The sequence below is a fragment of the Actinosynnema sp. NPDC004786 genome, assembly GCF_053601135.1.
On record NZ_JBSGBG010000034.1, the window covers coordinates 1 to 57,671 of the forward strand.

Annotated in this window: 36 protein-coding genes and 1 pseudogene (1 of these 37 running past the window's edge); 12 read left to right on the top strand and 25 right to left on the bottom strand. The window is 74.6% G+C overall.

The features are described from left to right. Positions 1 to 294: 294 nt before the first annotated feature. From ACWEFJ_RS26485 to ACWEFJ_RS26500, 4 genes are all read left to right on the top strand, one after another. Positions 295 to 1,263 (top strand): MASE1 domain-containing protein, encoded by a 969-nt coding sequence (locus ACWEFJ_RS26485; protein WP_449715389.1) that lies wholly within the window; start codon positions 295 to 297, stop codon positions 1,261 to 1,263. Continuing rightward, positions 1,264 to 2,340, top strand: a complete 1,077-nt coding sequence (locus ACWEFJ_RS26490; protein ID WP_378084343.1) for a lycopene cyclase family protein — start codon at positions 1,264 to 1,266, stop codon at positions 2,338 to 2,340. A gap of 41 nt (positions 2,341 to 2,381) precedes the next feature. Next, entirely contained in the window at positions 2,382 to 4,085 is a 1,704-nt protein-coding gene (locus ACWEFJ_RS26495; protein WP_449715390.1) for an EAL domain-containing protein, read from the top strand. Between the two features lie 83 nt (positions 4,086 to 4,168). Then, positions 4,169 to 5,281 carry a carboxylate-amine ligase gene (locus ACWEFJ_RS26500; protein ID WP_449715391.1) on the top strand — a complete coding sequence of 371 codons (1,113 nt, stop codon included), beginning with the start codon at positions 4,169 to 4,171 and terminating at the stop codon, positions 5,279 to 5,281. A gap of 82 nt (positions 5,282 to 5,363) precedes the next feature. Here the strand turns inward: ACWEFJ_RS26500 and ACWEFJ_RS26505 are convergent, their stop codons facing one another. Genes ACWEFJ_RS26505 through ACWEFJ_RS26540 form a run of 8 tightly spaced genes read right to left on the bottom strand, consistent with a single transcriptional unit; the run spans position 5,364 to position 11,976 of the window. Beyond that, on the bottom strand, positions 5,364 to 5,756 hold the full coding sequence (locus ACWEFJ_RS26505) for a metal-sulfur cluster assembly factor (protein ID WP_378084347.1): 393 nt from the start codon (positions 5,754 to 5,756) through the stop codon (positions 5,364 to 5,366). Next, positions 5,753 to 6,196, bottom strand: coding sequence for a Fe-S cluster assembly sulfur transfer protein SufU (sufU, locus tag ACWEFJ_RS26510; RefSeq protein ID WP_378084349.1), 444 nt, complete (start codon positions 6,194 to 6,196; stop codon positions 5,753 to 5,755). The genes ACWEFJ_RS26505 and sufU overlap by 4 nt, the downstream gene beginning before the upstream one ends. Further along, positions 6,196 to 7,473: a cysteine desulfurase gene (locus tag ACWEFJ_RS26515; protein WP_378084350.1), complete on the bottom strand. Its 1,278-nt coding sequence runs from the start codon at positions 7,471 to 7,473 to the stop codon at positions 6,196 to 6,198. Before ACWEFJ_RS26515 ends, sufU begins: the two co-directional genes overlap by 1 nt. A gap of 57 nt (positions 7,474 to 7,530) precedes the next feature. Continuing rightward, entirely contained in the window at positions 7,531 to 8,304 is a 774-nt protein-coding gene (gene sufC / locus ACWEFJ_RS26520) for a Fe-S cluster assembly ATPase SufC (protein ID WP_378084351.1), read from the bottom strand. A 34-nt stretch (positions 8,305 to 8,338) separates the two neighbouring features. Beyond that, entirely contained in the window at positions 8,339 to 8,659 is a 321-nt protein-coding gene (locus ACWEFJ_RS26525; protein ID WP_378084353.1) for a non-heme iron oxygenase ferredoxin subunit, read from the bottom strand. Then, entirely contained in the window at positions 8,656 to 9,831 is a 1,176-nt protein-coding gene (sufD, locus tag ACWEFJ_RS26530; RefSeq protein ID WP_449715392.1) for a Fe-S cluster assembly protein SufD, read from the bottom strand. The genes ACWEFJ_RS26525 and sufD overlap by 4 nt, the downstream gene beginning before the upstream one ends. 1 nt (position 9,832) lies before the next feature. Continuing rightward, a complete protein-coding gene (sufB, locus tag ACWEFJ_RS26535) occupies positions 9,833 to 11,278 on the bottom strand; it encodes a Fe-S cluster assembly protein SufB (RefSeq protein ID WP_233815126.1) in 1,446 nt (481 codons plus the stop codon). Next, positions 11,275 to 11,976, bottom strand: a complete 702-nt coding sequence (locus ACWEFJ_RS26540; protein WP_378084357.1) for a helix-turn-helix transcriptional regulator — start codon at positions 11,974 to 11,976, stop codon at positions 11,275 to 11,277. The genes sufB and ACWEFJ_RS26540 overlap by 4 nt, the downstream gene beginning before the upstream one ends. 116 nt (positions 11,977 to 12,092) lie before the next feature. Between ACWEFJ_RS26540 and mptB the strand changes: the two genes are divergently transcribed. Together mptB and ACWEFJ_RS26550 are read left to right on the top strand one after the other, a co-directional pair. Then, positions 12,093 to 13,655, top strand: coding sequence for a polyprenol phosphomannose-dependent alpha 1,6 mannosyltransferase MptB (mptB, locus tag ACWEFJ_RS26545; protein ID WP_378084463.1), 1,563 nt, complete (start codon positions 12,093 to 12,095; stop codon positions 13,653 to 13,655). Between the two features lie 249 nt (positions 13,656 to 13,904). Continuing rightward, complete coding sequence (locus ACWEFJ_RS26550; RefSeq protein WP_449715393.1) at positions 13,905 to 17,552, top strand: patatin-like protein; 3,648 nt, start codon at positions 13,905 to 13,907, stop codon at positions 17,550 to 17,552. A 162-nt stretch (positions 17,553 to 17,714) separates the two neighbouring features. On the opposite strand, the gene ACWEFJ_RS26555 is transcribed toward ACWEFJ_RS26550, so the two are convergent. Further along, entirely contained in the window at positions 17,715 to 19,739 is a 2,025-nt protein-coding gene (locus ACWEFJ_RS26555) for a glycosyltransferase (RefSeq protein ID WP_449715394.1), read from the bottom strand. Further along, positions 19,736 to 20,314 carry a DUF998 domain-containing protein gene (locus tag ACWEFJ_RS26560; RefSeq protein WP_449715395.1) on the bottom strand — a complete coding sequence of 193 codons (579 nt, stop codon included), beginning with the start codon at positions 20,312 to 20,314 and terminating at the stop codon, positions 19,736 to 19,738. The genes ACWEFJ_RS26555 and ACWEFJ_RS26560 overlap by 4 nt, the downstream gene beginning before the upstream one ends. A 185-nt stretch (positions 20,315 to 20,499) precedes the next feature. On the opposite strand from ACWEFJ_RS26560, the gene ACWEFJ_RS26565 reads away from it, so the two are divergent. From ACWEFJ_RS26565 to ACWEFJ_RS26575, 3 genes are all read left to right on the top strand, one after another. Beyond that, positions 20,500 to 21,438 carry an ABC transporter ATP-binding protein gene (locus ACWEFJ_RS26565; RefSeq protein ID WP_378084363.1) on the top strand — a complete coding sequence of 313 codons (939 nt, stop codon included), beginning with the start codon at positions 20,500 to 20,502 and terminating at the stop codon, positions 21,436 to 21,438. Between the two features lie 68 nt (positions 21,439 to 21,506). Further along, a complete protein-coding gene (locus ACWEFJ_RS26570; RefSeq protein WP_449715417.1) occupies positions 21,507 to 22,226 on the top strand; it encodes an ABC transporter permease in 720 nt (239 codons plus the stop codon). A 46-nt stretch (positions 22,227 to 22,272) separates the two neighbouring features. Next, positions 22,273 to 23,226 (top strand): COX15/CtaA family protein, encoded by a 954-nt coding sequence (locus ACWEFJ_RS26575; protein ID WP_449715396.1) that lies wholly within the window; start codon positions 22,273 to 22,275, stop codon positions 23,224 to 23,226. Here ACWEFJ_RS26575 and ACWEFJ_RS26580 read toward each other — a convergent pair. The 4 genes from ACWEFJ_RS26580 to ACWEFJ_RS26595 form a co-directional block, all read right to left on the bottom strand. Continuing rightward, the gene (locus ACWEFJ_RS26580; protein ID WP_378084366.1) at positions 23,163 to 23,627 is read right to left on the bottom strand and encodes a GbsR/MarR family transcriptional regulator; all 465 of its coding nucleotides are present in this window, start codon (positions 23,625 to 23,627) and stop codon (positions 23,163 to 23,165) included. The genes ACWEFJ_RS26575 and ACWEFJ_RS26580 overlap by 64 nt on opposite strands. Positions 23,628 to 23,829: 202 nt before the next feature. Then, the gene (locus tag ACWEFJ_RS26585) at positions 23,830 to 24,357 is read right to left on the bottom strand and encodes a DUF742 domain-containing protein (protein WP_449715397.1); all 528 of its coding nucleotides are present in this window, start codon (positions 24,355 to 24,357) and stop codon (positions 23,830 to 23,832) included. Positions 24,358 to 24,364: 7 nt separating this feature from the next. Further along, entirely contained in the window at positions 24,365 to 24,808 is a 444-nt protein-coding gene (locus ACWEFJ_RS26590; protein WP_378084369.1) for a roadblock/LC7 domain-containing protein, read from the bottom strand. Next, positions 24,805 to 27,546, bottom strand: coding sequence for a nitrate- and nitrite sensing domain-containing protein (locus tag ACWEFJ_RS26595; protein ID WP_449715398.1), 2,742 nt, complete (start codon positions 27,544 to 27,546; stop codon positions 24,805 to 24,807). Before ACWEFJ_RS26595 ends, ACWEFJ_RS26590 begins: the two co-directional genes overlap by 4 nt. A 334-nt stretch (positions 27,547 to 27,880) precedes the next feature. On the opposite strand from ACWEFJ_RS26595, the gene ACWEFJ_RS26600 reads away from it, so the two are divergent. Together ACWEFJ_RS26600 and ACWEFJ_RS26605 are read left to right on the top strand one after the other, a co-directional pair. Further along, positions 27,881 to 28,297 carry a DUF485 domain-containing protein gene (locus ACWEFJ_RS26600; RefSeq protein ID WP_449715399.1) on the top strand — a complete coding sequence of 139 codons (417 nt, stop codon included), beginning with the start codon at positions 27,881 to 27,883 and terminating at the stop codon, positions 28,295 to 28,297. After that, positions 28,297 to 29,871: a solute symporter family protein gene (locus tag ACWEFJ_RS26605; protein ID WP_378084373.1), complete on the top strand. Its 1,575-nt coding sequence runs from the start codon at positions 28,297 to 28,299 to the stop codon at positions 29,869 to 29,871. The genes ACWEFJ_RS26600 and ACWEFJ_RS26605 overlap by 1 nt, the downstream gene beginning before the upstream one ends. 108 nt (positions 29,872 to 29,979) lie before the next feature. Here the strand turns inward: ACWEFJ_RS26605 and ACWEFJ_RS26610 are convergent, their stop codons facing one another. The 11 genes and pseudogenes from ACWEFJ_RS26610 to ccrA all read right to left on the bottom strand — a co-directional run bounded on the left by ACWEFJ_RS26610 (position 29,980) and on the right by ccrA (position 56,422). Then, complete coding sequence (locus ACWEFJ_RS26610) at positions 29,980 to 30,831, bottom strand: ATP-grasp domain-containing protein (RefSeq protein ID WP_378084375.1); 852 nt, start codon at positions 30,829 to 30,831, stop codon at positions 29,980 to 29,982. Beyond that, positions 30,828 to 31,115, bottom strand: a complete 288-nt coding sequence (locus ACWEFJ_RS26615) for a hypothetical protein (protein WP_378084377.1) — start codon at positions 31,113 to 31,115, stop codon at positions 30,828 to 30,830. Before ACWEFJ_RS26615 ends, ACWEFJ_RS26610 begins: the two co-directional genes overlap by 4 nt. Positions 31,116 to 31,174: 59 nt before the next feature. Continuing rightward, a complete protein-coding gene (locus tag ACWEFJ_RS26620) occupies positions 31,175 to 33,751 on the bottom strand; it encodes a helix-turn-helix transcriptional regulator (RefSeq protein ID WP_378084378.1) in 2,577 nt (858 codons plus the stop codon). A gap of 173 nt (positions 33,752 to 33,924) precedes the next feature. Then, positions 33,925 to 35,169 carry a cytochrome P450 gene (locus ACWEFJ_RS26625; RefSeq protein ID WP_449715400.1) on the bottom strand — a complete coding sequence of 415 codons (1,245 nt, stop codon included), beginning with the start codon at positions 35,167 to 35,169 and terminating at the stop codon, positions 33,925 to 33,927. After that, complete coding sequence (locus tag ACWEFJ_RS26630) at positions 35,166 to 36,404, bottom strand: cytochrome P450 (protein ID WP_449715401.1); 1,239 nt, start codon at positions 36,402 to 36,404, stop codon at positions 35,166 to 35,168. Before ACWEFJ_RS26630 ends, ACWEFJ_RS26625 begins: the two co-directional genes overlap by 4 nt. 8 nt (positions 36,405 to 36,412) lie before the next feature. Further along, positions 36,413 to 38,062: an acyl-CoA dehydrogenase family protein gene (locus ACWEFJ_RS26635; RefSeq protein ID WP_449715402.1), complete on the bottom strand. Its 1,650-nt coding sequence runs from the start codon at positions 38,060 to 38,062 to the stop codon at positions 36,413 to 36,415. After that, positions 38,052 to 39,500, bottom strand: a complete 1,449-nt coding sequence (locus tag ACWEFJ_RS26640; protein WP_378084386.1) for an FAD-dependent monooxygenase — start codon at positions 39,498 to 39,500, stop codon at positions 38,052 to 38,054. The genes ACWEFJ_RS26635 and ACWEFJ_RS26640 overlap by 11 nt, the downstream gene beginning before the upstream one ends. Beyond that, a complete protein-coding gene (locus ACWEFJ_RS26645) occupies positions 39,497 to 43,195 on the bottom strand; it encodes a type I polyketide synthase (RefSeq protein WP_449715403.1) in 3,699 nt (1,232 codons plus the stop codon). The genes ACWEFJ_RS26640 and ACWEFJ_RS26645 overlap by 4 nt, the downstream gene beginning before the upstream one ends. Positions 43,196 to 43,211: 16 nt before the next feature. Then, positions 43,212 to 47,399 (bottom strand): annotated as a pseudogene (locus tag ACWEFJ_RS26650) (type I polyketide synthase); the annotation flags it as partial. Between the two features lie 96 nt (positions 47,400 to 47,495). Continuing rightward, positions 47,496 to 55,085 (bottom strand): type I polyketide synthase, encoded by a 7,590-nt coding sequence (locus tag ACWEFJ_RS26655; RefSeq protein WP_449715404.1) that lies wholly within the window; start codon positions 55,083 to 55,085, stop codon positions 47,496 to 47,498. Then, positions 55,082 to 56,422: a crotonyl-CoA carboxylase/reductase gene (ccrA, locus tag ACWEFJ_RS26660; protein WP_449715405.1), complete on the bottom strand. Its 1,341-nt coding sequence runs from the start codon at positions 56,420 to 56,422 to the stop codon at positions 55,082 to 55,084. Before ccrA ends, ACWEFJ_RS26655 begins: the two co-directional genes overlap by 4 nt. 322 nt (positions 56,423 to 56,744) lie before the next feature. Between ccrA and ACWEFJ_RS26665 the strand changes: the two genes are divergently transcribed. Further along, positions 56,745 to 57,671, top strand: partial view of a DUF885 domain-containing protein gene (locus tag ACWEFJ_RS26665; protein WP_378084394.1) — the 5' portion only. 696 nt of this gene lie beyond the right edge of the window; 927 of the gene's 1,623 nt are visible here — the first part of the coding sequence; its start codon is at positions 56,745 to 56,747; its stop codon lies off the right edge, out of view.

The following is a 57,671-nucleotide window of genomic DNA, read 5'->3' on the forward strand; positions in this document are numbered from 1 at the left end:
GCTGTCCAGTAACAATCTCAAAGGAAACCTCTTGACGAGGTTCATACAATTTACTGGCTATTCGGCACGCTGTTGAGTTCTCAAAGAACACGCGCACACCGTCACTCATCACTTCAGTGATTCGATCCGGGGCTTGTTGTCCGCCGCGCTCCGTTCCGGTCTCTCTCCGGCCCGTTCCGCGCTGGCAGAGAGAAACTTACACGAGTGTCCCCGGATAGTGAAATCGGGGGGTCGGTTGCGGCATCTCCGCAGCTAGGCGTGGTGCGACCCCGTCCGGGGGTGGATGCTGAGGCCGTGCAGCTCCCCCCTGGGCTCGGTCGGTACGCGCGCCGCCTGGCCGTCGTCGCGGCTTGTTACTACGCGGGTGCCCGGCTCGGCCTGCTCCAGGCCCTGATCAACGACCAGGTGACACCGCTGTGGCCGCCGACCGGGGTGGCGGTGCTCGCCCTGCTGCTCGGCGGGCCGCGGATGTGGCCGGCGATCGTGGTCGGGGCGTTCGCGGTCAACTTCACGTTCACCGACCTCGGTGCCACGGTCCTCGTCACCGCCGGCAACACGCTCGGCCCGGTGGTCGCGTACCTGCTGCTGAGGCGGGCGGGGTTCCGGCCGGAGGTGGACCGGGCGCGGGACGCGATAGCGCTGGTGTTGCTGGGCGGGTTCGCGGGCATGGTGGTGAGCGCGACGATCGGCTCGGCCACGCTGCTGGTGGCGGGGGTGATCGACGGCGGGTTGTTCTGGTCGACGTGGGTGGTCTGGTGGACCGGCGACGTGCTCGGTGTGCTGGTGCTGGTGCCGATCGTGCTCGCGTTCCGCCGCCTGCGGTGGCGGGGCCACCCGGCGCGCCGGTGGTTGGAGGCGGCCGCGTTGCTGGTGAGCACGACGGTGGTGATGACCGTGGCGACCACGCACAACCTGCGGCTGATGTACTTGGTGTTCCCGTTCCTGATCTGGGCGGCGCTGCGGTTCCAGCACGTGGGCACGGCGCCGTGCACGGTCATCGCGGCGACGTTGGCGGCCTGGGGCGCGGCGCGCGGCTCCGGCCCGTTCGCGGACATGGGGTTGCTGCCGCGCATGGTGACGTTGCAGGCGTTCAACGGGACGGCGGTGTTGACCGCGCTGTTGTTGTCCGCGGTGATCGCGGAGCGCAACGCGGCGCGGGAGGCGATCGAGCGGACGGTGGAGCAGTTGGCGGAGGTCGTGGCGCGGTACCAGCCGTTGGGGTTGGGCAAGCTGCTGCCGCCGAAGCCGCCGGAGGAGCGCTGAGTGGACGTGGTGGTCGTCGGCGGCGGGCCGGCGGGGCGGGCGTTGGCGCGGGCGTGCGCGGCGCGGGGTCTGGGCACGACGGTGGTCGACCCGAACCCGGGGCGGCCGTGGCGGGCGACGTACGGGGCGTGGGCGGACGAGCTGCCGGTGGGCGCGCCGGTCGCGGTGCGCACGGCGAGGGCTCGGGCGTTCACGACGGGCGAGCACGTGCTCGCGCGGGGCTATGCGGTGTTGGACAACGAGCGGTTGCGGCGTCTGCCGGACGCGGTGCGGGTCGTGGCGGGTCGGGTGGTGGGGTGGACGGGCACGTCGGTGACGTTGGCGGACGGTCGGGTGTTGACCGGTCGGGTGGTGGACGCGGCCGGTGCGGCGGGTGGTCGGGGTGCGGCGCAGACGGCGGTGGGGGTGGTGGTGCCGGCCGCGGCGGCAGTCCCGTTCGTCGGGCCGGACGAGGCGTTGATCATGGATTGGCGGAAGCCGCCCGCGGCGACGACGGGTGATCCGACGTTCCTGTACGCGATCCCGGTGTCGGCGGACGAGGTGTTGCTGGAGGAGACGTCGTTGGCGCGTCGGCCGGGGTTGCCGCTGCGGGAGTTGCGGTTGCGGTTGCACGCGCGCCTGGCCGCGCACGGGGTAGCGGTGCCGGCGGGTGAGGAGCGGGTGCGCATCCCGTTGGACGGGCGGCCGCGGGCCGGCGCGTTCGGGGCGGCGGCGGGGTGGGTGCACCCGGCGACGGGGTACAGCGTGGCGGTGGCGTTGCGGCGCGCGCCGGTGGTGGCGGACGCGCTCGCGGCGGGGCGCGGGGTGGGGCGCACGGTGGCGGAACGGGCGGTCCGGGGGTTGCGGTCGCACGGGTTGGAGGCGTTGCTGGCGTTGCCGCCCGACGCCGTGCCGGAATTCTTCAACGACTTCTTCCATTTGCCCGGCAGTCTTCAACGCGCCTACCTCGGCGAGCCGGATGACCTGGGCGGGACCGCTCGCGCGATGCTCCGGCTGTTCCGGTCGGCGTCGTGGGGTATGCGAGCCCGCCTGGCATTTCCTGTGCATTCGGCCACGAGTGCGGGAACACCTGGTTAACGGTCTCGGCAAGGGCATGGGCGGAGGGGCACGATCGACGCGTGCCCGCCTTGCTGGATGACGTTCGCTTCGCCTTCCAGCCGTTGTTCAACCTCCACACCGGAGGGGTCGTGGCGGTTGAAGCGCTCGCCCGGCCGCACGACGGCACCGTGCAGGACCTGCTGCGGATGGCGTTCCGCGCGGGATACCTGGCCAACACCGACGTGGCGCTCGCCTGCCGGGCGGTCCGGCACGCGGCCGAGCACGGCCTGGGCGTGCCGCTGCACGTCAACCTGCTGGCGTTGACGATCGCGGACAAGCCGGAGCTGATGGCCCCGCTGTACGGGGTGCTGCGCGAGGTGGGGCGCACCCCGGCGGACCTGGTCGTCGAGGTCGGCACGCCGTACTCGCGCGCGCCGCGCCGGCTGCTGGTGCGGGGCATCGCGCGGTTGCGGGAGGACGGGTTCCGGATCGGGTTGGACGGCGTCGGCGAGGGTGATTCGCCGTTGTCGCTGCTCACCGAGGTGCGACCGGACGTGGTGAAGCTGGACCGCGAGGTGGTGGTGGCGCTGCCGGTCGACCCGGCGCGCTTCGCGCTGGCGCAGGCGTTGCAGCACCTGTGCGAGCACACGGGTTCGCTGGTGGTGGCGGAGGGTGTGGAGACGGAGGCGCAGCTGGCCGCGCTGCGCCGGCTGGGGGTGCGGCTCGCGCAGGGCAACCTGCTGGCGAGCCCGCAGCGCCGGCCGAAGGTGGACGCGACGATCGCGGCGGTGTTGAGCGAGGTCATCGACCCGGAGGCGGTCACCAGCACGATGACCGCGCCGTTGCGGCGCCGGAACGGCCCGAAGGTGACCGACTTCCTGCACCCGGCGACGACGCTGCCCGACTCGGCGACGTCCGAGGAGGTGCGGGACGTGCTGGCGAACCAGCCGACGGTCAGCGGCGTGGTGCTCGTGGACGGGGAGAACCGGCCGCGGTGGACGGTGGACCGCAACCGGTTCCTGCTGGCGGTGACGGGGCCGTTCGGGCACGCCCTGCACGCCAAGCGGGAGGCGGCGCGGTTGGCGGACAAGCCGAAGCTGATCGGGGCGGAGTCCAGCGCGCTGGAGTTGTTGGACGTCGTCGCGCACGCGAACCGGGAGCGCACCAACGACGACCTGGTGGTCGTGGACGACGACGACCGGTGCCTCGGTGTGGTGCGCGTCGCGGACGTCGTGCGCGGTGTGGCGGAGATGAAGGTGGAGCAGGCGGCGGCGTTGAGCCCGTTGACGCGGCTGCCGGGCAGCGACTCGATCGCGCGCGAGGTGGACCGGCGCATCCTGGGCGGCGAGCTGTTCGCCGTGGGGTGGTTGGACGTGGACGCGTTCAAGCGGGTCAACGACTCGGCGGGGTTCGCGGCCGGGGACGACCTGATCCGGGCGATAGGGCGTGCGCTGACCGAGGGGGCGGGGTCGTTCCCGGGCGTGCAGGTGGGGCACGTGGGCGGGGACGATTTCCTGGTGGTGGCGGGGTTGGACGAGATCGTGCCGTTCGCCGCGGGTGTGCTGGACGTGCCGTTCGAGGCGGAGGGGCGCGCGGTGACGTTGTCGTTGGCGACGTTGGTCTGCGCGGCGGGGTCGGTGGGGTCGTACCGCGAGGTGTCGCGGTTGCTCGCGCCGTTGAAGGAGCACGCGAAGTCGTTGCGGGGCAACAGTTGGGTGTTGGGGCGGCCGGGCAGCGACCACGTCGACGTGCTGCGGGGCGGGCCGCACCTCGCGGTGAGCTAGGAAGTTCACCGCAAAGCTGCCTGTGCGACCCGGTCGGTTACTCCTAGCATCACGGTGACTACCCACCGCACGGGAGGTCCCTGGTGAGTGAGGTCATCGCCCTACCGCTTCCGCGAAGCGTGTCCGACCCGCCGCTGACGGTGGGGGTCGAGGAGGAGTTCCTGCTGGTCGACGCGGATACCGGGGTGCTGGTGCCGCTGGCGGGCGTCGTGCTCGGCGGCGCCCGGTCCGGGCTGGACCTGCAGACCGAGATGACGAAGTACCAGGTGGAGAGCGCCACGCCGGTGTGCCGGAGCATGGCGGAGGTGCGTGAGCAGTTGCTGGCGGCGCGGCGTGAGCTGGCCGCGTTGGCGGGCGCGCACGGTGCGCGGGTCGTGGCGAGCGGGACGCCGCTGCTGGGCGGCAGCCGGCCGCCGCCGCTGACCGACACCGCGCGTTACCGCCGGATCGCCGCCGAGTACGGGCCGCTGGTGGACGGGCTGATGATCTGCGGGTGCCACGTGCACGTCGGCATCCCGGACGAGGAGACGGGGGTGCTGGTCAGCAACCACCTGCGGCAGTGGCTGCCGGTGCTGCTGGCGCTGAGCGCCAACTCGCCGTTCGCGGACGGGCGGGACACGGGGTACGCGAGTTGGCGCTACCTGGCGTGGAGCCCGTGGCCGTCGGCGGGCGCGCCGCCGTGGTTCGAGTCGGCGGAGGACTACCACCGGGGCACGGGGGTGCTGTGGTCGAGCGGGGCGGCGTTGGACCCCGCGATGGTGTACTGGGACGTGCGGTTGTCGGCCCGGCACCCGACGGTGGAGCTGCGGGTGTGCGACGTGGCGGTGACCGTGGACGAGGCGGTGGTGCTGGCGGCGCTCGTGCGGGCGATCGCGGCGACCGCGCTGGCCGGGGTGCCGGCCCACCGGGTGCCGGACCTGGCGTTGCGGACGGCGTTGTGGCGGGCGGCGCGGGACGGGTTGGACGGGGCGGGGATCGAGCCGCACAGCGGCCGGTTGGTGCCGGCGGTGGACATGGTGCGGTCGTTGTTGGACTGGACGCGCCCGGCGTTGCGGGCGGCGGGCGACGAGGACCTGGTGGTGGACGGCGTCGACCGGTTGCTGCTGGACGGCACGGGCGCGGCCCGGCAGCGGAGGGCGTTCCGGGAACGCGGGTCGCTGGCGGACGTGGTCCGGCTGCTGACCGTCCAGCCCTGACGTCGTGCCCCGACGGGGCGGTGGGACGACACAGGGGCCCTCGCGGCGAGGACCCCTGTGCGGGTTGTCGGTCGGGTGCGGGTCAGACCGTGAAGCCGAGTGCCCGCAACTGCTCGCGGCCGTCGTCGGTGATCTTCTCCGGGCCCCACGGCGGCATCCACACCCAGTTGATGCGGAAGTCGTTGACGATCCCGCCGCCGCCACCGCCGACCAGCGCCGACCGCGTCTGGTCCTCGATGACGTCGGTCAGCGGGCACGCCGCGGACGTGAGCGTCATGTCGATCAGCGCGACGTTCTCCTCGTCCACCCGGATGTCGTACACCAGGCCGAGGTCCACGACGTTGATGCCCAGTTCGGGGTCGACCACGTCGCGCATGGCCTCCTCGACGTCGTCCACGGCGGCCACGTCGGCCTTCGGCGCCGGCGGTTCGGGCATGCCCTCGATGCCGCGCACCACGTCCTCTTCGGTGCTCATGCCTTCGCTCCCTCGCTGCGTGCCACCGCGTCCTTGAAAGCCATCCAGCCCAGCAGCGCGCACTTCACGCGTGCCGGGTACTTCGCCACGCCCGCGAACGCGATGCCGTCCTCCAGGACGTCCTCGTCCGGCTCGACCTTGCCCTTGCCCTGCATCAGCTCGACGAACGCGTCCATCTTCTCGAACGCCTCGCCCAACGGCCGGCCGACCACCAGGTCGGTGAGCACCGAGGTGGACGCCTGGCTGATCGAGCAGCCCTGACCGTCGTAGGACACGTCGCGCACCGTGTCGCCGTCGAGCTTGACCCGCAGCGTCACCTCGTCCCCGCACGTGGGGTTGATCTGGTGGGACTCGCCGTCGAACTCGTCCCGCAGGCCGCGGCCGTGCGGGTTCTTGTAGTGGTCCAGGATGATCTCCTGGTACATCTGCTGCAGCTGCATCACGCCACCCCGAAGAACTTCTGCGCTTCGCGGACGGCGTCGACCAGCGCGTCCACCTCGTCCAGCGTGTTGTACAGGTAGAAGCTGGCCCGCACGGTCGCGGCCGCGTCCATCCGCCGGTGCAGCGGCCACGCGCAGTGGTGGCCGACGCGCACCGCGACGCCCAGGCTGTCGAGCACCTGGCCCGCGTCGTGCGCGTGGATGCCCTCCACCACGAACGACACCGCGCCGCCGCGGTCCACCACGTCCAGCGGTCCGACGACCCGCACGCCCGGCACACCGGCCAGGCCGCGCAGCGCCGCCTCGGTCAGCACGTGCTCGTGCGCCGCGACGCGGTCCATGCCGAGGGCGTTGAGGTAGTCCACCGCCGCGCCCAGCGCCACCGCCTGCGACGTCATGGGCACGCCCGCCTCGAACCGCGCGGGCGGCGGGGCGAAGGTCGACTTCGCCATGTGGACCATCTCGATCATCGACCCGCCGGTGAGGAACGGCGGCAGCGCCTCCAGCAGCTCGCGGCGGCCGTAGAGCACGCCGATGCCCGACGGTCCGAGCATCTTGTGGCCGCTGAACACGGCGAAGTCCACGCCCAGCGCGCCGAAGTCGACCGGGCCGTGCGGCACGGACTGGCACGCGTCGAGCACCGTCAGCGCGCCCACCGCGCGGGCCGCGTCGACCAGCACGCGCACCGGGTTCACCGTGCCGAGCACGTTCGACTGGTGCGTGAAGGCGACGACCTTCGTCCTCGGGTTGATCAGCGAGTCGAGGTCCGACAGGTCCAGCCGGCCCTCGTCGGTCACGCCGAACCACCGCAGCGTGGCGCCCGTCCGCGCGGCCAACTGCTGCCACGGGACGAGGTTCGCGTGGTGCTCCATCTCGGTGACGACGATCTCGTCGCCGGGGCCGACGCGGAACCGCTCGGCCTCGGGTCCGGCGGTGGCCGCGTTGCCCATCGCGTACGCGACCAGGTTCACGCCCTCGGTCGCGTTCTTGGTGAACACGATCTCGCCGTAGTCGACGCCCACGAAGTCGGCGATCTTCTGCCGGGCGCCCTCGTAGGCGTCCGTGGCCTCTTCGGCCAGTTGGTGCGCGCCGCGGTGCACCGCGGCGTTGGCGGTCTCCAGGAAGGCGCGCTCGGCGTCGAGGACCTGCCTCGGCCGTTGCGAGGTGGCGCCGGAGTCGAGGTAGACCAGCCGCTTGCCCTCCCGCACGGTGCGGCCCAGGATCGGGAAGTCCGCCCGGACGGTAGCGACGTCCAGTGGAGTGGCGGTCGTGGTCACTGCTCCGACGCCTCCTCTCGATACGTGTTCACGGACAGGTGCACGACAGGTGCAACGTCAGCCGATCGCGGCGGCTTCCGCCTTCCCGGTGTACTTCACGTAACCCTCCGCCTCGAGCTGGTCGGCCAGCTCGGGGCCGCCGGACTCGACGATCCGGCCACCCGCGAAGACGTGGACGAAGTCGGGCGAGATGTACTTGAGGATCCGGGTGTAGTGGGTGATCAGCATCACGCCGGCTTCGCCGGACTGCTTGTACCGGTTCACGCCCTCGGACACGACGCGCAGCGCGTCGACGTCCAGGCCGGAGTCGGTCTCGTCGAGGATCGCGATCTTCGGCTTGAGCAGCCCGAGCTGCAGGATCTCGTGGCGCTTCTTCTCGCCGCCGGAGAAGCCCTCGTTGACCGAGCGCTCGGCGAAGGCCGGGTCGATGTCCAGGTCGGACATCGCCTCCTTGACCTCCTTGACCCAGTGGCGCAGCTTCGGGGCCTCGCCGCGCACGGCGGTGGCGGCGGTGCGGAGGAAGTTCGACATCGAGACGCCGGGCACCTCGACCGGGTACTGCATGGCGAGGAAGAGACCCGCGCGGGCGCGCTCGTCCACGGTCATCTCCAGCACGTCCTCGCCGTCCAGCAGCACGCTGCCGGAGGTGATCTCGTACTTGGGGTGGCCGGCGATGGCGTAGGACAGGGTGGACTTGCCCGAGCCGTTGGGACCCATGATCGCGTGGGTCTCGCCCGCCTTGATGGTCAGGTCGACGCCCTTGAGGATCTCCTTGGAACCCTCCTCGGTGGTGACCGAGACGTGCAGGTCCTTGATCTCCAGAGTGGCCATTGGTGCTTCGTTCTCCTGGTGTTGCGGGCGGAAGTCAGTTCGTGGTGGTGGTGACGTCCACGTAGACGTCGTCACCGCGGAGTTCGACGGCGAACACGTCGACCGGCTCGGTGGCGGGCGGCGAGGACGGGCGGCCGGTGCGCAGGTCGAAGCACGACCCGTGCAGCCAGCACTCCACGCCCTTGCGCGTCACCTCGCCCTCGCTGAGCGCGACCTCGGCGTGCGAGCACAGGTCGCGCAGCGCGTGCACGGTCCCGCCGTCGCGGACGAGCACGACCGGGGTGTACTCGTCGCCGACCTCGAACGCCGCGGGCTTGCGGTCGTCGAGGTCGGTCAGCGAGCACACCCGGATCACGCGCCCACCGCTTCGAGTTCCGCCTCGATGGCGGCTTCGAGGCGCTCGCGCACCTCGGGGACGCCGATCTTGAGCAGGATCTCGTGGAAGAACCCGCGCACGACCAGCCTGCGCGCCTGCTCCTCCGGGATGCCGCGGGCCTGGAGGTAGAACAGCTGCTCGTCGTCGAACCGGCCGGTGGCGCTGGCGTGGCCCGCGCCCTCGATCTCGCCGGTCTCGATCTCCAGGTTCGGCACCGAGTCGGCGCGCGCGCCGTCGGTCAGCACCAGGTTGCGGTTCAGCTCGAAGGTCTCGGTGCCCTCGGCCGCGGCGCGGATCAGCACGTCGCCGATCCACACCGTGTGCGCGTCCTCGCCCTGGAGCGCGCCCTTGTAGACGACGTTGCTGCGGCAGTTGGACACCGCGTGGTCGACGAAGGTGCGGTGCTCCAGGTGCTGGCCCGCGTCGGCGAAGTACAGGCCGAGCAGCTCGGCGTCGCCGCCGCGGCCGGTGTAGGTGACCACCGGGGTGAGGCGGACCACGTCGCCGCCGAGGGTGACGACGGTGTGCTTGAACGAGGCGTCGCGGCCCAGCCGGGCGTGGTGCGCGGAGACGTGCACCGCGTCGTCGGCCCAGTCCTGGATGGCGACCACGGTGAGGTGCGCGCCGTCGCCGACGACGAACTCGACGTTGTCGGCGTAGGCGCCGGAGCCGCGGTGGTCGATGACGACGACGGCCTCGGCGAACGGCTTGGCGTGCACGTGCAGGTGGCCGTAGGCGACCTTGCCCTGGCCCGCGCCGGTCACGGTGATCGTGGTCGGCCCGACCTTCGCGTCACCCGGCAGGGTGACGACGGTGGCCTGGGTGAACGACGTCCACGCCTGGGCGGCGATCCGGTCGCCGGGGGTGCCCGCGACGCCCAGCCGCTCGTCGTCGCGCGCCACGGTCTCGACCGCGACGCCCTCCGGCGCGTCCACGTCGACGGTCACCGCGCCGGTCGCCTCGGCTCCCCGGTGCAGGTTCGCCAGGCGCTTCATGGGGGTGAAGCGCCAGATCTCCTCGCGCCCCCCGGGCACCTCGAACGCGTTCACGTCGAACGACGTGAAGTGGTCGGCGCGTGACGAGACGGGAGCACCTGCACCGTGCGAGTGGGCCGTCAGGCCGTGTTGCTGGTCTTCGGTGGTGACGGCCATGTCAGCCGACGGCCCCTTCCATCTGCAGCTCGATCAGGCGGTTCAGCTCGAGGGCGTACTCCATCGGCAGCTCGCGCGCGATGGGCTCGACGAACCCGCGCACGATCATCGCCATGGCCTCGTCCTCGTTGAGACCGCGGGACATCAGGTAGAACAGCTGGTCCTCGGAGACCTTCGAGACCGTGGCCTCGTGGCCCATCGACACGTCGTCCTCGCGGACGTCCACGTAGGGGTAGGTGTCCGAGCGGCTGATGTTGTCCACCAGCAGCGCGTCGCACTTGACCGTGGACTTCGAGTGGTGCGCCCGCTTGTTGACCTGCACGAGGCCGCGGTAGGAGGTGCGGCCGCCGCCGCGCGCCACCGACTTCGACACGATCGTGGACGACGTGTGCGGCGCCATGTGGACCATCTTCGCGCCGGCGTCCTGGTGCTGGCCCTCGCCCGCGAACGCGATCGAGAGGACCTCGCCCTTGGCGTGCTCGCCCATGAGGAACACGGCCGGGTACTTCATGGTGACCTTGGAGCCGATGTTGCCGTCGATCCACTCCATGGTCGCGCCCTCTTCGGCCTTGGCGCGCTTGGTGACCAGGTTGTAGACGTTGTTCGACCAGTTCTGGATGGTCGTGTAGCGGCAGCGGCCGCCCTTCTTGACGATGATCTCCACGACGGCGGAGTGCAGCGAGTCCGACGAGTAGATCGGCGCGGTGCAGCCCTCGACGTAGTGCACGTACGCGCCCTCGTCGACGATGATCAGCGTGCGCTCGAACTGGCCCATGTTCTCGGTGTTGATCCGGAAGTAGGCCTGGAGCGGGATCTCGACGTGCACGCCCTTCGGCACGTAGATGAACGAGCCGCCCGACCACACCGCGGAGTTCAGCGCGGAGAACTTGTTGTCACCCGACGGGATGACGGAGCCGAAGTACTCCTTGAACAGCTCCGGGTGCTCCTTGAGGGCGGTGTCCGTGTCGAGGAAGATGACGCCCTGCTCCTCGAGGTCCTCGCGGATCTTGTGGTAGACGACCTCGGACTCGTACTGGGCCGCGACGCCGGAGACCAGGCGCTGCTTCTCCGCCTCCGGGATGCCCAGCTTGTCGTAGGTGTTCTTGATGTCGTCGGGCAGGTCGTCCCAGGTCGCCGCCTGCTTCTCGGTCGACCGGACGAAGTACTTGATGTTGTCGAAGTCGATGCCCGACAGGTCGGAACCCCACGTCGGCATCGGCTTGCGGTCGAACAGGCGCAGCGCCTTCAGCCGGAAGTCCAGCATCCACTCGGGCTCGTTCTTCTTCGCCGAGATGTCCCGAACGACGTCCTCGTTCAGGCCCCGGCGAGCGCTCGCGCCTGCCACGTCCGAGTCGGCCCAGCCGAACTCGTAGTTGCCGATGCTCGCCAGGGTCTCTTCCTGGGTGAGCGGGGCTGTGGTGGTGCGCTGCTCGGCAGCGGCAGTCATGCGGGCTCCCCTCCATCTGGGATCCGGGGTGTGTTCGGGATGTGCGTCGTGCACACGGCATCGCCGCGGGCGATCGTGGCCAGGCGTTGGACGTGCGTGCCGAGCAGGTCGGCGAACGCCGCCGTCTCGGTCTCGCACAGCTGCGGGAACTCCGCCGCGACGTGCGCCACCGGGCACAGGTGCTGGCAGAGCTGCTCGCCCGCCCCCACGGTGCGCGCCGAGGCAGCGTAGCCCTCCCTGGTCAACGCCACCGCGAGGGCCTTGGCCCGGTCCGCGGCGTCGGGGCGGTCGACGATGGCCGAGCGGTGCCGGTCGACGAATGCGGACACCCGTCGTTCGGCGAAGGCCCGTACCGCCTCCTCCCCGCCCTGTTCGGCGAGGAACCGCAGCGCGGCCACGGCGAGGTCGTCGTAGGCGTGCCCGAAGCGGGCCCGCCCCTGCTCGGTCAGCAGGAACAGCTTGGCCGGGCGACCCCGGCCGCGCTGACCCCGGCGGGGGGCCTCCCTGCCGGTCGCCTCGCCGTCCGCCACCAGCGCGTCGATGTGCCGGCGCACCGCCGTGGGGCTCAGGCCCAGCTGCTCCGCGACCGAGGCCGCGGCCACCGGGCCCTGCTCCAGGAGGAGCCGTGCGACGGCGTGCCGGGTCCGCCCGTCGTGCCCGGACGGCACGGCGGTCGGAGAGGTCCCGGCGTTTTTCACAACACCAGTGTTGCGTATTTCGCGGTCGGTCGCAAAGATCGGTGCGCGCCGGGTGACCCGAGTCACGCGCCCGGGCCGGCCGCTACCCTTCGGACGTGACGGCGGGCGGACTGGTGATGACGAACCGGAGCGAGATCGGCGAGGCAGCGCCCCTCGACGCGACCGAGACCCGGCAGCTCGACATCATCCGCCGGTGGGGCACCGTGGGCGCGTTGCTGCTGGCCGTGGGCTCGCTCGGGGCGGGCGCGGCGCCCGTGTTCAGCCCCCTGCCCGGCACCCCGCTGCTCGGGCTGTTCCCCCGGATGCCGAGCGCCGCGATGGGCGTCGCCTGGACCGGCATCTTCCTCATCGTGTCGGCGTGGCTGTGGCTGGGCCGGTTCGCCCGGCCGGGCAGGCCCCGGCTGATGTCGCGCAGCCAGCTCGACCGCACGCTGCTGATGTGGATCACGCCGCTGGTGTTCGTGCTGCCCATGTTCAGCCGGGACGTCTACAGCTACCTGGCGCAGTCGCAGATCGCCGCCAACGGGCAGGACCCGTACGAGCTGGGGCCCGCCACGGCGCTGGGCGTGGAGCACGACCTGACCAAGAACGTGCCGAACATCTGGCGGGAGACGCCCGCGCCGTACGGGCCGCTGTTCCTGGCCGTCGGGCGGGTCATCTCGATGGTGACCGGCGACAGCGTGCTGCCCGGCATCTTCCTGCACCGGCTGCTGGGGCTGCTGGGCCTGGCGATGATCGTGTGGGCGCTGCCGCGGCTCGCGCGGCGCTTCGGCGTGCCGCCGGTGGCGGCGCTGTGGCTGGGCGCGGCGAACCCGCTGGTGCTGTTCCACCTGGTCGTCGGCGTGCACAACGAGGGCCTGGCGATCGGCCTGATGCTGGTGGGGCTCGAGTTGGCGCTGCGCAAGATGCCGGTCACGCCCGGCGCGCCGACGACGCGCGAGGAGCTGCTCTGGATCACGCTCGGCGCGACGATGATCACGATGGGCGCGGCGGTGAAGATCCCGGCCGCGCTGGCGCTCGGCTTCCTGGGCGTGATGATCGCGCGGCGGTGGGGCGGCAGGTTCTCCGACCTGGTGCGGGCGGCGCTGCTGTTGCTGCTCGTCTCGGGTGTGGTGATGGTGGGGACGTGCGTCGGCACCGGGCTCGGGTTCGGGTGGGTGGAGACGCTGAACGTCGCCAGCACGGTGAAGAGCTGGATGTCGCCGCCGACCGCGATGGGGTTCCTGGGCGGCGGGCTGGGGCTGCTGCTGGGGCTGGGCAACCACACCGAGTCGATGATCGTGCTGATGCGGATCGTGACGCAGGCGGTGTCGGTGGTGATCGTGGCGACGCTGCTGTGGAAGGCGTTCCGGGGGCGGATCAAGGCCGTCAACGGGCTCGGCGCGGGGCTGGGCGCGGTGCTGGTGCTGGGGCCGGTGCTCCAGCCGTGGTACGTGCTGTGGGCGGCGTTGCCGCTGGCCACGGGCGTGCTGGCGCGTCGGTTCCGGGTGTTCGCGACGACCGCGAGCGCGGTGATCGCGGTGATCCTGCCGCCGACCGGCTCGGCGTTCGACGGGCGCGCCTACATCGTGCCGCAGGCCGTGACCGGGGCCGTGATCGCGTTCGCCGTGTGCCTCTTCGTCGCCCGCAGGCAGGTCCTCCCCCTGATCAAACGCGACCCCCTGCCCGGCTCCGCCTGACCCCCCGCGTGTCGAACCTTCAGGACCCGTGTGTCGAACACTCGCATCGCGTGTGTCGAACGCTCAGGACCCCTGAACTCAACGCTCGCGTCCACACGCTCGAACCCGAATGTCGAACTCATGGGACCTGAAGGTTCGACACACGGGACCCGGAGGTTCGACACACGGGGGGTAACGGGATCGGGTGGTGGGCGAGAGAGCAGGTAGGGCCGGTGCGGGAGGATCGGCGCGGTCGGGGAGGAGTGCGTGATGGTGGACGTGCCCAGGGAGCAGATCCGATTCGCCGTCGTGCTGAACGGGGGTGTGAGCCTCGCCGTGTGGATGGGCGGGGTCGTGCTCGAACTCGACCGGCTGACCCGGGGGGCCGGTCCGTACGCCGACCTGCTCGACATGGTCGGCAGCACGGCCCGCGCCGACGTCATCACGGGCACGTCGGCCGGCGGCATCAACGGCGCGGCCCTGGCGTTGTCGCAGGTCAACGCCAACGCCAAGCTGGAACGGCTGCGTGACCTGTGGGCCGAGCAGGGGCGGATGGAACAACTGCTGCGCACCCCGTTCCGCGGCGAGCCGGTCTCCCTGCTGCGCGGCGACGAGTTCTTCCTCCCCCGCCTGAAGGAGGCGCTCGAACGCCTGACCACCGACTTCGCCCCGCAGGAGGACCGCCCGGTCGACCTGCGGATCACCACGACGCTGCTCGCGGGCGTGCCCACGGTCACCTACGACGACCTGGGCCAGACCCTGGTGCAGGCGTCCCACCAGGGCAGCTTCTCCTTCCGCCGCGACCCCGGCGGCCGCGACGACTTCACCGCCGACAAGCTCCCCGCCCTGGTCGGCCGCATGGCGCTGGCCGCGCGCTCGTCCGCGTCGTTCCCGTTCGCGTTCGAACCGTCGTTCATCCCGGTCGCGCCGGGCGCGCCCGACGGCGACAAGCCGAACATGGCCGAGGTCGCGTCGTGGGCCAACGACACCGACAACCGGTCCCGCTACGCCGTGGACGGCGGCGTCCTGGTGAACACCCCCACCAAGGAGGCGCTGGAGGCCATCGACCGGATGGCCGCCGAAGGCCCGGTGCGACGGGTGATGCTGCTGGTGTTCCCGCACGCCCCGGAGGCGGTCGTGGAGCCCGTGGCCCCGGTGGACGGCGCGCTGCCCAGCACCGTCGCCACCGGCGGCAAGCTGCTCGGCGCGCTGACCAGCCAGAGCGGCCGGACCTACGTCGAGCGCATCGAGGAGCACAATCGCAACGCCGCGTCCCGCCGCGGCGGCCGCAACGCGCTGCTGGACCGGCTGGCGTCGGGCGGTTCGGTCACCGGGAAGCTGTACGCGCTGGCCGAGACGCTGCACGACCACTACGAGGACGTCCGCATCCGGCACGCCGCCCGCGACGTCGCGACCCGCCAGTTCGAGGTGCCGGGCGCGAACGCCGCCGGCTGGACGTTCGAACGGGTCCGCGCGGCGGCCGAGGCGGCCCAGCGGGAGCACCGCGCCGAGTGGGGCCGGCTGCCGTACGTGCCGACCCGGCCCCAGCCCGCGCCGCTGCCCGACCACGGCTGGCCGTGGGGCATCACGATGGCCGAACGGCTCGCGTCCGCCGCGATGGACGTGCTCAAGCGGCTGGTGTGGATCATGCCGGATGCGCAGCGGCTCGCGATGGCCCGCACGAACCTGTTCGACGTGCGGGCACGGCTGCGCGCCGCCCGGGTCGACCTGGACGGGCACTGGACCACCGGCGCGCCGGAGGAGCTGGACCAGGAGTACTGGGGGCGGCGGGTCCGCCGGTTCGCCGAGAAGATGCTGGACGAGCCGGACGGCGTCGGGCAGCGGGTGCGGGAGCAGGTGGAGCGGATCGCGGGCGTCCTCGGCGACGCGCGCGACATCCTCGACCAGCTGGACGAGGAGCAGCTGCGGGTGGGCGAGCTGCGGTCGTGGCACCGGTTGCTGACCGAGCCGCGCACCGAGGCGGAGGCCGAGGCGGGGCTGGTCGCGGGCGAGCTGTGGCTGTCCCGCGTGCTGGCGCTGGAGGTGGCCACGACGTGCCTGGCCGACGACACGCGCGGCGGTCTCGACCAGGCCGTCGAGCTGGTGCAGATCAGCCTGCAGACGCGCAACGCGTTCGCCGAGTACAGCCTCACCGCCGAGGACAAGGCGGGCGGGGCGTCGCTGCACCGGTTCTCCGGGTTCCTCAAGCGGTCGTGGCGGGTCAACGACTGGATCTGGGGTCGGCTCGACGGCGCGACGATGCTGTGCAAGGTGGTGTTCGACCCGAAGCGGCTGCTGCGGGTGGACCGGCTGACCGGCGCGGGCGGCGACCCGGTCGAGCGGGCCGCGGCGAAGGTGGACGAGCTGGTGGCCGCGTTGTTCGGCGACGGCCTGCCGGCCGAGCTGGAGCCGTGCGTGCGGCGGGCGAAGGCCGAGCTGGGCAAGGTGTACGCCGATCCCGACGGCGACCACCCGCCGACGTGCGCGGCGCTGGCGGAGCTGGCCGCGTGGGGCCTGCACGTGCGGATCATCTGCGAGGAGCTGCCCGCGCTGCGCGCCGCGATCCTGGCCGACCGGACCGAGGGCGCGGACCGGCGTTCGCGCGGCGAGCTGTTCCTGGAGGAGCAGGCCGCGCTGCTGGCCCGGCTGCCCGTGCGCACGGACGCCGACCGGGTCGAGGTGGGCGTGCGGGGGCTGGCGGCGTTCGACCGGGCGGGCATCGGCCGTGAGCCGCTGGTGCAGGAGGCGAGCAGCGACCAGCTGATCCGGACGGCGGCCACGGCCGCGGCGGTGGCGATCACCGTGGCCGACAGCGACAACTCCGGTCTGGGCACGGCGAAACCGCTGACCAGGACGTTGCGCGGGGCGGCGCTGCTGCCGTACTGGACGATCACCGGGTTGACCCGGGGTGGCCGGTTGGCGCAGTTCCTCGGGCTGCTCGGGTTCGCGTTGGGCGGCGCGCTGCTGGTGTTGTCGCTGTTCGACCTGCTGCCGCCGTGGGCGGTGGGGCCGGCGGCGGCGTTCGGCGGTGGGACGCTGCTGGCCGCGTTCGGCTACGCGGCGTTGCGGTCCGGGACGCTGCTGCACGGGCTCGTGCTGCTGTCCCCGGTGATCCCGCTGGTCACGGTCGCGATCGACCGGACGCGGCACGCCCTGGCGTCCGGCGACACCGGCGGCCAGGCGGTGACGGGCATGGTCGCGGTCGGCGGCGTGCTGCTGGTCGTGGTGGGGTTGCTGGTCATCGGGAGCCTGCCCGCGCCGGTGGGCACGCCGCTCGCGGTGCTGGGCCGGATCCGGCTCAAGCCGCGGCTGCTGCTGCGGGTGCTGGTGGCGGCGGCGATCGTGGTCGGGGTGTGGGCCGTGGTGCGGTACCGGCTGTACGACCTGAAGCCCGCGTTCGTGGTCGTCGGCACGGTCGTGGCGATCGTGTTCGGCGCGGTGACGTCGTACGTGCTGGGCAGCTCGTTGCGGCGGTGGCGGCAGGTGGACGGGGTGTGGGACACCGAGGCCGCCGAGCCGCCCGCGTCCGCGACCGCCGGGTGGGCCGCGGTGTACGGGGCGGTGCTGCTGGTGATCGCCGCGATCGTGCAGGTGTTCTCGCTGCGGTTCACCGGGTGGGAGGCGGTGCTGGGCACGGCGTTGGCGTTCGGGCTGGTGCTGCTGCTGGTCACGACGTGGTGGGTGCCGCTGCGGGCCAGGCGGACCATCGCCACGTCGCTGGTCGAGCAGATGTCCGTGCTGGACTTCGACTCCGACGACGTGGCCGAGGCGCTGCTGAAGCGGCTGGAGGGGCACGGGATGCTGTTCAAGTTCCTCACCGAGCTGGACGACACCGGCCGTCCCCGCCTGAGCGCGAACGGCCTGCGCGTCGCCCACCGCGCCGCCCGCCGCTCCGCCACGGGCACGGACCTCGACTGACCCGCGTGTCCTACGTTCGGAACGCGCGTGTCCTACGTTCGGGACAGGCGAGTTGAACGTTCGGAACGGCCCTTGCCTCGGTGGGCGCGTTCCGAGTGTTCAACTCACGCGTTCCGAACGTAGGACACACGCGTTCTCAACGTAGGACTCGCGCGTCCGGGGTCAGGCGGCCAGGGCCGGGGTGCGGTGGACGGGAGGCAGTCCCAGGGCGCGGGCGTAGAGGGACTCGAAGGTCTCCAGGGTGGTGTCGATGGCGTGGGCGGCGATCAGGTCGCTGCTCGCCGCGCCCATCCGGGCGGTCACGGCCGGGTCCGCGGTCACGGCGTGCAGCCGGTCGGCCAGGCCGCGCACGTCACCCGGCGTGAACAGCCAGCCGTTGCGGCCCGGCGCGCACAGGTGCGGCAGCGCCATGGCGTCCGCGACCACCACCGGCTTGCCCGCCGCCATCGCCTCCATCGTCGCCAGGCTCTGCAGCTCCGCGATGCCCGGCATGCAGAACACGTCCGCGCCGGCGTAGGCGTCCAGCAGCTCCTCCTCGCCCACGAACCCCCGGAACGTCACCCGATCGGTGATCCCCAGGTCGCGCGCCAGCAGCTCCCACTCCGCCCGGCACGACCCGTCGCCCACGATCTCCGCGTGCAGCCGCGGCACCAGCGCCAACGCCCGCAGCAGCTCGTCCACCCGCTTCTCCTCGTCCAGCCGGCCCACGAACAGCACGGTCGGCGCGTCGGTCCGCCGCACGGGACGCCGCGACCGGTACCGGTCGATGTCGATGCCGCACGACACCGGCACCGCGCGGGCCGGGAACCCGTTGTCGTGCAGCAGCCGCACGGCCCGCGGCGTCGGCGCGGTCACCACGTCGGCCTGCCCGAACACCCGCGTCAGGTCCCGCCACGCCCACCGCGACGCCACGCCCTGCAACCACGCCGGCACGCGGGCGTGCCCGAACAGGTTCTCCGGCATGAAGTGGTTGGTCGCCACGGTCGGGATGCCCAGCGCCGCCGCCCGCCCCAGCACGTGCCGGCCCACCACGAAGTGCGCCTGCACGTGCACCAGATCCGGCCGCAGCCCTTCCAGCAGCACGTCGACGTCCCGGCGCACCTGCCACGGCAGCCCGATGCGGAACGTGCGGTGGAACGGCGTGCGGTGCGAGCGCAGCCGGTGCACGGTGATCCCGTCGGCGCGTTCGGTGCGGGCCGCGCCGTCCGGCGACACGCAGATCACGTGCACGTCGTGGCCGCGGCCGGCGAGGCCGGTGGCGAGGCGGTGGGCGAACCGGGCCGCGCCGTTGACGTCCGGCGGGAACGTCTCCGCGGCGATGACGATCCGCATGGCGCGTCCGTTGGTCACTGTCGTCTCCGATCTGGTGGGCACTGCGGGAAGGGTTCGGGTGCGGGCCAGCGCGACGACACCGCCGATGGCGATCACGGCGCACACCACCTGGGCGGCGCCGACGAGCGGGCTGGTCCGGTTCGCCTCGCCGAGCAGTCCCGCGCCGATGCCGACGGCGACGAGCGGGTCCACGACGGTGAGGCAGGCGACCGCCACGTGCGGCGGTCCACTGGCGTAGGCGTGCTGGATGAACCAGCCGCCGACGAGGAGGGAGGCGGCGATGCCCGCCGCCGACAACGCGGTCGCCCACGTCAGGCCGCCCTGCTGGACGTCCTGCGACACCGACCGCATGAGCACGGAGACGAAGCCGTAGGCGACGCCGCCCGCCGCGCCAAAGCCGAGGGCGCGGACCGCCGGGCGGGTGGACAGCACCCCGACCAGGCCGGGGACCGCGATCAGGCCGAGCGCCAGCAGCGCGGCCCGCACCTCGGCCTCCGGCACGACCGCGGTGGACGTGGCGCTGCCCGCGGCCAGGAGCACGAACGCCCCCACGCCGAACGTGGTCCACGCGACCGCGGGCAGCTCACGGCGGCGGCCGTCGAGGACCGCGGTGATGCCGATGGCCACCACGCCGACCGGCTGCACCACGCTCAACGGCGCCATCCCCAACGCCGCCGCGTGCACGCCGGCGCCGAGGACGAGCAGCAGCAGGCCCACCAGCCACCGCGGCCTGCGCAGCAGCTCCAGGACCCGCAACGCGCCCTCGCTCGCCCGCACGGCGTCGTGCTGCAGGCGTGCGGCGAAGGCGAAGAACACGGCCCCGAGGACCGCGAGCACCACGGCGAGCCAGGTCACGACGCCTCCTCCCGCCGCAGGACGGCCGACGCCAACGCGAACAGCAGGCCGTAGAGCACGGCGAACAAAACGCGTTCGAAAAGGCCGAGCAGCACCGCGCCGTCACCCGGGTACACCACCGAGACGTGACTGAGCATGAATGCCACGGACGTGATGCCCGCGGCCACCGAAAAACGACGCACGGTGGGACTCGGCAGGAACGTCCGGTGAATCAGCCAACCGGCCAGCGGCAGGCTCGCGAACATCACCGCGCCCGCGTACCGGTGCACCGCGCCGGAGAACGACGTGGGCGCGCCGGTCGGGTCGGTCGGGAACACCGTCGCCACCGCGAGGCCCGCCGACCACAGCCCCAGCAGCAGCGCCACCGGCCCCCGCCTGGGCAAACCCGCGCGGACCAGGGCGACCAGCAGGCCGATCGACGCCGCCGCGAGCGTCAGCGACGTGAGCGCGAGCAGCCCCGCGCCGTGGTCCACGAAGATGTAATCGCTGACCGTGTGGGCGACCGGGCTCAGCTCCCCGGCCGAGGCCACGTGCAGGTAAACAATCGGGAACAGCGACAGGACGAACCCCGTCACCGTCCACGGCAACACCGCCGTGCGCCTATTCCCCCGGATCTCCACCACGAGGGAAATCCTGTCCCGGAATGGCGCGCGAACATATCGGGAACACCCCCGAGTCGACCCTGATGCCACCCGGAGAACCGCAGGGGGGCTGACCCCACCACCGGGGTGGGGCGGGCCACGCCCTAGGCTTCCGCGTCGTGAGCCCGCACCCCCAGCACCCTGCCGTGGAGGTGTCGGGGCTGGTCAAGCGCTACGGCTCCACCGTCGCGGTGAACGGACTCGACCTGACCCTCGACACCGGCACGGTCCTCGCGCTGCTCGGCCCCAACGGCGCCGGCAAGACGACCACGGTCGAGGTGTGCGAGGGGTTCCGGTCCGCCGACGGCGGCGAGGTCCGCGTCCTCGGGCTCGACCCGAAGCGCGACGGCGACGCGCTGCGCCCCCGCATCGGCGTGATGCCGCAGGGCGGCGGCGGGTACCCCGGCGTGCGGGCCGACGAGATGCTGCGCCTCGTGGCCGCCTGCGCCGCGAACCCCCTCGACCCCGCGTGGCTGCTGGACGTGCTGGGCCTGTCGTCGTCGGTGCGCACCCCGTACAAGCGGCTGTCCGGCGGCCAGCAGCAACGCCTGTCGCTGGCGTGCGCGCTCGTCGGACGACCCGAACTGGTGTTCCTCGACGAACCGACCGCCGGCATGGACCCCCAGGCCCGCCGCCTGGTGTGGGAGCTGGTGTCGGCGCTGCGCGCGGACGGCGTCAGCGTGCTGCTCACCACCCACCTCATGGACGAGGCCGAGGCGCTGGCCGACCACGTCGTCATCGTGGACGCGGGCCGCGTCGTCGCCCAGGGCAGCCCCGCCGAGCTGACCGAGCACCACGCCGACGACCGGCAACTGCGCTTCCGCGCCCGCCCCGGCCTGGACCTCACGCTGCTGCGCGACGCCCTGCCGGAAGGGCTGGACGTGCGCGAAGCCGGCCGAGGCAACTACGTCGTGCACGGCCGGATCGACCCCCAGGTGCTCTCCACCGTCACGTCGTGGTGCGCGCAGCAGGGCGTGCTGGCCGAGGAGCTGACCGTGGCCAGGCGCAGCCTGGAGGACGTGTTCCTGGAGCTGACCGGCAGGGAGCTGCGCTCGTGACCGAACCCACCGGCCGCTTCGCCCCCGGCACGTTCACGCCCGCGCCCGGCCGCGGCCGGCTCGGCCGGATGCTGCTCGCCCAGGCCCGCACCGAGACCGTGCTCACCCTGCGCAACGGCGAGCAGATCCTGCTCACCGTGCTCATCCCGGTCGCGCTGCTGGTCGCGATGAGCCTCATGGACGTCATCCCGGTGCCGGAACCGCGCGTCGGCTCGGCCACCGCGCGCATCCTCGCGCTGGCCGTGATCTCGTCCGCGTTCACCGGCCAGGCGATCGCGCTCGGGTTCGACCGCCGCTACGGCGTGCTCAAGCGCCTCGCCGCGACCGCGCTCCCCCGGTGGCTGCTCGTCACCGGACGGGTCGTCGCCGCCCTGGCCGTGGTCGCCGTGCAGGTCGTGATCATCGCGGTGGTCGCGCTGCTGCTCGGCTGGCGGCTGCCGCCGGTCGGCGGCGTGCTGTGGGCGGTCGCGCTGATCGTGCTGGGCACCCTGTCGTTCGGCGCGCTGGGCGTCCTGCTCGGCGGCGCGCTGCGGGCGGAGATCGTGCTCGCGCTGGCCAACATCGTGTGGTTCGTGCTGCTGCTCATCGGCGGCGTCGCGCTCGGCGTGGAGACGCTGCCCGCCGCCCTGGCCGCCGTCGTGGACGCCCTGCCGTCCGCCGCGCTCGCGCTCGCCCTGCACGACGCGGTGGTCGAGGGCGGCGCGCCGGAGCCGCGGCACCTCGTCGTGCTGGTGGTGTGGGGCGTGGTCGCGGGCGCGCTGGCGGTCAAGACCACCAGGCTCGCCTGACACCCCCGGGCGGCGCATCTCAGCCGGTGGTACCTACCATCGGACCGTGTCCGCCCCATCCTGGTTCACCACGTTCCTCCGCACGTTCCAGCGCGCGTTCGCCATCGCCGTCGTGATCGCCCAAGGCGGCATCGCGGTCACCGGGTCGATCGTGCGGGTGACCGGATCGGGGCTCGGCTGCCCCACCTGGCCCCAGTGCTTCGAGGGCAGCCTCGTGCCCGTCGAGCACCCCGAGGTGGCGTCGCTGCACCAGTGGGTCGAGTTCGGCAACCGCACCCTCACCGGCGTGGTCGGCGTCATCGCGGGCCTGTGCGTGCTGGCGGCGTGGTTCAACCGCCCGCGCCGCAAGCGGGTCGTGGTGCTCGCGCTGGTGCAGTTCGGCGGGGTCGTGCTGCAGGCCGTGATCGGCGGGTTCACCGTGCTCACCGGCCTGCTGTGGTGGACGGTCAGCGTGCACTTCCTGGTGTCCATGGTGCTGGTGTGGTTCGCCGTGCTGCTGGTCGCCGCGCTCGGCGAGGGCGACGAGCCCGCCCGGCCGCGCGTGCCCAGGCCGCTGATGGCGTTGCAGGTCGTGCAGGCCGTGGTGCTGGGGCTGCTGCTGCTGGCGGGCACGTTCGTCACCGCCGCCGGGCCGCACGCGGGCGACGCGGCCACGCCGCGCCTGGACGTGCCGGTGGACACCCTGTCCCAGCTGCACGCCGACCTGCTGTTCCTGTTCCTGGGCATGCTCATCGCGCTGGGCTTCGCGTTGCGCGGCCACCCCGCGCCGCGGCGGCCGTACACCGCGCTGGTCGCCGTGGTGCTCGCGCAGGGCGCGCTGGGCATGGTCCAGTACTGGACCGGCGTGCCCGAGGTGCTGGTCTCGCTGCACGTGCTGGGCGCGGGCGCGGTCGTCGTGGCCACCGCCGCCCTGTGGGTCTCGACCCGGGAACGGCCTCACCGCGTGGACGAGGGCCTGCGCTCCCACACCGCGGGCAGCTCCGTCGCCAGCCACGTGTAGACCTCGTCCACGGTGCGCAGCCGCATCGCGCGTTCCGGGTCGCCGCTCATCAGCCGCATCCCGGCCTCGGTCAGCTCGCGCACGCTCACCAGGGCGTCCAGCTTGCGCTGGACCAGGTCCACCCACCGCTTCTCGTCGATCCGGTACTGCGCCGCCTGCCGCCCGCGCCGGGTGCGCTTGGTCACCAGGCCCGCGTTGACCAGGAACTTCAGGTTCGTGCTGATCGAGCCGCTGCTGGCCTCCAGCTCCTGCGACAGCTCGGCCGCGGTCCGTTCCGTCGGCTGGCACACCAGCAGGTAGCCGAGGATCCGGCCGCCGATCAGCGGGATGCCCTCCTCGGCGAAGTGGGCGGCGAACCGCTCGACCCACGCCGACAGCCGCGTTTCCCGTCCGACGCTCATGCGACCCCCTGTAGCTCCACGGCCGACGATTCGGTCGACACTGAAGGCACAATAGGTCGTGTGCTGATCATCACGCAAAGGTGGCGCGCGTCCCGAGCGTTGAATTCAGGGGTCCTGAACGTAGGACACTCGTGACGCGAACGTAGGACACACGCGTTCCGAACGTAGGACACACGCGTTCTGGAGGTAGGACACGCGGGGGTCAGAGGCGGCGCAGGCCGGCGAGGACGCGTTCCATCAGGCCCAGGTCGGGTTGCTCGCCGTCGGTGGACGCGGTGCGGTGCACGTCGATCAGGCCGCGTTCGGCCATGTCGCCGAGCAGCACCTTGGCCACCCCCAGTGGCAGGCGCAGCAGGGCGGCGATCTCCGCGACCGACCGGGGCCGGGCGACCAGCGCGATGACCTCGTGGTACTCGGCCTTCAGGGCTCCCGGGTAGTCCCAGTCCACCGCCGACACCAGCGTCTCGATCTCCAGCTGGAACGACGACGTGGTGCGGCCGCCCGTCCACGAGTAGGCGCGCACGATCGACGCCGCTTCCTCGCGCGGGTACTCGAAGGCGTCGTCCTCGTCGTCGAAGACCGGGCGGTGGGGCTTGGTGTCGCCGGTCGCGGCGGGTTCCTCGGGCTTCGGCTTCCCCTGCTTGCGACGTCGGGAGGAGTCGAGGCTGAACCCGTTGAGCAGGGCGGCGAACGTCTCGTCCGACGCCCCGGGCTCGTCGTTCCGGTCCATGACCACCTCACGCAGACGGGCGGGCCATCATCCGCTTCGCGCCGTGGAGCTGGGCGCGCAGCTCGGGTGTCAGGAGCTGGCCGACCTGGTCCACGACCACGGTCATCTCGTAGGCGACCTGGCCGACGTCGGCGTCCGGCGCGGCGAGGACGGCCAGGCACGAGCCGTCCCGGATCGACATGAGCAGCATGATCCCGTACTGCATCTCGATCACCGACCGCAGCACGCCGCCCCCGTCGAAGCAGCGGGCCGCCGACTCGGTCAGGCTGGCCACGCCCGCCGCGATCGCGGCGAGCTGGTCGGCCCGGTCGTCGGGCAGCCCGTTCGACGCGGTCAGCAGCAGGCCGTCGACCGAGATCACCACCGCGTGGGCCACGCCCGGCACGCGATCGACGAAGTTGCTCACCAGCCAGCCGAACTGGTCGACCTGTCGCGACTTCTGCGTGCTCATCCGTTCTCCTGCCCCGCTCGGTTCTCACCGGATCCCCGCACACCTTGCCGGATCCCCGTCTGGTAGCTGGCGAGGAAACCGCGTGTCGCCTGCGGATCCCTCCGGACGGGTGCCACCGCGTCGGGTGCGCTCGGCCGTTCGGCCACCAGGTTGGTCCGCGGCCGCCTCTTGGGCAGCTCCGCCGGAATGTCGTTCACGGGCTGGTCGTTCACGGGCGCCTCCCCGCGCGCGTGGGTGTCCGCGGCGCGGTGCCGCGCCGGTTCCGCCGGGCCCGACGGCACGGGACCGCCGCCGAACCAGGTCGAGGCCGTCCGCCGCGGCGCGGCCCCGGGCTGCGGGGGCGACGCGGGCGACGCGGTGTCCGGGGTGTCGACGGTCCGGCCCCGGAACGGGGTCCAGCCGTCCTCCTTCAGCGGCACGGCCGGCGGCAGCGGGGGCTGCGGCGACACGGGTCGCGGCTGGGCGGCGCGCGGCAGGACGGGCTGCGGTCCGGTCGAGGGCGACCCCGTCGGGCGCGGCACGACCGGCTGCGGCCCGGTGGACGGCGCGCCCGCCGGACGCGGCACCACCGAGGGGGACCCGGTCGGACCGGGCAGCACCGGCTGCGGGCCCGTCGACGGCGACCCGGCGGGACGCGGCAGCACCGGTTGCGGGCCGGTCGACGGCGACCCGGCCGGGCGCGGCACGAGCGGCTGCGGGCCCGTGGACGGCAGCGCGGGCTGCGGGCCCGTGGCGCGCGGCAGGGCGGGTTGGGGACCGGTGGACGGCGAAGGCGAGGGGATGGCCGGGGCGGGCGTGGGGCGGACCGGGGCGGTCGCGCGGACGAGGTCCGCGGGCAGCGCCACGACCGCGCGCAGCCCTTCGCCCTGCTCGCGCAGCTCCACCTCGATGCCGTGCCGCCCGGCGAGCCGGCCCACCACGTACAGGCCGAGCTGGCGGGACACGGTCAGCTCGCCGGAGTCCTCCGACGCGGCCAGCGCGATCCGGCGGTTGGCCTGCGCCAGGTCCTCCTCCGACATGCCGACGCCCGCGTCGACCACGTCCACGAGCACGCCGCCGCCCGCCCGGTGCCGGCCGCCGACGACGACCTGCGTGCGCGGCGGCGAGAACGTGGTGGCGTTGTCCAGCAGCTCGGCGACCAGCCGGACCAGGTCGCCCGCGGCGTAGCCGACGACCTCCACCGACGGGGTGGTCTGCACGACGACCCGCTGGTACTGCTCGATCTCGGACGCGGCGGCGCGCAGCACGTCGCCCAGCGGCACGGGGCGGGTGAAGCGGCGGGCCACGTCGCTGCCGGAGAGCACCATCAGGTTCTCGTTGTTGCGGCGCATCCGGGTGGCGAGGTTGTCCAGCTTGAACAGGTTCGCGAGCTGCTCGGGGTTCTCCTCCTGCCGCTCCAGCTCCTCCATGAGCTTGAGCTGCCGCTCCACCAGGCCCTGGCTGCGGCGGGACAGGTTGATGAACGCGTTGCGCATGCTGGTGCGCAGGTCGGCCTGCTCGGCCGCGGAGGAGACGGCCTGCCGGTGCACCGCGTCGAACGCGCGGGCCAGCTGGCCCAGCTCCTCCCTGGTCTGCACCGGCACGGGGGCCACGGTCACGTCGTGCGCCGCGCCCTCCCGCAACTGCGCCACGAGCGTGGGCAGGCGGTGCTCGGCGACGTCCAGCGCGGCGGTCCGCAGGGTGCGCAGCGAGCGCAGCAGGTGGCTGCCGACGACGAAGCCGATGCCGCCGGCGAGGAACATCGAGGCGAGCAGGATGACCGACGCCGCGCCCGCCCGGTCGCTGGTGGTGTCCTGCAACCGGCCCGCGGCGGCGGTGAGCTGGCCCTCCAGCGACCGCAGCACCACGCCGAGCTGCTTGAGGGTGCTCTCCGAGCCGCTGTTCCACGCGTCGGCCTTGACCAGCAGCTCGACCGCGCCGGAGTTGACGCGGACCTGCTGGAACAGGCTGTTGCGCAGGTCCACCTCCTGGCCGGAGACGGTGCTGCGGTAGTCGGCCTGCTGCTGCGGCGTGGCGACCGCGGAGAAGTCGGCCAGCTTGTCCTGCTGGCGGGTGTAGGACTGCTCCAGCGCGGTGACCTCGTTGTCGGTCAGCCGGCCGCGGCTGATGCCGGCCAGCACCGTGGCGTGCTGCCAGGACACCTGCTCGCCCGCCATGGCGAGGTTGTGCAGCGCGGTCGCGGTGCCGGACAGGGCCGGGTCGCCGAAGTCGCCGACCATGGCCTGGTCGAAGTCGAGCAGGGCGCGCACCACCACCGTGTAGCCGCCGATGGAGCCTTCCAGGTCCACGCTGCCCGATTTCACGCGTTCGCGGAGCTGGGGCAGGCCGTCGAGCTGGACGACGACGTCGCGGAACCGGGCGTTGGCGACCTCGCCGAGGGTCGTGGTGCGCTCCATCAGGTTCCGCACGCCGGCCGCGGCGTTGTCGGTGGCGCGCGTCAGGTCGTGGAACTCGCGCTCCGGCACGCCCGCGTCCTCGGCGCGCTGCGCCGACATGGCGCGTTCCGCCTGCACGGACGCGATCAAGGGGTCGATGCCGGCACGCAGCGTCACCATGCGCTGCATCGCGGCGTAGGTGTCGGCGCTCTTGACGTACCCGCGGATCTGCACCACGCCGGTGACGACCGCGACCAGCACGGGCACCGCCAGCACGGCGGCGACCTTCACCGGCAGGCGCCAATTCCGCCAGTCGGCGACGGCACTCCACCACTGCCCGCGCGCGTTGTTGTCGCCAGTCACCTGAGAAGCCCCGGGAAAGTCCGTAGTTGTTTCAAAGTTGAACGACGCCGACGCTGTATTGACCGACGAGCGTGGATGTTGCTGCGCGGATAGTAGGTGGTCAACAGGCCGGGGACAACGACCTTGCGGTGGGTCCCCATCCGATCGGCGCAGCGTGACGACGCTGCGTGCGCCCGCCCCCTGTTGAGACGCTCCGATGCCTCCGGTCGTGCAGTCGTGACCCGACCGATGGCGTCATGTCGTTGACTGGCGGCGGAGCGCGGTTACGCTGAGCGCTCGCCGCCGGCCCGCGTGCGGAGCGTGCGCGGCGAGGCCAAATCCCCGTGGAGGATTGATGACGAAGGCGATCCTGCCTCCGACGGATTCCCGACCCGCCCGCGGCGGGCGCGGCTTCGCCACTTTCGACGACCCCGGCTCACCCCTGTTGGTCGACGAAGCGGGCGACCCGGACTTCGTGGCGCTCCAGCAGAGCGCCGATTTCCGCGAGTTGCGCAAGCGCATCGCGGTGTTCGTGCTGCCCGCCACGTGCGGGTTCCTGCTCTGGTACCTCGGTTATGTCGCCTTGTCGGCGTACGCGCCCGACTTCATGGGCACGGCGGTGTGGGGCGTGATCAACGTCGGCCTGCTGTTCGGGCTGCTCCAGTTCGTCACGACGATCGCGCTGACCCTGGCGTACGCGCGCTACGCGCGGCGCCGGCTCGACCCGCAGGTCGACGCGGTCCGCTCGCTCACCGCGGAGGACCGGGCCTGATGGGCGGCAACACCGCGATCAACCTCGGCGTGTTCGCCGTCTTCGTGTTGATCACCCTCTACATCGTGTACCGGGCGGGCACCCGCAACGCGACCGCGTCGGACTACTACGCCGCGGGCAGCAGCTTCACCGGACCGCAGAACGGCATCGCGCTGTCGGGTGACTTCCTGTCCGCCGCGTCGTTCCTCGGCATCTCCGGCAGCATCGCGGTCAACGGCTACGACGGCTTCCTGTACTCGATCGGCTGGGTGGTGTCCTGGCTGCTCGGCCTGATGATCATCTCGGAGCGGCTGCGCAACACCGGCCGGTTCACCCTCGGCGACGTGCTGGCCTTCCGGATGCGGCAGCGCCCGGTGCGCGCCGCGGCGGCCAACGTGACGCTGGTGATCTCGCTGTTCTACATGATCGCGCAGATGGCGGGCGCGGGCGCGCTGATGGCGTTGCTGCTCGACGTGCACAGCAAGGTCGGCCAGTCGGTGATCATCGCCGTGGTGGGCATCGTCATGGTGCTGTACGTGCTGGTCGGCGGCATGAAGGGCACCACGTGGGTGCAGATCATCAAGGCCGTCTTCCTGATCATGTGCGTGACCCTGATGACGGTGTTCCTGCTGGGCAAGTTCGGGTTCAGCCTGTCGGCGATCCTGGAGACGGCGTCGCGCAACACGCCGCTGGGCCCGCAGGTGCTGGAGCCGGGCGTGCGGTACGGCGCGACCCCGACGAGCCGGCTCGACTTCCTCTCGCTGGCGCTGGCGCTGGTGCTCGGCACCGCGTCGCTGCCGCACGTGCTGATGCGGTTCTACACCGTGCCGAACGCCCGCGAGGCGCGCCGCTCGGTGGTGTGGGCGACGTGGATGATGGCCGTGTTCTACCTGTGCACGCTGGTCATCGGGTTCGGCGCGCTCGCGCTGGTCGGCTCGAAGGACATCACCTCGGCCCCCGGCGGCGAGAACTCCGCCGCGCCGCTGCTGGCCTACGAGATCGGCGGCTCGGTGCTGCTGGGCGTGGTGAGCGCGGTGGCGTTCGCGACGATCCTCGCGGTGGTGGCCGGGCTGACGTTGACGGCGTCGGCGTCGTTCGCGCACGACGTGTACGCGAACGTGATCAAGCACGGGCAGGCCGACCCCGCCTCGGAGGTCCGGGTCGCCCGGCTGACCGCGGTCGTCGTGGGCCTGCTGGCGATCGTCGGCGGCATCGCGGCGAACGGGCAGAACGTGGCGTTCCTGGTGGCGCTCGCGTTCGCGCTGGCCGCGTCGGCGAACCTGTCGACGATCATCTACTCGATGTTCTGGAAGCGGTTCAACACGCCGGGCACGCTGTGGGCGATCTACGGCGGGCTCGGGTCGTGCGTCATCCTGTTGATCTTCTCCCCCGCCGTGTCGGGCGCGAAGTCCTCGATGTTCCCGGACGTCGACTTCGCGTGGTTCCCGCTGAGCAACCCGGGCCTGGTGTCGATCCCGTTCTCGTTCCTGTGCGGCTACCTGGGCACGGTGCTGAGCAAGGAGAAGGCCGACCCGGCCCGGCAGGCCGAGATGGAGGTCCGCTCGCTGACCGGCCTCGGCTCCGGCCTGCGGTGAGGCCCGCGCCGGACGCCGGGGCACCCGAAGCTCCCGACCTGCGGTAACGACGGCGGACGCCGGAGCACCCGGTGCTCCGGCGTCCGGCCTGTCGGGGTCCTCGGCGGGTCAGCGCCGGGCGAGGGCGGCGCGGACGGCGGAGGCGAAGCGGAGCGGGGCGGTGGCGTCGGTCTGGCGGAAGCCCAGCGACGGCTCGACCAGTTCCAGTTCCAGCAGCAGCGGGGCGCGGTCGGGGCCCGGGATCAGGTCCACCCGCGCGTAGAGCAGGTCGGCGCGGCGCAGGCCGGTCAGCTCGGCGGCGGCGTCCATCACGTCCTCGGCGACCCGGCGCTGCGCGGGCGACGGCGTCGCGCCGGACAGCCGTTCCAGCAGGTACAGGCCGGACTCGTCGTACTCGGCGTCCGGCGTGAGCATCGCGCCCTTGGTGAACGCGTGCGAGTACTGCCCGCCGAGGAACACCATCGCGGTCTCGCCGACCGAGTCCACGTGCGACTGGTACGGCTGCACGAGCGCGGGCACGCCCAGCGCGGCCAGGTGCGCGGCCGCGGCCGCGTGGTCGCCGGGGGCGACGCGCAGCGCGCCCCGGGACCCCGCGCCGACGGTCGGCTTCACCACGAACTCGCCGTCCGGCCAGTCGGTGAAGCCCGGACCGGCCACGGCCGTCGGCACGACCGGCACGCCCGCCGCCGCCAGGTCCACCAGGTAGGTCTTGTCGGTGTTCCACCGCACCACCGACGCCGGGTTCACCAGCGCGGGCTCGGTGTCGCACCAGGCCAGGAACTCCGGCAGCCGCTCGGTGTAGTCCCACGTGGACCGCAGCACGACCAGGTCGGCCCGCACCGGCGTGCCCCACGCCGCCCACGACGCCTCCACGCCGACGTCGGCGAGGGCGTCGACCAGGGCGTCGTCGTCGCCGTCGCCCGCGGGCAGCGACTCGCAGGTGGCGAAGAGGACCTTCACCGGCCGGCCATCTTCCGGCGGTGCGCCGGGCCGATCTTCACCGCTGCGGTCGTGTCGCGGTCCCACTCGTGGCGCTCCAGGTCCGGGACCGCCTCGACCACGGCCTCGGCCGACGCCACGTCGGGCAGCACCACGTCGCCCATGGCCCCGTCGTCACCGACCAGCACGACCCGCGCGCCCGCGCGCCCGACGTTCTCCACGACGGCGCGGGAAGGCTTGCCGTGCGCGGCCACGAACGCGGTCGCCGTCTTCACCGCGCGCCCGATCCTCTTGTCCTCTGCCACGTCGGCCAGACTAGAACCTGTCGGTAACCTGCGCGCACGTGACGGCACTCACGACGTCGTCAGAGGGTCTCGACGGCGGCCCGGGCGTAGAGGCCGGTGGCCAGCTCGGTGCGCCGGTTCACCTTCAGCTTGCGGTAGGCCCGGGTGAGGTGCTGCTCCACCGTGGACACGGTGATGAACAGCTTGTTCGCGATCTGCCGGTTGCTGTAGCCCCAGGACGCGAGCGTCGCCACCCGGGCTTCCGCGTCGCTCAGCGCGCCGCCGGGCGGCAGCTCCGCGACGGCCGGGGCGACGGGCTGCTCCGGGGCGGTCGTCGCGCCGACCGTGCGGCCCGGTTCGGCGGCGCCGCACTGCTTGGCGATCAGCCCCGCGCTGCGCAGCGCCATCCGCGCCTGGCTGAAGCTGCCCAGCTCGTGGTAGGCCCAGCCGAGGTCGGACAGCGCGGTGGCCAGCTCCAGTCGGTCGCCCGTGCTCTGCAACGCCTCGACCGCGCCGCTGAGCAGGGCCACCCGGCGGTTCGGCTCGGTGGTGGCGGCGATGATCCGGGTGGACACGGCGATGAGCCGGGCGTTGTCCACCTCGCACAGGTCGCTCTGCTCCTTGGCGAGCCGGCGGGCCCGCTCCGCGTTGCCCAGGCGCAACCACGTCTGGGCGGCGTCGGTGCGCCACGGCGACAGCGCCGGGACGTCCGCGTCCCACTTCCGCATCAGGTCGCCGACCGCGTGGAAGTCGTCCAGGGCGGCCCGGTAGCGGCCGGTGGCGTGGTAGTAGAGGCCGCGGGCGCGCATGTGGTGCAGCCCGATGCCGGTGTCGGCCATGGCGTCGGGCACCGGGGTGCCGAGCCGGTCCAGGGCGTCCTCCACCCGCCCGGCGGCCAGGTGCACGCGGACGAGCGTGCCGACGGGCAGGCCGATGACCACGCCCCAGCCCTCGGGGGGCAGCGTGTCCAGCGCCAGCCGCCCGTACCGCTCGGCGACGTCCAGCTCGCCGCGGCGCAGCGCGATCTCGGCGCGCATCGCGGCCAGCAGGGCGTGCCAGGTCGGCGCGCGACGGCCGGAGACCTCCGCGAGCAGGCGGCGGCACCACGCCTCGGCGTCCGCGGGCCGCTCGCCCGCGATCTGCGCGGTCAACGCGCCGAGGGTGTGCATCAGCGTGTGCTCCTCCAGCCGGGAGGTCTGGAGCACGCGTTCGGCGCGGGCGAGGCTCTTGGCGTCGAACCCGCCGTGGGGCAGCAGCCCGGTCAGGGCGAGCATGCACGCGCGACCGCCGGTGGGCCGGGCCTCGGGCAGCTCGGCGGACCGCCCGAACCACGCCAGCATCTGGACGACCAGGTCCACCTGCCGGTCGTCGAGCAGGCCGGCGCGGGTGGCCGCGGTCAGCTCGTCGAGGTGGGCCGCGGCCGCCGCCGGGTCCACGCGCCACTGCACGCGGGCGACCATGGCCGTGGTCGTGGCGCGGCGCCGCTCGTCGCCGCCGGACTGGCGGGCCAGCCACAGGCAGGCGCGGGCGTGGTCGGGGTCGTCCTCGGCGAGCGCCTGCTCGGCGGCCTCGTGCAGGACGGGCAGCAGCGCCGCGTCCACGGCCTCGCCGGCGCGCACGAGCTGCCGGGCCACGGTCGCGGCGTTGGAGCCCTCGGTGCGCAGCAGCAACGCCGCGCGTCGGTGCAGCCGGGTGCGCTCGGCCGGGGCCAGGGCCTCCAGCACGGCCGCGGCGGCGGCCGGGTGGCGGAACCAGCCGCCGGCCAGGACGCCGCACTCCTCCAGCGCGGCCAGCGCCCGGCTCACCGACTCCGGCTCCGCCTCCACGAGCTTGGACAGCAGCAGCGCGGGGCGCGGTTCGGCGAGCACGGCCAGGCCGCAGGCGGCGGCGAGCAGGGTGTCGCACGCGGCCAGGCAGCTCAGCAGCGCGTGCCGGAACGCCGCGCCCGCCTCGGGGGCGGCGCGGTCGGGGGTGTCCCGGTTGTCCTCGGCCAGGGCCCGCACCAGCGCCGGGTTGCCGCCGGTGAGGTCGTGGCACCGCTCGGCGAGGCCCCGGCCGCGCGGACCGAGGTGGCCGGTCAGCAGCGCCGTGACGCCGTCCCGCGACAGCGGGTCCAGGCGCAGGCGGCGGCAGACCGGGTGGCGCGGCAGGCCGGCGGGCAGCGGGCGCTCGCCGGTGCCGTCGCCGAGCACGACCAGCACGCCCCGGCGGGCCCGGCGCACGACCGACGACAGCACCTCCAGCGACGGCCCGTCGCTGTCGTGCGCGTCGTCCACCGCCATCACCACGGGCTCGTCGGACCGCTCGACCAGGTCGAGCACGGCCATGCACAGGTCGTGGTGGACCACGGGCGGCACCGGGTCGCCGCCCGCCGCGTCGCGCAGCAGCCGCGCCACGTGCCCGGCCTGGTCGGCGGGCAGCCGCGCGCCGCGCAGGAGCTGGTCGAGCACCCCGAACGGCACGGCGCGCTCGGCGGGCGCGCCCGAGGCCGACAGGACCACCGAGCCGCGCGCGGCCTCCTCGGTGAACGCGGCGAGCAGCTCGGTCTTGCCGGTCGCCACCGGCCCGCCGACCACCGCCATGCGCCCCTTGCCGTCACGGCTCTCGGTCAGCAGCGCGCGTAACTCGGACAAGTGCGATTCCCGTTCGAACAGCATCGAGAGGTCCCCCAGACCAACTCATCGCGCACACCGACCCGAACCGACCGACCGGACTCCCCCCGAGCGGCGTCGTCGCCGTGTTCCCCCGGTCAGATGTACCACGATTCCACCGCACAGGTCACATCGTGGTGCCGAACATCCTCCCGCTCGTCCGACGTGGGAAAACGGGGTCAGCGCGCGGGCGTCAGCCGCACCGGCAGCTCTCCGATGACGCGCATGAACGTGCCCGGCCAGCGCTCCGGGCCCCGGCCGCCGCGCTCGATCCGGTATCGGATCAGGGCCTCCAGGCCGACCCGCACGACCAGCCGCGCGATCGGCGCGGCCACGCAGAAGTGGATGCCCTGGCCGAAGGCGAGGGTGCGGCCGGGCGGGCGGGTCAGGTCGAGCGTGTCGGGGCGGTCGAACGCGCGGGGGTCGCGGTTCGCCGCGCCGAGCACCACCACGACGTGCTGACCGGCGGGCAGCGGTGTGCCGGCGATGTCGGCGTCCTGCACCGTCATGCGGGTGGTGACCTGGAGCATCGGGTCGTAGCGCAGCAGCTCCTCCGCCGCGTCGGCGACGCGGTCGGGATGGTCGCGCAGCCAGGCGAGCTGGTCGGGGTGGTCGAGCAGGTTGTGCACCGCGCTGCACAGCGCCGCCGTGGTCGTGCTGAAGCCCGCCGCCAGCAGGTTGAGCAGCAGCAGCGCCAGTTCCCAGGACGAGAGGCGGTCGCCCGCCTGCTCGGCGCGCACCAGGTCGGAGACCAGGTCGTCGCCGGGGTCGCGGCGGCGTTCCTCGGCCATCTCCAGACCCGCCTCGATGAACAGGTCGCGGGCGATCGTGCGGCCCGCCTTCTGCTCGTCGGTCAGCGTGAAGCCGGGGTCCAGGCCGCGGGCGCTGTCCTTGACGCTCGCGAAGAACAGCGGGTGGTACCGCTCCGGGATGTCCATCAGCCGGGAGAGCACGAGCGCGGGCAGCGGCGCGGCGAACGCGGCGCGGAGGTCGAACTCGCCGCCGTCGGAGCCGGCCGCCGCGTCGCGCAGCAGGGTGCGGGCGTGCTCCTCGGCGTGCGGGCGCAGCCGGTCGACCACGCGCGCGGTGAACGCCCGGCCGGCCAGGGCGCGGACGCGGGTGTGGTCCGGCGGGTCCAGGAACATGACCGGCCGGCCGCTGCCGCCGTCCACCGGGTCGGCGACGAACTGGTCGGCGATCATCGGGTGCTCGCCGATGCCGAACCGGGGGTCCCGCAGCACGGCCGCGGCCTCCTCGAACCCGAACACCGCGACCGAGTCCGCGGACGTGCGGCACCAGCCGCCGTGCGCGTCCTGCAGCTCGCGGTACCGGGGGTAGGGGTCGCGGTGGAAGTCGGGGTCGAAGACGTCGAACGGCAGCAGCCGCGCCGCCGTCTCCCTGCTGTAGGCGGTGAGGTCGGTCATCGGGCGTTCTCCTCCGTGACGCTGACGGGCACGTCGAGCAGCACCGTGTGCTTGTTGTTGGGTCCGTGCACGACCGGCCCGGACAGGCTCAGCTCCGCGACGCGGTCGAGCAGGGCGGTCAGCAGCAGCCGCAGCTGGAGCCGGCCGAACCCGTCGCCCGAGCAGCGGTGCGTGCCCCAGCCGAACGCCATGTGCGGGTTGGGGTCGCGGCGGATGTCGAACACGTCGGGGTCGGCGAACACCTCGGGGTCGCGGTTCGCGGCCGGCCACCACAGCGCGACCTTGTCGCCGGCGCGGATGCGCGTGCCGCGCACGACGACGTCCCGGGTGGCGGTGCGCCGGTTGTACGGGTTGGCGGGCGCCCAGCGCAGCACCTCCTCCACCGCGCCGTCCAGCAGCGACCGGTCCCGCTTGAGCAGCGCCCACTGGTCGGGGTGCTCGGCGAACGCCTGGACCGCGGCGGCGAGGGTGTTGCGCGGCTGCTCGTAGCCGGACACGAACAGCACGGCCGCGTGCTGTTCGCGCTCGGCCTCCGACAGGGGCTCGTCGCCGGGGATCTCGCCCAGGGCCAGCAGCGTGCCCAGGTCCGCGGCGGGTTCCTTGTCCACCAGGAACTTGCGGAAGTAGTCGCGCACGGCGGCGAACGTGGCCCGCGACTCGTCGGTGGCGCGCCCGGTGCGCCGGTCGGTGAACCCGAGGACCGCCCTGACCCAGCCCAGCAGCAGGGGCCGGTCGGCCTCGGGCACGCCCAGCAGCGCCGTGACGGCCTCCAGCGCGAACGGCTCGGCGATGCCGGTCACGACCTCGACGCCGCCCGCGCGCACCGCCCGGTCGACCAGCTCCTCGGCCAGGGCGCGCAGGCGCGGTTCCAGGGCGCGGCCGGTGAGGACCGGGTGCAGCGCCCGCTTGATGTGCGCGTGGCGCGGGTCGTCCATGGCGAACAGGACGACCCCGGCGAGCATCCCGATCGGCATGTCCTCCAGGTGCGTGCCGCCGCCCGCGCGGGGACCTCCGCCCCGGGAGGAGAACGCGGGGTCGGCCGCCGCGGCGGCGATGTCGGCGTGCCGGGTCAGCACCCAGAAGCCGTCGTCGCGCGAGTCGCCGTGCGGGTGGAAGAACACGGGCGCTTCCTCGCGCAGCCGCGCGAACAGCCCGTACGGCACGCCGTCGGCGAAGTTGTCGTGGTCGGTGAGGTCGATCCCGCCGAGCACGGCGGGCAGGGGTTCGGTCGTCATGCTCACCTTCAGGTCGTGGTCAGGAACTCGTAGCCGTCGCCCGCCAGCCAGGCCCGGCTCAGCTCGCCGTAGGCGGGCGCGCCGTCGGGCGACAGGTCGCGCCACAGGCCGGCCAGCCGGGCCCGCGCGGCGGTGAGGTGCACGTCGGCGAGGTGCTGCGCCCGCGCGTCGCCGTGGGCGCGGGCGAGCACGGCGGACGCGGCGACCAGCTCGCCCGCGATCCGCCCGGAGGTGATGAGGAACTCCTGGTCGGCGAACAGCTCCTCGGCGGGGCGCTCCCGGGTGACCTCGTCGTAGACGGACGCGAAGCGCCTGGTCTGCTCGGCGACCGCGGCCAGGTGCGCCCGGTTGCGCGGGCCGAGGTCCAGCCCGGTGAGGTCGGCGGCCGCCGGGTCCACGACCGGGCGCTCGTCGGTGTAGTAGCGGCCGAGCAGGAGCTGGGCGATCTGGTGGTCGAGCCGGAAGTCGACGTTGCCCGCCATCCGGAACCCGCGCGCGTCGCGCAGCGCCCGTTCGGCGGGCAGCACGGGCGCGCCGCGGCGCCGCTTGCTCGCGGCGGTCTCCAGCCCCTCGCCGCCCAGGAGCGCCACGGTCCGGTCGGCCAGCGCCCACGCCGTGCCGGTGAGCACGTTGCGGGTCAGGAACGTCTCCAGCCACCGGCCCGGGATCAGGCTCCAGCGGGTGATCGCGTCCATGGCGTAGACGTCGCCCATCGCCCGCGCCACCATCCGCTGCACGCGGTCGTACCCGCCGAGCGGCCGGCCGTCGACCACCCGCCGGGACACGAACCGCCGCGACCACTCCAGGCAGTTGCGCGCCACCGCCAGCGCGGACGCGCCGGCGAAGTAGACCCGGCCCCGGAACGCGATGGCGTTGATCGCCGCGGGCAGCCGCAGCTGACCCTCCGAACCGGACAGCACGCGGTCCGCCGGCACCCGCACGCCGTCGAACCGCAGGGCGCCGCTGGGCAGGCCGCCGCTGCCGATGAAGTCCACGGTGGACTCGACGGAGAAGCCGGGCGACGCGGTGTCCACGAAGCACACGCCGATGCCGCCGTCCACCGTCGCGGACACGGCCAGCAGGTCCGCCACGGGACCGTTGGCGGTGTAGAGCTTGTCGCCGTGCAGGACGTAGTGGTCGCCGGACCGCGTGGCGGTCATCTTCGGCAGCCGGTTGTTCTGCCCGGCGTGGTCGGTGTCGCCGAACCCGGACAGCGCGCCGCCGGCGACCCGGTCGCGCACCCAGTCCCGCAACGGCCCCTCGGGCAGCGCCGGGTACAGCGCGCCGGCGCCCGCGCCCGCCTGCACCGCGACCACCTGCCCGACCGGCACGGACGTCCGCGCCATCGCCGCGATCACCCGGACCACGTCGTACGGCGAGAGCCCCGCGCCGCCCAGCTCCGGGCCGAACGAGACGGTGAGGAACCCGTCCCGGCGCAGGGCGTCGAGCAGCCCGTCGGGCAGCGCGCGGGTGCGGTCCAGCTCGTCCGGGTCGGGCACGTGCGCGGCCATGAACGCCTCGGCCTTGGCCACCCACGCGTCGCCCGCGGCCCGCTCGGCGGCGTCGCGCACCGGGAAGTCGGCGAGCAGCCCGACGTCGAGCCTGCCCGTCAGCAGACCGGTCTCCAGCGAGTCGGTCCCCGGCGAGTCAGCGGACATCGTCGCCCCCCAGCGCCCGGAGCCCCGCCTCGACCGCGACGAGCTGCGCGGGCCGCGTGCCCGACGCCGCCACGAACCCGTCGGGCCGCAGCACCAGGAAGCCGGGCGGCCGGCCGTCGAGGTGGTCGTGCTCGACCAGGCGGGGGTTGCGGTCGGCCAACGCCGACGCGTCGGCCACCAGCGCCGACGTCGCGGGACCGGTGGTGAGCAGCCGCAGCCGCCCGTCGCCGTCCCACGCGGGCACCCAGTGCGGCGCGCGGCCGACCTCCGCCGCCGGGGACGGCACGCGCAGCAACTCGTCGGTGTAGCGGACGTTGCGCCCGGCGAGCAGCGGCACGAACCGCCGGCGCAGCGCGCCCGTCCGCTCCAGCGCCCCCCACAGCGCGTTGCGGACCCGGGAGCCCACCGGCCCGAGCATGAACACCTTGAGCATCCGGCCGGTCATGGCGACGACCTGCTCGGCCGCCTGCCGCCGTTCCACCGCGTAGCCGTCGAGCACGGCCGGGCGGAACCGGCCCCGGATCACGCCCGCGAGCCGCCACGTCAGGTTGTCCGCGTCCTGGAGGCCGAGGTTGAGGCCCTGGCCGCCCAGCGGCGAGTGGGTGTGGGCGGCGTCGCCGACGAGGAACGCCCGGCCGTGCCGCAGCCGGGCCGCGATCCGCTCCGCGCTGGCGAACGTGGTGAGGTGGTCCAGCTCCAGCACCTCGATGCCGCCGGGGCCGCGCTCGTCGAGCAGGCGTTGCACGCCGGCCGCGGAGACCGGCAGGTCCGGCGGGATCGGCGCGGACACCCGCACCCGGCCGCCGGGCAGCGGCCCGAACACCAGCGAGCCGCCGCGGCCGAGGAAGTAGTGGACCGCGCCCTCCCCGAAGTCGCCCGCGAACCGGCCCTCGGCGAGGATGAGCGTGGTCGGCACGGCCCGGCCGGGGAACTCCACGCCCAGCCGCTCCCGCACCGCGCTGCGCACGCCGTCCGCGCCGATCACCCAGTCCGCCTCCACCAGCTCGACGCCCGACGGCCCGGTGACCTCCACGGTGACCGAGTCGGTGCCCGGCACGAGGTCGGTGAACCGGACGCCGCGCTCCACCTTGCCGCCCAGCCGTTCCAGCGCCTCCTCCAGCAGCCGGGTGGTCTGCTCCTGCGGCAGCAGCAGGGGCTCGTTCTCCGCGCCGAGCGCCACGCGCAGCGTCCGCCCGCCCGCCAGCTCGTAGACGTTCGCGCGCACCGTGACGCCGAGCCGCACGGCCTCGTCGCGGATGCCGAGGCGCCCGAAGATCTCCAGCGCGGGCGGCCACAGCTGCACCGCGCGCGACCCCGTCTGCCGCTCGGTGGACTGCTCCAGGACGCGCACCTGCACGCCGAGCCTGAGCAGGCCCACGGCGGCGGTCATCCCGACCGGGCCGGCGCCGATGATGACGACCGTTGTCCTCGACTTCACGGCTGCTCCAGTTCGTCCAACCAGGTGTCGACCGCGTGCGCGGCGGCGTCGACGTGCGCGTCGACCAGGCTCCAGTGGGTGGCCGGGACGTCCACGACGGCGGCCCCCGGCCAGTGCGCTCGCCAGTCCGGCACGTCCGGCCAGTCGTCCATCGGGCGGTCGGCGCGCGCCAGCAGCGTCGGCGCCGCGATCCCGGCCGGCCGCCACTCGTCCAGCAGCCGCAGGTAGGCGTCCATCGCCGCGCGCCGGGCGTCGGTCACGTCGGCGAGGCGGCCGGCGACGCCGGCCAGCAGCGCGGGCCGCAGCGCGTCGAGCGCGTCCCACGGGTAGGTGTCGAGCAGGACCAGCGCGGTCAGGCCGTCGTCCGCCAGCAGTCGGGCGGCGCGGTGCGCGACGAGACCCCCGGAGGAGTAGCCGACCAGCGCGAACGGCGCGCCGTTCGCCGCCCGTGCGGCGACCTCGGCGACGTGCTCGGCGACGTCGTCGAGGCCGGAGGGCGGCGGTTCCCCGTCGGCGAAGCCCGGCAGCGGGAGCGCCACGACGTCGCGCCGGCCCTGGAACCGCTTGGCGAACGGCACGTACTGGTGCGGTCCCGAGTCGGCCAGCACGGTCGGCACGCAGATCAGCTTCGGCCCGCGCGGACCGGTGGCCAGGGTGAGCGGGCCGGCCGGCGCGGCGGGCGCGGCGTCGCGCCGCAGGTGGGCCACCAGCGCGTCCGGGGTGCCGAGGTCGCGCAGCTCCCGCACGGTGAGCCGGACGCCGGTGGCGGCGGCGAGCCGGTCGCGCAGCTCCACGGCCCCGACCGAGTCCAGGCCCAGCTCCAGCAGCGGCCGGGACATCACGACCGCGTCGGGGTCCGGCTGCCCGAGCACGCGGGCGACTTCGCGGCGCACCCGCTCGACCGGGTCCGTGACCACGACCTCGGGTTCGACCGGCGGGGCGGGCCTGGCCACGACCGGGTTCGCGCCGGCGGACGCGGCCCAGTAGCGGCGGCGCCGGAACGCGTAGGTGGGCAGGTCGACGCGCCGCCCGCCGCGGTGGTCCGCCGACCAGTCGACCGGCACGCCGCGCACGTGGGCCGCGCCCAGCGACGCGTGGAAGCGGCGCAGGTCGCCCCGGTCGCGGCGCAGCGTGCCGACGACCACCGCGTCCACGCCGGCCCCCTCGGCGGCCTCCGCGACGCCCGCGGTGAGCAGCGGGTGCGGGCTGGTCTCGACGAACGTGCCGAAGCCGTCGGCGAGCAGCGCCCGCACGACCGGCTCGAACAGCACCGGCCGCCGGCAGTTCTCGAACCAGTACCGGGCGTCCAGCTCCGCGCCGGCGAGCGGTCCCCCGGTGACCGTCGAGTACAGCGGCACGCGGCCCGTGCGCGGCCGGACGAACGACAGCAGCCCGATCAGGCGGTCGCGCACCCGGTCCACCTGCGGGCTGTGGGAGGCGACCAGGGCGCTCATCACCCTGGCCCGCACACCGCGCGCGGCCAGCGCGGCGACCAGCTCCGTCAGCGCGTCCACGTCGCCCGCCACGGTCACCGCGCGCGGCCCGTTGAGGCCCGCGACCGACACCCGCCCGTCCAGCAGGGGCTCCACCTCGGCCAGGGGCGCGGCCACGGAGGCGACCCCGCCCAGGCCGAGCAGCTCCTCCGCGAACACCCGGGAGCGCACGACGATCAGCCGCGCGGCGTCCTCCACCGACAGCGCGCCCGACGCGCACGCCGCCGCGACCTCGCCCTGCGACTGGCCGACCACGGCGTCGGGCCGGACGCCGCGCGACTCCCACAGCGCGGCCAGCGCCACCATCACCGCGAACAGCACCGGCTGCACGACCTCGACCCGGTCGATCGTCGGCGCGCCCTCCGCGCCCCGCAGCACGCCCTCGACGGTCCAGTCGACGTGCGCCTCCACCGCCGCCGCCACCTCGCGCAGCCGGGACGCGTAGGCGTCGTCGGCGTCCAGCAGGTCCAGCGCCATGCCGGGCCACTGCGAGCCGTGGCCGGGGAAGACGAACGCGGTCCGGCGGGGGTCGGTGACGCTGCCCGTGACGACGTCGTCGGACGGCTCGCCCCGCGACAGCGCGTCCAGCGCGGCCACCTGCCCGGCGCGGTCCGCGCCGAGGACGACCGCCCGGTGCTCCAGGGCGGCGCGGGTGGTCGCCGACGAGAAACCGAGGTCGCGCAACGGCTGCCCGCTCGCGGCCACGTGGTCGCGCAGCCGGCCCGCCTGCGCGGCGAGCGCGGCGGCCGAGCGGGCCGACAGCAGCAGCGGGACGGCCGCGTCGGGCCGCTCGTCCGGTGCGCCGGACGAGTCCGCGTCGTCGTCGGGGACGTGCTCCAGGATCACGTGGGCATTGGTGCCGCTCATCCCGAACGCCGACACCCCGGCCCGCCGCACCCGCCCCGTCCGCGGCCACGCGCGGGGCTCGGTGAGCAGCCGGACCGCGCCGGCGTCCCAGTCGACCTGCGTGGTGGGCCGGTCGACGTGCAGGGTGCGCGGCAGCCGGCCGTGCCGCATCGCGTGGACCACCTTCATCACCCCGGCGAGGCCTGCGGCGGCCAGGGTGTGCCCGATGTTGGACTTGACCGAGCCCAGCAGCAGCGGTTCGCCGGACCGCCGGCCGTAGGTGGCCAGCAGGGCTTGGGCCTCGATCGGGTCGCCCAGGGTGGTGCCGGTGCCGTGCGCCTCCACGACGTCCACGTCGCTCGCGGTGAGGCGGGCGTCGGCCAGCGCCTGCTCGATCACCCGGACCTGCGCCGGGCCGTTGGGCGCGGTGAGGCCGTTCGACGCGCCGTCCTGGTTGACGGCGCTGCCGCGCAGCACGGCGAGCACCGGGTGGCCGTGGCGGCGCGCCTCGGACAGCCGTTCCACGACCAGCGCGCCGACGCCCTCGGCGAAGGCGGTGCCGTCGGCCGCGTCCGCGAACGCCTTGATCCGCCCGTCCGGCGCGAAACCCCGCTGCCTGCTGGTGTCCACGAACGAGATCGGCGTGGCCATCACGGTGGCCGCGCCCACGACCGCGAGCGAGCACTCGTCGCGCCGCAGCGCCTGCGCGGCCAGGTGCAGCGCCACCAGCGAGGTCGAGCACGCGGTGTCGACGGTGATCGCCGGGCCCTCGAAGCCCAGCGCGTAGGCGACCCGCCCGGACAGCACGCTCTGCGCCGCGCCGGTGATCCGGTAGGGCTCCACGTCGTCGGTCGAGTTCGCCAGCAGGGTCGCGTAGTCGTTGGTGACCGCGCCCGCGTACACGCCGGTCCGGCTGCCGCGCAACGCGACCGGGTCGATGCCCGCGCGTTCCAGCGCCTCCCAGACGACCTCCAGCAGCAGCCGGTGCTGCGGGTCCACGACCAGCGCCTCGCGCGGCGAGATGCCGAAGAACTCCGCGTCGAACGCGGCGGCGTCGTGCAGGAAACCGCCCTCGCGGACGTAGGAGCGGCCCCGCTCGTCGGGGTCGGGGTGGTAGAGCCGCTCCAGGTCCCAGCCGCGGTCGGTCGGGAACCCCGACACGGCGTCCACGTCGTCCTCCACCAGCCGCCACAGGTCCTCCGGCGACGTGACGCCGCCGGGGAACCGGCACGCCATGCCGACGACGGCGATCGGCTCGTGCCGCCGGTCCCGTTCCTCGCGCAGCTGCCTGCGGGCCTCCTGGAGTTCGACGGTCGCGCGCTTGAGGTAGTCGCGGAGCTTCCGCTCGTCGGACATGGCACTCCTCCCGGGCTCAGCCGAGTTCCTGGTCGAGCAGGGCGAACAGGTCCTCGTCGCTGGTGTCGTCGCCGACGGCCGGGCGGGCGGCGGGCTCGGCGACCAGCTCGGCCAGGAACTCGCGCAGCCGGTGGGCGAGGGCGGCGCGGTCGGGCGCGACCGCCAGCGCGGCGCGCAGGTGGTCCAGCTGCTCGTCCACGGACACCGCCGGCTCCCGGGGAGCGAGCCGCCGGACGACGAACCCGGCCACGGCCGACGCGGTCGGGTGGTCGAAGACGAGCGTCGCGGGCAGCGCCACCCCGGTCGCGGCGGCGAGCCGGTTGCGCAGCGACACCGCGGCGAGCGAGTCGAACCCGAGGTCGCGCAACGCCCTGTGCGGGTCCACCGCCTCGGCCGAGGCGTGCCCCAGCACGGCCGCGACCTCGGCCAGCACCACCGCGAGCACGCGCCGTTCCCGGTCGGGTCCGGTGAACCCGGCCACCGGGCCGGCGGTCGGGCGCGGCGGCTCGTGCAGCTCCGACAGCAGCCGGCTGGGCCGGGCGGAGGTGAACACGGGCGCGAACCGGGCCCAGTCGACGTCCGCGAGCACCAGGCCCGAGTCGCCGCGCTCGAACACCGCCGCCAGCTCCGCCGCCGCGGCGTCCGGGTCCATGGGGACGAGCCCGAGCCGTGCCAGGTGGTCGGCGTCACCGGTGGCCCACGGGCCCAGCGCGACCGAGATGCCCACGCCACCCGACCGCCGGACGCCTTCGGCGAGCGCGTCCAGGTGGGCGCTGACCGCGCTCGACGCCGCCTGCCCGGCGCTGCCGACCGTGCCGGCGATCGAGGTGAGGACGACGACCGCGTCGAGTCCGGTGGGCGCGGGCACCTCCAGGTCGGCCGCCGACGTGTCGGCCAACGGGGTCGCGCCGCCGACCGGGGCGATGTGGACGACGGCGGTGACGGGCCCGTCCGCCGCCTCCCACACCACCCGGTCCGCGCCGGCTTCGACCAGCAGCCGTGCGACGGGTCCGGCGATGGGCGAGTCCGCGCCGGTCACCAGCACCGTGCCGCGCGGCCGCCACCCCCGCCCCGGTCGGGACCGGGCGCGCACCAGGCGGCGGACCAGGACCTGACCGCGGACGGCGAGCTGGTCCTCCTCGCCGACCGCCTCCAGCAGCGCGGGCAGCCCGGCGAGGTCGGCGGCACGGGCGAAGGCGTCGGCGGTGTCGGAGGGGGTGGCGGAGGGCGTGGCGGAGTCGGTGTTGAGGTTCCCGTCGGAGAGGTCGATCAGGCCGCCCCACCGGCGGGGCAGTTCCAGGGCGGCCGTGCGGCCCAGTGCCCACACCTGCGCCTGCTCCGGGTCCGGCGCGGGGTCGTGGTCGTCCACGGCGACCGCCCGGCGCGTGACCGCCCACACCCGGAAGTCGAGCGCGGCGGCGGCGCGGATGACCGCGAGCGCGGCGGCGGCCGGCTGGTCCCGCCCCACCGGCCACAGCACCCGGTCGAACGGCTCTTCCGCGCGCAACCGGTCCGCGAGCCCGTCGAAGTCGTCCACCTCGACGGTCCGCACGCCCGCCACCGGCCCGGTCCCCGGCGGCGACAGGACCAGCCACCGGTACCGCGCGGGCCGGGGCGCGACCGGCAGCGGTCGCCACTCGACCGCGTGACGCCAGGACCGCGCGCCGAGCCAGAACCGCTCCCGCTGGAACGGGTAGGTCGGCAGGGGGATCCGCCGCGCGCCCGGCGTCAGCGCCGACCACGCGACGTCCGCGCCCCGCACGTGCACCTCGGCCAGCGCGGCGAGCAGCGTCTCGACCTCGGGCCGGTCCCGGCGCAGCGCGGGCACGAACACGTCGTCCGACATCTCCCGCCCGAACGCGGTCAGCGTGGCGTCCGGCCCGAGCTCCAGGAACGTCGTCACGCCCCGGTCGCGCAGCCACCGCACGTCGTCGGCGAACCGCACGGTGTCGCGGACGTGCCGCACCCAGTGCTCCGGCGAGGTGACCGCCGACGTCAGCGGGATCTCGGGCGGGTGGAACTCCAGTCCTTCCGCGACGCGCCGGAACTCGGCCAGCGCCGGCTCCACCAGGTGGGAGTGGAACGCGTGGCTCACCCGCAGCCGCCGGGTCCGGACGCCGCGCGCCGCCAGCTCCGCCTCGGCCTCGGCCACCGCGCCGGCGTCGCCGGACAGCACCACCGACTCCGGCGTGTTCACCGCGGCCAGCGCGAGCCGGTCCGACAGCAGGTCCGCGATCCGCTCCTCGGAGGCCAGCACCGACAGCATCGCGCCGCCCGCGGGCAGCGCCCCCAGGAGCCGGCCGCGCGCGGCGACGAGCGTGGCCGCGTCCGCCAGGGACAGCACCCCGGCGACGTGCGCGGCGACGAGTTCGCCGATCGAGTGGCCCGCCACGTGGTCCGGCCGCACGCCGAAGCTCACGACCAGCCGGAACAGGGCGACCTCGACGGCGAACAGGGCCGCCTGGGTGTAGCGCGTGTCGTCGAGCCGGTCGCCGTCGCGCACCACGTCGGCGAGCGGCCGGTCCAGGTGCCGGTCCAGCTCCGCGCACACCGCGTCGAACGCCTCGGCGAACACCGGGAACGCCGCGTGCAGCTGTGCGCCCATGCCCGGCCGCTGGCTGCCCTGGCCGGTGAACAGGAACGCCAGGCCACCCGCGACGTCCCCGACGACCGCGCCGGACGGGAACGCCGCGAGACCCGCGCGCAGCTCCTCGACCGACGCCGCGAACAGCACGGCACGCCGGTCGAGCGCGGCACGCGTCGTGGCCAGGGAGTGGGAGAGGTCGGCCGGGTTCGGGTCGGGTGAGGCCGAAGCGAGGAAGTCGTGCAGCCGACGTGCCTGGGCCCGCAGCGCCCGCGGGGTCGCGGCGGACAGCGGGAACGGCAGCACGCCGGTCGGCTGGGGCGTCGCCGGCCGGTCGGCGGGCCGGTGCTCCTCCAGCACGACGTGCGCGTTGGTGCCGGAGATGCCGAACGACGACACCGCGCCGCGCCGCGGCCGGTCGCCGGGCCACGGCCGGGCCGACGTCAGCAGCTCCACGGCCCCGGAGTCCCAGTCGACGTAGGGCGACGGCGCGTCCACGTGCAGCGTGCGCGGCATGACGCCGTGCCGCATCGCCTGCACGACCTTGATGACGCCCGCCACGCCCGCCGCGGCCTGGGTGTGGCCGATGTTGGACTTGAGCGAGCCCAGCCACAGCGGCTCCGCCCGGTCGCGGCCGTAGGTGGCCAGCAGCGCGGACGCCTCGATCGGGTCGCCCAGGCGGGTGCCGGTGCCGTGCCCCTCCACCAGGTCGACGTCGGCGGGGGTCAGCCCGGCGTCCTTCAGGGCGTCGCGGATCACCCGCTCCTGGGCCGGGCCGTTGGGCGCGGTGAGGCCGTTGGACGCGCCGTCGGAGTTCACCGCGCTGCCGCGCAGCACGGCCAGCACGTCGTGGCCGAGCCGTTCGGCGTCCGACAGCCGCTCCACCAGCAGCACGGCCACGCCCTCGGCCCACCCCGTGCCGTCGGCCGCCGCCGCGAACGACTTGCACCGGCCGTCGGCGGCCAGCCCGCGCTGCCGGGCGAACTCGACGAACGTGGTCGGCGTCGCCATCACGGTCACGCCGCCCGCGATCGCCATCGAGCACTCCCCCGCCCGCAGCGACCGCGCCGCGAGGTGCAGGGCGACCAGCGACGAGGAGCACGCCGTGTCGACGGTCAGCGACGGTCCCTCCAGGCCGAGGGCGAACGACACCCGGCCGGACAGCACGCTGCCCGCGCCGCCGGTGAGCCGCAGGCCCTCGACGCCCTCGGGCAGCGCGGCCCCGTGCCCGTAGTCGTGGTACATCAGGCCCGCGAACACGCCGGTCCGGCTGCCGCGCAGCGAGCGCGGGTCGATCCTGGCGCGTTCCACGACCTCCCAGCAGCTCTCCAGGAACAGCCGCTGCTGGGGGTCCATCGCCAGCGCCTCGCGGGGCGAGACGCCGAAGAACGCCGCGTCGAACTCGGCCGCGTCGGGCAGGAACCCGCCCCGGTCGACGGTGGTCGTGCCGGCGTGGTCGGGGTCCGGGTGGCGCAGCGCGGCGAGGTCCCAGCCGCGGTCGGCCGGGAACGCGCCGGTGCCGTCGCCGCCCGCCTCGACCAGCCGCCACAGGTCCTCGGGCGAGGCGACGCCGCCGGGCAGGCGGCAGGCCATGCCGACGACGGCGATCGGCTCGTCGGACGGCCCGACGAGCCGCTTGAGCCGGGCGACCTCCTTGACCGAGTCGCGCAGCGCGGCGACGACGTCCTCGTACTTGGCCATCCGCTCCCCCAGTGCTCAGTCGCCGAGGCCGGCCCGCGCCAGCGCGATCAGCTCGTCCACGTCGAGGTCGTCCACGTCGGGCTCCTCGTCCGGGCGCAGCGCGGCCCGCAGGTGCTCGGCGAGGCGTTGCGGCGTCGGGTGGTCGAAGACGACCGTGGGCGTCAGCCGCACGCCCGCCGCCCGGCCGAGCCGGTCGCGCAGCTCCACCGACATGAGCGAGTCCAGGCCCAGTTCCCGGAACCCGCGCCGCACGTCCACGCCGGGGTGGTCGAGCACCCGCGCGACCTCGCGGCGCACCAGGTCGAGCGCGGCCCCGGCCAGTTCGGCGTCCGACATCGCGGCGGCGCGCTCGGCCAGCGTGACGCCGTCCCCGTCGGGTCGCCGACGCGCCCGCCGCGGCGCGGACCGCAGCGGCACGACGGTGGCGTTGTCCAGCTCCAGCACGGCGTCGAACAGCGCGAGGCCGTCCGCCGCGGGCAGCGGCGCCATGCCGAGCCGCGTCAGCCGGGCGGTGTCGGCGTCGGCCAGGCCGGCCGCCATGCCCACGCCCGCCCACGGCGCCCAGGCGATGGAGGTCGCCGCGAGGCCGTCGGCGGCGCGCTGCCGGGCGAGCGCGTCGAGGAAGGAGTTGGCCGCCGCGTAGTTGGCCTGACCGGCCGCGCCGAGCACGCCGGAGGCCGAGGAGAACAGCACGAACCCGGCCAGGTCCAGGTCGGCGGTCAGCTCGTGCAGCGTCCACGCGCCGTCCACCTTCGGCCGCAGCGCGGTGTCCAGGCGCTCGGGCGTCAGCGCGTCGACCGGGGCGTCGTCCAGGGTTCCGGCCAGGTGCACCACCGCGGTGAGCGGGTGCTCGGCGGGGATGCCGGCCAGCAGGGCGCGCACCGCGTCCGGGTCGGTCACGTCGCACTCCCGCCGGGAGACCGGCAGCACCCGCAGGCCGCGCTCCGCCAAGCGCCGGGTCACGAGCGCGCCCAGCCCGCCGGACGCGCCGGTGACCAGGACGGTTCCCCCGGGGTCCCAGGCGCGGCGGCGCGGGCGCGGCGTGATCGGGGCCAGGTGCGGGGCCAGCAGCGCGCCGTCGCGCAGGGCCAGGCGCGGCTCCCCGGTCGCGACGAACCCGGCCACCTCGTCGTCGGTGACGTCCCGGTCGGTCTCCAGCAGCACGAACCGGCCGGGGTGCTCGGTCTGCGCCGACCGCACCAGGCCCTGCGCGGCGGCGTGCGCCGGGCCGGCGCGGGTGACCAGGACCAGCGGTGACGTGTCGTCGGACGCGAGGCGCCGCCGCACGGCCGCCAGCGCGTCCGCCACGGCCGCGCGCACGGCGTCCGGCACGGGGCCTCCCGTCGCGGGGACGCGGTGGACGGCCACCGGCGTGACGCGGCCCGGGGCCGGGGCGGGCGACCACGCCACGTCGAGCAGGACGCCGGCGGCCGGGGGCAGCCGGTCGGGCAGTGCCCGCACCACGAGGGACCGGACGGACGCCACGGGCTCGCCGTGGACGTCGGCCAGCACGAGCGACACGGCGTCGTCGCCGAGCGGCGTGACGCGGGCCCGCACGGCGGCGACACCCGACCGGTGCAGCCGCACGCCGCTCCACGCGAACGGCAGGCGCGTCGTTTCGGCGGGCAGCGCGAGGCCGACGACGTGCAGGACCGAGTCCAGCACGACCGGGTGCAGGCCCGGTCCGGCCAACCCGTCGGGCAGCTCGACCTCGGCGAACACCTCGGCCCCGGCGCGGCGCGCCGCGCGCAGGCCCCGGAACGCGGGGCCGTAGTCGAAGCCCTGGTCGGCGAGCCGGTCGTAGAAGCCGTCGAGGTCCACCGGCTCGGCGTCGTCGGGCCAGGCCGGCGGCGCAGCGGTGTCGGGCACGTCGCCGAGGACGCCGGAGGCGTGCCGCGTCCACGGTCCGTCGCCGGCGCGGAAGTGCACCCGGAACGGCCGCGTGCCGTCGGGGTCCGGGCCGTCCACGGCGAGCTGCACCTCCACCGCGCCGTCGGCCGGCAGCGCGAGCGGCGTTTCGAGGGTCAGCTCGGCCACGCCCGCGACGCCGACCTCGGCGGCGGCCCCGAGCGCGAGGTCCACCACGGCGGCGGCCGGGAGGACGACCGTGCCGCGGATCGCGTGGTCGGCCAGCCAGGGGCGTTGCCGCGTGGACAGCGCCGCGGTGCGCACCAGGCCGCCGGTGGCCAGCGGGACGGACGGGCCGAACAGCGGCCGCCGGTCCGCGGCCCAGTGGCGGCGGTGCTCGAACGGATAGGTGGGCAGGCCGACCGGGCGCGGCGCGAACGGCGCGTGCACGGCGGCCCAGTCCACGTCGTGGCCGCCCGCCCACAGCCGGGCCGCGGCCGTGGTCGCGGTCGTCACCTCCGACCGGCCCCGGCGGACCACCGGCACGAACTCGACCGCCTCGCCGGGCAGGCAGTCGCGGCCGAGCGCGGTGAGCACCGCGTCCGGGCCGATCTCCAGGAACGTCGTCACGCCCGCGTCCCGCAGCCCGGTGACCGCGTCGGCGAACCGGACGGGCGCGCCGACGTGCCGCACCCAGTAGTCGGCGTCCCGGGCGCCGGGCGGCAGGATCGGCACCGCGGGCTCGTGGAACGCCAGCCGTTCGGCGACGCGGCGGAAGTCGGCGAGCACCGGGTCCATCAGCGGCGAGTGGAACGCGTGGCTCACCCGCAGCCGACGCGCGCCGGGGAACGCCCCGGCCACCCGCAGCACGGCCCGTTCGTCGCCGGAGATCACCGTGGCCGCCGGTCCGTTGACGGCGGCGATCGCGACGCCCGCCGGCAGCGCGGCCGCCACGTCCGCCTCCGCCGCCGGGATCGACACCATCGCGCCGCCCGCCGGCAGCGCGCCCATGAGCCGGCCGCGCGCGGCCACGAGGGTGGCGGCGTCGGCCAGCGACAGCACCCCCGCGACGTGCGCGGCGGCCAGCTCGCCCAGCGAGTGCCCGGCCACGTGGTCGGGCGTGATGCCCCACGACTCCAGCAGCCGGCACAGCGCGACCTCGAACGCGAACAGGGCGGGCTGCGCGAGCGCGGTGTCGTCGAACGACCCGGCCGACAGCAGCGGGCGGTCGAGCCCGGCGTCCACCGCGCGGACCGCCGCGTCGAACGCCTCGGCGAAGACCGGGAACCGGGCGTGCAGCTCGCGGCCCATGTCCCGGCGCTGGCTGCCCTGGCCGGTGAACAGGAACGCGACCCCGCCGGGGGGCGCGGGCCGCTCGCCCGGGACCGCGCGGTGCGCCATCGGCGTGCGGCGGGCCAGCGTGGCGGCCACGTCGACCCGGCGCGGCCGGTGGGTCAGCACGAACCGCTCGACGCGCTCCACCTGGGCGGCGAGGGCCCGCGGCGTGCGGGCGGACAGGACCAGCGGCAGGTCCGCGTCGTCCTCGGCCGGCGGGGGCTCGGGGACCTCTTCGAGGATGGCGTGCGCGTTGGTGCCGCTGATGCCGAACGACGACACGGCGGCGCGGCGGGGCCGGGTCACGGCGGGCCAGGGGCGCGGTTCGGTCAGCAGCGCCACGTCGCCGGCGGTCCAGTCCACCTTGGACGACGGCGCGTCCACGTGCAGGGTCTTCGGCAGCAGGCCGTGGCGCAGGGACAGCACCGACTTGATCACGCCCACCACGCCGGCGGCGGCCTGCGTGTGGCCGATGTTCGACTTGACCGACCCGAGCCACAGCGGTTCCGCGCGGTCCCGGCCGTAGGTGGCGAGCAGGGCCTGGGCCTCGATCGGGTCGCCCAGCCGGGTGCCGGTGCCGTGCGCCTCCACCGCGTCCACTTCGGACGGTCGCAGGCCGGCGTCGGCCAGGGCGGCGCGGATGACCCGTTGCTGCGCGGGCCCGTTGGGCGCGGTGAGGCCGTTGGACGCGCCGTCGGAGTTGACCGCCGTGCCGCGGACGACGGCCAGCACCGCGCGGCCGTTGCGGCGGGCGTCGGACAACCGTTCCACCAGGACCACGCCCACGCCCTCGGCCCACCCGGTGCCGTCGGCGGCCTCGGCGAAGGACTTGCAGCGGCCGTCGGCGGACAGCCCGCCCTGCCGGGAGAACTCCACGAACGTGGCCGGCGACGCCAGCACCGCCACCCCGCCCGCGACCGCGAGCGAGCACTCGCCCGCGCGCAGCGACCGCACCGCCAGGTGCAGGGCCACCAGCGACGACGAGCAGGCGGTGTCCACGCTGAGGGCCGGGCCCTCCAGGCCGAGCGCGTGGGCGACGCGACCGGACACGACGCTCGCCGCGCCGCCGGTCATCCGGAAGCCCTCGTCGCCCCCGTCGTAGTCGTCGTCCATGACGCCCACGAAGACGCCGGTGTCGCTGCCGCGCAACGTCCGCGGGTCGATCCCGGCGCGTTCGAACACCTCCCACGAGGTCTCCAGGAACAGCCGCTGCCGGGGGTCCATGGCCACGGCCTCGCGCGGGGAGATGTCGAAGAAGGCGGCGTCGAACCCGGCGACGTCGGTCAGGAAGCCGCCGTGCCGGGTGGTCGAGGTGCCGGGCCCGTCGGGGGCGGCCAGCGCGTCGAGGTCCCAGCCGCGGTCGGTGGGGAACGGGCCGACGGCGTCGCCGCCGGATTCGAGCAGCGCCCAGAAGTCCTCGGGCGAGGAGATGCCGCCGGGCAGCCGCACGCTCATGCCGACGATGGCGATCGGGTCGTCGGTGGGTTCGTCGGCGGGGTGGTCGGCAGTGGGTCGAGGGCGGGCATGGGCGGGGTCGCTGCCGGAGCCGTCGGCGGCGGCTCGGGGGCGGGCCTCGGCTTCGGCGGGATCGTCGGTGACGCGTCGGGGATGGGTGTCGCCCCGTTCGGCGCGCGCCCACCGGGCCACCGCGTCCGGCGTCGGGTGGTCGAACACCAGGGTGGCGGGCACCCGCAGGCCGGTGGCGCGGGCGAGCCGGTCGCCCAGTTCCACCCCCATCACGGAGTCGAAGCCCAGCGACCGGAACGTGCGGTCGCGCTCCACCGACCCCGGGTCCGCGCCCAGCACGGCGGCGACCTCCGCGCGGACGAGGGCGTCCACGTCGGCGGGCGGCGCGGGCGAGGGCTCGGCCGCGACCTCGCCGTGCCAGTGGCGTCGCCGCTGGAACGGGTAGGTGGGCAGCGGCACGCGCCGCCCGGTCCACCCGAAGTCGACCGCGACGCCCCGGGCGTGCAGCCCGGCCAGGGCGGGGCGGACGTCGTCGCCGGTGGCGATGAACGCCGAGGTCGGCTCGGCGGCGCAGGCACGGCCCAGCACGGCGAGCGTGGCGGCGGGCCCCAGCTCCAGGAACGTGCGGACGCCCGCCCCCTCCAGCCACCGCACGCTGTCGTGGAACCGCACGGCCTCGCGGGCGTGCCGCGCCCAGTGGTCGGCGTCGATGCGCTCGACGGGCCGGCCGGTCAGGTTGGACACGACCGACAGGCGCGGCGCGTGGTGGGTCAGGCCGCGCGCGACCTCGCGGAACTCGTCCAGCACCGGCTCGACCAGCGCGGAGTGGAAGGCGTGGCGCACGTCGAGCCGCCGCGTGCGCTCGAACTTCGCGGCCACCTCCCGCACCGCCCCCGCCTCCCCGGAGATCACCGTGGACGTCGGGCCGTTCACCGCGGCGATCGAGACGCCGGCCACCAGCGCCGCCCGCACGTCGGCCTCGCGGGCGTGCACCGACACCATCGCGCCGGCGGGCAGGCCCCGCATCAGCCGGCCGCGGGCGGCGACCAGCGCGGCGGCGTCGGGCAGGTCCAGCACGCCCGCGACGTGCGCCGCGACCAGCTCGCCGACCGAGTGGCCCAGCACGTGGTCCGGGGTGACGCCGAAGCTCTCCACGAGCCGGTACAGGGCCACCTCGACCGCGAACAGCGACGCCTGGGTGAGGTCCGTGCGCGCCAGCAGTTCCTCGTCACCGTCGAAGACCGCGGCCTTCAACGACCGCCCGAGGTGACCGTCCAGCTCCGCGCACACCGCGTCGAACGCCTCGGCGAACACCGGGAACCCCGCGTGCAACGCGCGCCCCATGCCGACCCGCTGGCTGCCCTGACCGGTGAACAGGACCGCCAGTCCTTCGTCCACGACCGGCCGCCAACCGGTGACGTCGAAGTCGCGCAGCTCCGCCAGGCGCTCGACCCAGGCCACGGCCCGGTACTCGAACGCGGTGCGCGTGGTGGCCGACGAGTACGCCACGTCCGCGATCGGGTCGGTCAGCTCGGCGAGGCGCGCCGCCTGCGCGGCCAACGCCTCACGCGACCGCGCCGACAACGGCACGGCCACCGGCCCGGGCCGGCCGGCGCTCCCCTCGGCGACGCCCGCACCGGCACCCGATCCGGCGGTGCCCGCCCGAGCAGCGCCCCACCCGGCGGTGGCCGCCCGAGCCGCATCCGACCCGGCGGTGGCCGCTTCCTCCGCGGCACCGTCCCAGCCGGTCAGGACGACGTGCGCGTTCGTGCCGCCCATGCCGAACGAGCTGACCCCCGCCGTCGCCCTCGGCGGCAGCCCGCGCGGCGACGTGTTCACGACCAGCCGCAGCTCGTCCAGCGGGATGCCCGGGTTCGCCGCGGTGAAGTTCAGGGAGGCGGGCAGCAGCCGGTGGCGCAGCGCCAGCACCGCCTTGACCAGCCCCGCGACACCCGCCGCGCCCTCCAGGTGCCCGATGTTGGTCTTGACCGACCCCACCGGCAGCGGCTCCTCCCGGGAGCCGAACACCGCGCCCAGCGCCGCCGCCTCCACCGGGTCGCCGACCGGCGTGCCGGTGCCGTGCAGCTCCACGAACGCCACCGAAGCCGGGTCCACGCCGGCCCGCGCGTACGCCTCGCGCAGCACCCGTTCCTGGCTCGCGCGCGACGGCGCGGTGAGCGTCGTCCCGCCGCCGTCGTTGTTCACCGCGCTGCCCAGCAGGACGGCGTGCACGCGGTCGCCGTCGCGCTCCGCGTCGGCGAGCGGCTTGAGGACGACGACACCGCCGCCCTCCCCGCGCACGTAGCCGTTGGCGCGGGCGTCGAAGGTGTGGCTGCGGCCGTCCGGCGAGAGCACGCCGAGCCGCCGGTTCACCTCGAAGGTGTCCGGGTGCAGGGCCAGGTTCACGCCGCCGGCCAGCGCGAGCGGCACCTCGCCGCGGCGCACCGCCTCCGCCGCCAGGTGCACCGCGACCAGCGACGACGACTGGCCCGAGTCCACCACCAGCGACGGGCCGCCCAGGCCGAGCAGGTAGGACACCCGGTTGGCGATCATGCCCCGGCTGCCGCCGGTCGCGGTGTGCCGGGTGATGCCCACGCCGAGGCGGGCGTAGTCGTCCCAGATCGCACCCAGGTAGACGCCCGCGTCGGCGGCGGACGCCGGCACGATCCCCGCGTCCTCCAACGCCTCCCACGCCAGTTCCAGCGCGAGGCGCTGCTGCGGGTCCACGGCCGCCGCCTCGCGCGGCGGGATGCCGAAGAACGCGGCGTCGAACCGGTCGACGTCGGGCAGGAAGCCGGCGCGCAGCGTCGCGGGCAGGTCGCGGCCGGCGGGCGGCGCGCCGACGGCGTCCATCCCGTCGCGCAGCAGGCGCCAGTAGGCGGCCGGGTCGGGCGCGCCGGGCAGCCGGCAGGCGATCCCGACGACGGCGACCGCGCCCGGTGCGGCGGCGCTCACCGCTCCCCGAAGCCGCGCAGCGGGCTGACCCGGTCCTCGCCGATCCGGGCGCGCAGCCCGGGGTCGGTCACGCCCAGGCCGGGTTCGGGCGCGAGGCACAGCACGCCCACCTTCCCGATGTGCCGGTTGGCCTGCACCGCGCGGGTGGCCTCGGCGACGTCGGACAGCCGGTGCACGGCGGACAGGGTCGGCGCGACGTGCCCGAGGCCGATGAGCCGGTTGGCCTCCCACTGCTCCTGGAGGTTGGCCGCGTGGCTGCCGATGATCCGCTTGAGCTTCATCCACAGGTACCGGTTGTCGTACTCGTGGTGGTAGCCGGTGCTGGAGCCGCAGGTGACCACCACGCCGCCGCGCCGCACGACGAACAGCGAGACGCCGAACGTGGCCCGGCCGACGTGCTCGAACACGATGTCCGCGTCCCGGCCGGTCCGCTCGCGGATGACCCGGCCGAGCCGCTTGCCCACCTCGATGACCCGCGCGGGGTCGTCCGCGACGTCGTCGGTGAGCCCGAACTCCGACCGGTCGAGCACGATCTCGCAGCCGAGCGCGCGGGCCGCCTCGGCCTTGTGCGCGGAGCCGACGATCCCGACCGGGATGCCGCCGCCGTTGCGGACGAACTGCACGGCGTACCCGCCGAGCCCGCCCGCCGCGCCCCACACCAGCACGACGTCGCCCTGCTTCATGCGCGCGCCCCGGTCGCTCACCAGCATCCGGTAGGCGGTGCCCGCGCACAGCGGGTTGCTCGCGGCCTCCTCCCACGTCAGGTGCGCGGGCTTGGGGACCAGCTGGCTGGCGCGCACCACGGTGTACTCGGCGAGGCCGCCGAAGTTCGTCTCGAACCCCCACGCCCGCTGCTCGTCGCCGAGCATCCCGTCGCCGTGGGTGGCGGCCTCCTGGTCGTCCACGTGCACCGGGCTGATGACCACGCGGTCGCCGACCCGCCACCGCCGCACACCCGCCCCGACCCGGACGACGACGCCCGCGCCGTCCGAGCCGACGACGTGGTGGGGCAGGTCGTGCCGCGCGGCCCACCCGCCCTGCCGGGCGTACTGGCGCAGGAACCGGAACGTGGGGATGGGCTCGAACATCGCCGACCACACGGTGTTGTAGTTGACGGCGCTGGCCATCACGGCGACCACGACCTCGTCCGGCGCGAGTTCGGGCATCGAAACCGGGCCGACGCGCAGCGACTTGCGCACGTCCTTGTCCTCGACCCCGCGGAACATGTCGACGTCCTCGACCCGGAGGTGCGCGGCGAGGTACTCCGCGGGCAGGGGGAGGCGCTCGATCTCGTCGGGCGCGGCGTCGGCGAGCACCGCTTCGGAGAGAGAACTCATGGTCGCCCCTTCGTCAGCCTCGTGCGGTCCGCCCCGAGCTAACCGGCGTCCCGCACGGCCGGGAGAGCCCCTGCATCCCCTGTCCGGGCGGGGTGCCCAGGGGTCGCCCGCGACCGGGACTAGGGGGTCGGTCGGGGTGGCCGCCCGCACGTCGTGCCTCCGCGGCGGTGGTCCCGCGTTCCGCGCACGACGGCCGGCCGCGATCCGTCCTCGGTGACCGGGCACTCGTGCGTCCCCGGCGGCGCTGCCACTCCGGACCGGCCCCGGCCGGCGGGGCCTCTGGTTCACGCCACCGGTCCGACCACCGGGTAACTTGCGGGTGGTGACCGACAACCCCACCCTCACCGACCTGGTCGAACAGTTCCTCGCGTGGCACTTCGACCGCAACCCGGGCAGTGCCGCGATGCTCGGCTCCCTCGCCCACGACCACACCCTCGGCGACTTCGGCGCCGACGCGTTCGCCGACTACGAGCGCGGCGCGGACGCCTGGCTCGACCGGTTCACCGCGGCCCGCGCGGACGACCTGCAGTCCTCGGTGGACCGCGACCTCCTGGTCTCCGTGCTGCGCGGCGTCCGGGCCAAGGCCGCCTGGCCCGCGTGGCGGCGCGACCCGTCCGTCTACACGGGCGCGGTGCTGTACCCGCTGTTCAGCGCGTTCCTCAACCGGCTGCGGCCGGAGGCGGAGCTGGTGGAGAGCGTGGTGCGGCGGCTGGGCGAGGTGCCCGCCGTGCTGGCCGCGTGCCGGGCGAACCTGGACCCGGGGCTGGCCGCGCCGCGGATCGTGCGCCGCGCCGCCGACCAGGCCCGCACCGGGCGGGCGTTCCTCACCGCCACGCTGCCCGCCGAGGTGTCCGACCCGGCGCTGCGGGCCCGGCTCGCCGAGGCCGCCGAACCGGCCGCGGAGGCGTTCGACGAGCTGGCCGCGTTCCTGGACGAGTTCGCCGGGCGCGCCGCGGGCGACTGGCGGATGGGCGAACAGCTGTACTCGACGCTGCTGCGCGACCAGGAGGTGCTGGGCTACGGCGCGGCCGAGCTGCACGAACGCGGCAAGGCCGCCTACGCCGAGCTGGAAGCCGAGATGCGCGAGCTGGCCGGCACGGACGACTGGCACGCGGTGATGGCGTCGTTCCAGGACGACCACCCGCCGACGCCGGAGGCGATGCGCGCCGAGTACGAGGCCGAGACGCGGCGGGCGCGGGCGTTCCTGGTCGAGCACGGCCTGGTGACGTTCGCCGAGGGCGAGGAGTGC

Excerpts from the sequence above, each read along its gene's own strand:
- sufC (WP_378084351.1), bottom strand. The coding sequence starts at position 8,304 with ATGGCCACTCTGGAGATCAAGGACCTGCACGTCTCGGTCACCACCGAG.
- ccrA (WP_449715405.1), bottom strand. The coding sequence starts at position 56,422 with ATGAGTTCTCTCTCCGAAGCGGTGCTCGCCGACGCCGCGCCCGACGAG.
- ACWEFJ_RS26630 (WP_449715401.1), bottom strand. The coding sequence starts at position 36,404 with ATGACGACCGAACCCCTGCCCGCCGTGCTCGGCGGGATCGACCTCACC.
- ACWEFJ_RS26605 (WP_378084373.1), top strand. The coding sequence starts at position 28,297 with ATGGGCGGCAACACCGCGATCAACCTCGGCGTGTTCGCCGTCTTCGTG.
- ACWEFJ_RS26590 (WP_378084369.1), bottom strand. The coding sequence starts at position 24,808 with ATGAGCACGCAGAAGTCGCGACAGGTCGACCAGTTCGGCTGGCTGGTG.
- sufD (WP_449715392.1), bottom strand. The coding sequence starts at position 9,831 with ATGGCCGTCACCACCGAAGACCAGCAACACGGCCTGACGGCCCACTCG.
- ACWEFJ_RS26620 (WP_378084378.1), bottom strand. The coding sequence starts at position 33,751 with ATGCTGTTCGAACGGGAATCGCACTTGTCCGAGTTACGCGCGCTGCTG.
- sufU (WP_378084349.1), bottom strand. The coding sequence starts at position 6,196 with ATGCAGCTGCAGCAGATGTACCAGGAGATCATCCTGGACCACTACAAG.
- ACWEFJ_RS26550 (WP_449715393.1), top strand. The coding sequence starts at position 13,905 with ATGGTGGACGTGCCCAGGGAGCAGATCCGATTCGCCGTCGTGCTGAAC.
- ACWEFJ_RS26645 (WP_449715403.1), bottom strand. The coding sequence starts at position 43,195 with ATGTCCGACGAGCGGAAGCTCCGCGACTACCTCAAGCGCGCGACCGTC.
- ACWEFJ_RS26600 (WP_449715399.1), top strand. The coding sequence starts at position 27,881 with ATGACGAAGGCGATCCTGCCTCCGACGGATTCCCGACCCGCCCGCGGC.
- ACWEFJ_RS26585 (WP_449715397.1), bottom strand. The coding sequence starts at position 24,357 with ATGGACCGGAACGACGAGCCCGGGGCGTCGGACGAGACGTTCGCCGCC.
- mptB (WP_378084463.1), top strand. The coding sequence starts at position 12,093 with ATGACGAACCGGAGCGAGATCGGCGAGGCAGCGCCCCTCGACGCGACC.
- ACWEFJ_RS26505 (WP_378084347.1), bottom strand. The coding sequence starts at position 5,756 with ATGAGCACCGAAGAGGACGTGGTGCGCGGCATCGAGGGCATGCCCGAA.
- ACWEFJ_RS26625 (WP_449715400.1), bottom strand. The coding sequence starts at position 35,169 with ATGACCGACCTCACCGCCTACAGCAGGGAGACGGCGGCGCGGCTGCTG.
- sufB (WP_233815126.1), bottom strand. The coding sequence starts at position 11,278 with ATGACTGCCGCTGCCGAGCAGCGCACCACCACAGCCCCGCTCACCCAG.
- ACWEFJ_RS26635 (WP_449715402.1), bottom strand. The coding sequence starts at position 38,062 with ATGTCCGCTGACTCGCCGGGGACCGACTCGCTGGAGACCGGTCTGCTG.
- ACWEFJ_RS26580 (WP_378084366.1), bottom strand. The coding sequence starts at position 23,627 with ATGAGCGTCGGACGGGAAACGCGGCTGTCGGCGTGGGTCGAGCGGTTC.
- ACWEFJ_RS26570 (WP_449715417.1), top strand. The coding sequence starts at position 21,507 with ATGCTGCTCGCCCAGGCCCGCACCGAGACCGTGCTCACCCTGCGCAAC.